Raw genomic sequence first — 51,809 nt, 5'->3', positions numbered from 1 at the left:
GAGCGCGGCCCTCCACTTGCACGGACGGTTCACGCCGCTGGAGGGGCACGCTCCGTCGTGCCCGCTCCTGCAATCACCGGCTGCCTGCCATCCCCGGCCGCGACCGAGCGCGGCCCTCCACCGGCACGCTCCGTCGGTGCCCGCCGGTGTGCGTCCGTGTGCGTCTGTATGCGCCCGCGTATGTCCATGCCCGCCGGCGACGCCCCAACATGGTGTATAATCCGGCCATCGGAACTGCGCGACGGCTCCGGAATGACATGTCCGCCCGGTGCCACGGCTCCCGCGCCGCGCGGACACGCAACGAAACACAGTGCACTGTCGAACGCCCCCCGGAGGCTGCCCACGCCATGGCGAACTGGGACAGGGACGCCGTCGTCGATCTGCTGCGGGACTGCGCGCGGATCGCCCTGCGCTTCTACGACGATCCGCAGCGCGAACTGAAGGCCGACCGGTCCCTGGTCACGGCGGCCGACCGTGCCATCGAGGACCGCATGGCCGAGGCGCTGGACGATCCGCCGGCCGGCGTCTACATGATCGGCGAGGAGACGGTCGGCCGGCACGGCGAGGACTACGTCGCCGGCGCCCTGGCCGGCCGCACCTGGGTGGTGGACCCCATCGACGGCACGGCATCGTACGCCCACCACGTGCCGGCCTGGGGCATCTCCGTCGGGCTGATGGAGGGCGGGGTGCTCCGGGAGGGAGCCGTCCTGCTGCCGCCGACCGGCGAGCTGTTCATCTCGGACGGCGACGCGGTGTTCTTCGCGGAGCGCTGCCCGGAAGGCGGCGCGGTCGACCTGCGCCCCCTGAAGCCGAGGCCCCGCGCCTGGGACGACGGCGCCCTGATCGCCCTGGCGCAGACGGTGGCCAAGCGCCGCCTGCTGCGCCTGCCGAACCCCGTGCACGCGCTGGCCTGCGCCGTGATGCCCCTCCCGTACCTGCTGCTGGGGCGCTACGCCGCCTACGTGGGCGCGCTGAAGCTGTGGGACTTCGCCGGGGCGCTGCCCCTGCTGCTCAAGTGCGGGTTCGTCGGCAAGCTCGCCGACGGACGCAGGATCGGCCCGGACATCGCCGCCGGGCTGGTGGAACTGGAGGCGGGCCATCCGCGGCGCTGGGCCATGGCCGAACCGGCCGTCTTCGCGGCCACGGAAGCGGCCTGCGACACCCTGGCCGGGGCGATCGTCCGGCCCTGAACGCACGGCCCGGCCCGGCGGGGTCCGCCATCGACAGAGGAGTTCAAGGAGGCCGAGATGAAGCCGTCCGGACGGTACTTCGAGGTGGTGGTGTTCGCAAGCGACGGCAAGCCGGCGCCCTACACGCCGCAGAACCTGATCATGGTGCTGGACATGGACTTCATGCCCGCGTTCGAGCACCGCCCGATGATCATCGTCAGCGGCTACGGACTGGTCCGGCTGCCCGCCCCGGACGGGCCGTTCGCCGTCTGCATGCCGCTTGCGGTGGACGGCTTCGGCCACGTGTATCTCTATGCCGACAACGAGGGCCGGGGCTATGCCGCCGACGAGGTGGCCGGCCGGAGGCTGAACCTGAGCGTGGAGTTCGCCACGAGCCGGCTGGCCGCGGTGCGCCGCGCCGAGACCGAGTACCGGAAGGAAGGCACCGTGCCGTCCGCCGACTACCGCGACCGCGTCCACCGCGCCGCCGTCCTGCTCGACCGCATGCGCAACGAGGAGGACGACCCGGTCGCCGAGGCGCGTCTCGCGATGGCGTCCCTGGCCGAGTCGATGCACGCCGGGGAGATGCTCGTGCTGGAGCATGCCCGCGCGCGCATCGCCGCGCGCCCCGCACGCAGCGACTTCCTGTTCGGCTGCAACGGCTTCCGCTACCCCCGGGGCGAGGCGCAGTACGCGCAGCGGTTCGCGGCGCTGTTCAACTACGTCACGGCGCCCTTCTACCGGCGCGGCACAGAACCAACGGAGGGCCTGCGCGACTTCTCCAACGCGGAGGCCATAGCCGCCTGGGGGGCGCGCGAAGGACTGCGCGTCAAGGGCCACCCGCTGCTCTGGCTGCACCATGCCGGCACGCCCGACTGGCTGATGGGCCGCTCGCACGACGAGGTGCTGGCCACGCACCTGGACTACGTGCGCGACGCCGTCGCACGCTTCCGGGGCCGCATCGACTACTGGGACATCATCAACGAGGCCCATAGCTGGAACAACATCCACTGCTGGCCCTACGAGCAACTGGTGGACATCACCCGCCGCGCGGCGGAGACCGTCGCCGAGGTGAACCCCGACGCCCTGCGCGTCGTGAACTGCTGCTTCACCTGGAGCGAGTACGTGGCGACGGGCTGGGGCTCGGACTACAAGTTCGACGAGCCGATGCGGAGCACGATGCAATACTGCCGCGACGTGCTGGACGCCGGGGTGCCGTTCGAGGCCATCGGCCTGCAGATGTACGAGCCGCCCCGGGACATGTTCGAGATCAACCGGCACATCGACATGTTCTGCCGGCTGGGCAAGCGCGTGCACATCACCGAACTCGGCATCAGTTCCTCGCCCGAGCCCATCGTGCGCAGGAAGCAGGTCTACGTGCCCAACGAGATGCTGTGGCACGGCCGCCCCTGGTCGGAGGCCGAACAGGCCGACTGGATCGAGGCGTTCTACACCCTCTGCTACTCCAAGCCGGAGGTCGACGCGGTCACGTGGTGGGACTTCGCCGACCCCTGCTTCCTGCCCCACGGCGGCATGCTGACCGAGGACCTGCAGCCGAAGGAGAGCTACGGCCGCCTGAAGGCCCTGATCGACGGCTGGCGCGGGCGGGACGACGGATGAGGACGCACGCGCGGCCGGGCGGGCCGGCCATGCGGGCATTGTGCCACATGACGGCGCCGGTTGCATGGGTGCGGGGCGCGTTCTACAATGGCGCGCCGGCCGCCCGATTCCCCGGGAGCACCCATGAAGGTCGCACTGGCACAGATCAACACGACGGTCGGCGACGTCGAAGGCAACGCGCGCAAGGCGATCGAAGCGATCCGGCGGGCCGCCGAACTCCGTGCGGAGCTGGTGGTGCTGCCCGAGCTGACGCTCAGCGGTTACCCGCCCATGGACCTGGTGGAACGCCGGGCGTTCATCGAGGCCAACGAGCGCGCGCTGCAGCAGGTGGCCGACGCCGCCCGGGGCATCCGGGCCGTCGTCGGACACGTCGGCCGCGTGGCCCCGCAAGCCGGGCGCCCGGGGGCCAATTCGGCCTCGCTCGTCGGCGACGGCCGGGTGCTGGACCGGCGCGACAAGGTGCTGCTGCCCACCTACGACGTCTTCGACGAGGCGCGCCTGTTCGAGCCCGCGGCGGGCAACACGCCGGTGCGGCTGGACTCCCATGCGCTCGGCGTGACCATCTGCGAGGACATGTGGAACGACCGCTTCTTCTGGCCCCGCCGCCGCTACGGCGTCGACCCCGTCGAGGGCCTCGCGGCCGCCGGCGTGGACCTGATGCTGAACCTGTCCGCCTCGCCCTTCTCGATCGGCAAGGCCGACGTGCGCCGCAAGATGCTCGCGGCCATGGCGCGCCGGCACGGCGTGCCGTTCGCCTGCGTGAACCTGGTCGGCGGCAACGACCAGCTCATCTTCGACGGCCGCAGCCTGGCCGTGGACGCGCGGGGCCGTCTGATCGCCGAGGCGGCGGCGTTCGCCGAGGACATGCTGATCGTCGACACACAGGCCGAGGGCGCGGCGGCGACGCCCGAAGCGGACGAGATGGCCGACGTCTTCCGGGCGCTCACGCTCGGCGTGGCAGACTACGCGCGCAAATGCGGCTTCCGCAGGGCCGTCGTCGCGCTCAGCGGCGGCCTGGATTCGGCCCTGACGGCCGCCATCGCGGCCGAGGCCCTGGGACCGGAGAACGTGACGACGCTCTTTCTGCCCACGGAGTTCAGCAGCGCGCTGAGCGAACGCGACGCCGCACAGACGGCCGCCAACCTGGGCGTCACGCACCACCGCATCGACATCGATCCGCTGCGCCGGGCCGTGCTGGGCGTGCTGGAGCCGATCTTCCGGGGCACCGAGCCGGGCATCGCCGAGGAGAACGTGCAGGCGCGCATCCGCGGGCTGCTCGTGATGGCCTACGCCAACAAGTTCGGCCACCTGCCGCTGGCCACCGGGAACAAGAGCGAACTGGCCGCCGGCTACTGCACGCTTTACGGCGACATGGTCGGCGGGCTGGCCGTTATCGGCGACCTGCCCAAGACGACCGTCTACCGGCTCTCGCGCCATCTGAACCGGCGCCGGCCCGTCATCCCGCAGTCCACCCTGGACCGCGCCCCCACGGCCGAGTTGAAGCCCGACCAGACCGACCAGGACGTGCTGCCGCCCTACGAGACGCTGGACGCCATCCTGAACCTGTACGTCGAGGAGGCGCAGGAGCGCGACCAGATCGTGGCCGCCGGCCACGACCCGCAGACCGTCGACCGCGTGCTGCGCATGGTGGACCGGGCGGAGTTCAAGCGCCGCCAGGCGCCGATGGCGCTGCGGGTGACCGGCCGCGCGTTCGGCCCCGGCCGCCAGCTCCCCATTGCACAGCGTTGGCGTCGATGAGGGCGCACGGCGGACCGCCTCAGGCGAACATGCCGGCGTAGCAGGCGGTCATGAAGGTGGCCAGCGTGCCGGCGACCAGCGCCTTTAGGCCCAGGGCAGCGACCTCCGCGCGCCGCTCGGGCGCCACGCCGCTCAGGCCGCCGATCAGGATGGCGATGCTGCCGAGGTTCGCGAACCCGCACAGGGCGTACGTGCTGATGAGCCGCGCGCGGACGCTCAGCTCCACGCCGCCCATCGCCTCGTAGGCCAGGAACTCGTTCAGCACGGTCTTGATGCCCAGCAGCTCGCCGACCGCCAGCCACTCGCCGCGCGGGACGCCCATGGCGGCGGCAAACCCCGCGAACATGAACCCGAACGCCTTCTGGAGCGTCAGACCCGTCACCGCCTCCAGCGCGAAGTTCACCATCGCGATCAGCGCCACGAACGCGATCAGCATGGCGGCGATGTTGATGCCCAGCTTCACACCGTCGGTCGCGCCGGTGGCCGCCGCGTCCATGATGTTCGCCGTGCCGACTTCGGGCTCGAACTCGACCCGGCCGGCGGTCGCCGGCACCCCGGTCTCGGGCACCATGATCTTGGCGATCACGATGGCGGCCGGCGCGCTCATCAGCGAGGCGGCCAGCAGATGGCCCGCCGAGGCGCCGAACATCACGTAGGTCGCCATCACCGAGCTGGCGATCGTCGCCATAAAGCCGGTCATGACCACGAACAGCTCGCTGCGCGTCATCGGCGCCACGTACTTGCCCACCGCCGTGACGCTCTCGATGCCCATGAAGACGAACAGCGCGGACGAGAGCGACTCGGCCCCGGACGTGCGCATGGTCACCTGCATCAGCCGCGCCATCTGCCGCACGGCCCACTGGATCACGCGCAGGTGGTAGAGGATGGACGCGAGCGAGGCGACGAACACGATCACGGGCAGCACGCGGAACGCCACGAGCGCGCCGTAGCTCGGTTCCATGCTCAGCTTGCCGAAAACGAACGCAGCCCCCTGGTCGCTGAACCCGAGCACATGGGCGAAGACCCTGTCCACGCCTCCGAACAGCCACGCGCCGGGCCGCGTCTTCAGCACGAACAACGCCAGGGCCAGTTGCAGGCCCAGTCCCCACAGGATCGTACGGGCACGCAGCGCGCGACGGTTCTCGCTCAGCGCCCACGCCAGAGCCAGCATGGCTATCAACCCGCCGAAGCTGACGAACCTGTAGCCAACGTCCAATCCCATCGTGCTCTCCCTCCCCGGAGACCCCTCCCGCCGCGGTGTCCACGCCGCCCGACCGGCCGCCGGTTGCGCGGAGACTCGACCACCGAGACGATACGGCGCCGCATGCGCCGCGTCAAGGGCACGGACGGTCACAGCCAACGGGCACGTGTACCGCAGCGGGCGGCTGTGCCACACCGGCAACGCCGAGGTCCTTCGCGCCGCCTGAGCGGCGCTCAGGACGACACCCTGGGGCGTACCGTGTGCCGCACGGGCGGGTCCGTGTGCCGCAGGCCCTCCGTAGCCCGAAGGGCGCAGGAGGATGCGTGCCCGCCCGTGTGCGTCCGTGTGCGTCCGTGCCCGCCCGTGTGCGTCCGTGCATGTGTCCGTGCCCGCCCGTGTGCGTCCGTGCATGCGTCCGTGCCCGCCCGTGTGCGTCCGTGCATGTGTCCGTGCCCGTCCGTGTGCGTCCGTGTCCGTCCGTGTCCGTCCGTGTCCGTCCGTGTCCGTCCGTTTGACAGCCGCCGGGCCGCCGACTACGATAGCGGGCGTCGGGTCGTCCCGACGCACACCGGCGGACATCGCGTCTCGACCCTCCGTACCGGATACACACGCTCCATGACCACCCCCATGCCGGATGCCCGCGGCTACTTCGGCGAGTTCGGCGGCCGGTTCGTGCCGGAGACCCTGATGCCGGCCCTCGAGCAGCTCGAGGCCGCCTATCGGGACGCCATGGCCGACCCGGCGTTCGGCCGGGAGCTGGACGCCTACCTGCGCGACTACGTCGGCCGGCCCAGCCCGCTGTACCTTGCCGAGCGTTTCGCCCGGAAGCTCGGCTGCGGGAAGGTCTACCTGAAACGCGAGGACCTGAACCACACCGGCGCCCACAAGATCAACAACACCATCGGCCAGGTGCTGCTCGCCGCGCGGATGGGCAAGACGCGCGTGATCGCCGAGACCGGCGCGGGCCAGCACGGCGTGGCCACGGCCACGGCGGCGGCGATGTTCGGCCTGGAGTGCGACGTCTACATGGGCGAGGAGGACATCCGCCGCCAGAAGCCGAACGTGCTGAAGATGCGGCTTCTCGGGGCGCGCGTCGTCCCCGTCGGCGCCGGCGCACGCACGCTCAAGGACGCGCTCAACGAGGCCCTGCGCGACTGGATCGGCAGCTACGAACAGACCCACTACGTGCTGGGCTCGGTGGCCGGCCCGCATCCGTTCCCGATGATCGTGCGCGATCTCCAGTCCGTCATCGGCCGGGAGGCGCGAGCGCAGATACTGGAGAGAGAAGGCCGGCTGCCCGATCTGCTGGTCGCCTGCGTGGGCGGCGGCAGCAACGCGATGGGGCTGTTCGACGCCTTCCTGGACGACGGATCGGTGCGGATCGTCGGTGTCGAGGCCGGCGGGCGCAGCATGGCCGCGGGCGACCACGCCGCCACGCTCGTGCAGGGCCGGCCGGGCGTGCTGCACGGCACCAAGAGCTACGTCCTGCAGGACGCCGACGGTCAGACCAGCCCCGTGCACTCCGTCTCGGCCGGCCTGGACTACCCCGGCGTGGGGCCGCAGCACAGCTTCCTGAAGGAGAGCGGCCGCGCCGAATACGTCGCCGCCTCCGACGCCGAGGTGCTCGACGCATTCCAGTTCCTCACGCACACTGAGGGCATCATCCCGGCGCTGGAGAGCGCCCACGCCGTCGCCTACCTCATGCGGCCCGAATGCCGCCTCCCCGCCGACCGCACGGCGATCGTCTGCCTGTCCGGCCGCGGCGACAAGGACCTGTGGGAAGTCAGCCGCCTGCTGGCTCTGGACCTATAGACCTGCCACGTGAGAAGGTCATGAACAGGATCGACGCCCGCTTCGAGAGCCTGCGCACGGCCGCCCGGAAGGCATTCATCCCCTTCCTCACGGCGGGCGACCCCGACCCCGACGCAACCGTGCGCCTGCTGGAAGGCGCCGAGGCCGCCGGCGCTGACCTGATCGAACTCGGCTTCCCCTACAGCGATCCCATCGCCGATGGCCCCACGATCCAGGACTCCTATCACCGCGTGCTGCAGGGGGGCCAGGACGTCGCCGCCGTCTTCGAGATGGTCCGCCGCGCCCGGCACGCGTGCCGGCTGCCCATCGTCGCCATGGCCTCCTACAGCCTGGTGTTCCGCATGGGCTTCGAGCGGTTCGTGGACCGCTGTCTGCAGGCCGGCATCGACGGCGCGACGGTGCCGGACCTGCCCGTGGACGAGGCCGACACGCTGTTCCCCGCCGCCCGGGAGCGCGGGTTCCGCCTGATCTGCTTCACCGCCCCGTCCACCGTGGGCCACCGCCGCGCGATGGTGGCCCGGCACGCCGCAGGCTTCATCTACTACATCGCCGTGCGCGGAACCACCGGCACCCGCGACACGCTGCCGCCCGACCTCTTCCGCAACCTGGCCGAACTGAAGGCGCTCACCCCCGTGCCGGTGGCGGTCGGCTTCGGCATCTCCACGCCCGAACAGGCCCGGGAGGTCTCCGCCGCCGCCGACGGCGTCATCGTCGGCAGCGCGATCGTGCGCCTCATCGCACAGGCACACGCCCGGGGAGACGACCCGGCCGCTGCCGCCCTGGACCTCATCGCCCGCATGGCCTCGGCCGTCAAGCCCGGACCGTAGCCGCCCATTGGCGCCGGGCGGACGCCTGCTGCTATAATCGCCCTCAGACTGAGGGCGCGGGAGACTCCCTTGCAGGTGCGATGCCCCGGCTGCGGCTCCGAACTGAATCTCGATGCGGAGGGGGACCGCATCGAGTGCCCGTTCTGTCACCGCAGCATCGACGTGGTGCACGAAGCGCCGACCCTGGCCGAGCCCGAGGCTGTTGCCGAGGCCGAGGCTGTGGCCGAGGCCGAGGCCGACGACGGGCCGAAACCGACGCCGGAGGCGGCCCCCGGCGCCGCGACCGTACCGCGCATCCACGTCCACTGCTCCCGGTGTTCGGGCGAGTTTGCCGTGCCGCTGGGCGAGACGGGCGCCCCGTGCCCGCGCTGCGGAGCCCCCTTCAGCATCCGGGCGCCGGCCGGCGCCGCAGCAGCGGGGGCCGACCCGACCGCCCGCACGCTCGCCACGGCGCACGCGTCGGTCGCCGCCCCCTCCGCGCAGGCCGATGCCTCCGTGGAGACGAGCCTCCGATGGCTCCAGGAGCACCTCGGAGACCGCTACGAGGTGCTCGACTTCGTCAGCCGGGGCGGCATGGGCGCCGTCTTCCGGGTGCGCCAGAAGCAGCCGTCGCGCCAGGTGGCCCTGAAGGTGATGCTCGCCGGCCCCCTGGCGACCGAGACGAACCGCAGGCGGTTCGAGCGCGAGGCCCACGCCGTCGCACAGATCAACCACCCGGCCATCGTCTCGGTCTACGAGTTCGGCGAGGTCGGCGGGCAGCCCTACTTCACCATGGAGTTCGTGGACGGCGTCGACCTGCGCGCCTACACGATCCGAAACGAACTCTCGCACGCGCAGATCTGCCGCCTCATGATCCCCATCTGCGAGGCCGTCCATTGCGCACACCGGCACGGCGTGATCCACCGTGACCTGAAGCCGGGCAACATCATGGTCGATGACCTCGGCCGGCCGCGGATCCTGGACTTCGGGCTCTCGCGCGCCACCGTCGAAGGCCAGACCAGGTACGACGCACTCACCATGCCCGGCGACTACATGGGCACACCGCGCTACATGAGCCTGGAACAGGCCATGGGCAACCCCCGCGCCGTCGACGAACGCACGGACGTCTACGCCCTCGGCGTCATCCTCTACGAACTGATCGTCGGCGTGCTTCCCTACCCGGTTGAGCACATCAGGGGCCTCAAGGCGCTGGAGATGCTCCAGGACCACGAACCCCTCCGCCCCAGCGTGCTCCAGCCGAACCTTCCCGTGGACCTGGAGCTGATCCTCCTCAAAGCCGTCCAGAAGGACAAGAACGAGCGCTACCAGACGGCCGAGGCCCTCGCCCGGGACCTGGGGAACTTCCTGGAAGACCGCCCCGTCGCCGCCCGCCGGGCCACCATCTGGTACCGCGTCCGCAAGTGGACCTGGCGACACCGTCGCGTCATCGGCCCCATGGCGGCGGCCGCAGCCGTCGTGGCCCTGATCTGGTTCGCCTACGGGCAGCGCGCCGCCGCCCTCCACAGAGAGAAGCAGGAGACCGACCGGGTCCTTGCGGAGGCGGCGCAGGAACTCCGGGCCCAGAGGGACGCCCACCACCTCCAGCGCGAACAGGTCAAGAACCACGTGGAGCGCGGCGAGTGGCGGGAGGCAGAGGCCGCCGCCGTGACCCTGGCCCGGGCCGAACCGCACGCCGAGCTGCTGCGCTCCCTTCCGCATTTCGTGCGGCGCCACGCCCGGCGGCAGGCCGAGGAGGCGCTGGAGGCGTTCGCCGCACTCGTGCGCACGCAGGACTACGCGGCCGCCCGCCTCCAGGCCGACGCGCTGCGGACGCAGGCGCTCATGATGCCGTACGAGGACGTGGCCGCCCGGCTCAAGGCGCCCTTCGACGACCTCGAAGCCGCCTGCTGGGCCGACCTGCAGGCCGCAGCGGCCGACGCCCTCGTGCCCGGAGAGGCGGCCGAACGCATCCGACGCTTCCTGGCCGAGTGGCCGGACGGCCGGCACGCCGAGGACGCCCGCGCCCTGCTCGCCCGCCAGGCCGACCTGGGAACCGACCACTTCCGCAGGCAGCACGAACGCGCCATCGCCCGGGCGCTCCGGGACGGCCGCTGGGACGAGGCGGCGGCGGCCCTGGAATCGGCGCGGGGGCTCCTGGCCGCCGCCCCGGACGGAGCGGCCGCCTGGGACGAGACCTTCGCCCCCCTGCACGAACGGATCGAGACGGCCGTCCGCACGGACAACGCGGCCTCCCTGGCCACGATCGCCCCGCCCCTGGAGCCCGGCGGGCTCCTGAAGGCCATTCAGTTCGCCCCGGACGCGGCCTGGTTCGTCACGGTGGCCTACCCCAACCGGGTCCGCCTCTGGAGCTGGCCCGGGCGTTCCCCCCTGCACGCGTGGGAGACCCCCGGCGAGATCAGCTCGCTGGCCATCGCGCCCGACGGCCGCCGGCTGGCCACCGGAGACCGGGACGGCACGGTCCGGGTCTGGGACCGGGACGGCACGCGCCGGCAGCAGGTGAACGTCGGGTCGGCCGACTGGGTCGCATCGCTCCAGTTCTCGGCCGACGGCACGCAGCTTCTGACGGCCACGAAGTCGGGCATCGCGTTCTGGGACGTCGCCTCCGGCCGGCGTCTGGAGTCCCCGGTGGCATCGGCGATCCGCCCGGCCGCCCTGGCGCCCGACGCCGAGCACCTGGCGGCCGCCCTGCCGGAGTCGGCCGTCGGCGTCTGGCTCCTGACCGAGACCTACCCCCTGTTCACGATCGGCCTGACGGGGACGGCGCCGGCGGCGCTCTGCTTCTCGCCGGACGGTCGCCGCCTGGCCACTGCGCACACGGGGCGGACGCAGCGGCGCGTGCGCCTCTGGGACATGACGTGGGGCGAGCCGGTGCTGGACCTGATGGTCAGCGCGGAGCCCGGGCCGCGCCTGACGCGGCTGGCCTGGGGGCTGGCCTTCTCGCCCGACGGCCGGCTGCTGGCCACCGGCGACGCCGGGGGAACGATCCGGATATGGGACGTGGACGACGGCTCCCTGCGAAAGGCATTCACCGCGCACGGGCAGGCGATCACCTGCATGGCCTTCAGCCCCGACAGCCGGGCGCTGGTCTCCGGCGCGAACGACGGCCGCCTGCGGTTCTGGGGCGTGGGCACGCTCCCGCCGGACGGCGAATCGCTTGATTCGGCGCTGGAGACGCGATAAAATATACGAGGAGTGCAAGATATCCTCGGGGGACTGAACCGAGCGCCCGGTGTCGACCCGCTCCCGATGGTCCGTTCCCGCCGCCGCTCTCCGGGCCCCCGTGTTGATCCGTATAGATATTGGCTGCTGCCCTGCAGGCCGAGCGTGCGACGGACCCGAGCCTGACCGCGCGGCCCCGCGCAACGCCTTGCAGTGGGCACAACGGAGTCGATGGTTGTCACAGGTCAGGCAGAATGTCAGGATCAGGTTCTGCAAGCAGGGCGAGGTCAGGTTCATCTCGCATCATGACCTGATGCGGGTGTTCGAACGGGCGCTCAGACGCACCCGGCTTCCCTTTGCGACCAGCGAGGGGCACAACCCTCGCCCCCGCCTCAGCTTCCCCATGGCTCTGAGCGTGGGCCACACGGGCCGCAACGAGGTGCTCGACGTCGGCCTGCGGGAATGGACGCGGCCGGACGAGGTGAAGGAACGGCTCCAGGCGGAGCTGCCGGAGGGGATCGGGATCCTCTCGGCCCAGGCCGCGCCGGTCAATGCGAACCGCGAACCGAGGGAGCTGGCCTATCGCGTGCCGCTCCTTCCCACGCACACCGTGACCGAGGCGGGGGTGCAGGCCCTTCTGGACAGCGACCGGGCGGTGGTCCGCCGGGTGCGCGAGCGGAGCGTGCGCGAGGTGGAAGTCCGGCAGTTCATCAAGGCCCTCCGGCTCGGCGGCGACTCGCTGGAGATGCTCATCCGCTACACGCCGGAAGGCACCGCCAGGCCGGAGGAAGTCCTCGAGCTGCTCGGATGCCGGCCCGACGTCGACTACAGGAAGAGCGCCATCGAACGCACGAACGTGAGCCTGCCTCCCCTGCGCTGAACGAACTGCGGAGACCGCACCGATGGAAAATGTCATGCTGGTCAACGTCGTGGAGGAGGAAGAGGTGCGCATCGCCGTCCTCATGGACGGCAAGCTCCAGGAACTCTACCTGGAACGCACCGGGCGCGAGCACATCGTCGGCAACATCCACAAGGGCGTCGTCGTCCACATCGTGCCGAACATAGAAGCCGCGTTCGTCGAGTTCGGCTACAAGAAGCACGGCTTCCTGCACGTCTCGGACATCCTCCCCTCGGCCGTGGGCCAGGGCGACCGCAACGGCGACATCCGCAAGCTCGTGCGCGAGGGCAAGGAGATCCTCGTCCAGGTCACCAAGGAAGGCATCGGAGACAAGGGCCCCAGCCTCACCACCTACCTGAGCCTGCCGGGCCGCTACCTGGTGCTCATGCCCGGCCTCTCCCGCCGGGGCGTCTCGCGCCGCATCACCGAAGACGCCGAACGCGACCGCCTGCGCGCCGTCCTCAAGACGCTCGACATCCCCAAGAACATGGGCATCATCGCCCGCACCGCCGGCGCCGGCCGCAGCGACGCGGACATCCGACGCGACGTCGAGTACCTCCAGAGGCTCTGGCAGACCATCAGCGAACGGGCCGAACGCGCCAGCGCCCCCGCCATGGTCTACCAGGAGAGCGACCCGGTCACCCGCGTCATCCGCGACTACTTCACCGAGGACATCCGCAAGGTCGTCGTGGACAGCCCGGAGGTCTACGAGAAGGTCCGGGAGTTCCTCCGCTCCGTCATGCCGCACCACATCCGCAAGGTCAAGCTCCACGAGCACTCCGACCCCCTGTTCCACCACTACGGCGTGGAGCAGGAGATCGAGAAGATGCACGGCCGCACCGTGAAACTGCCCAGCGGCGGCAGCATCATCCTGGAGCAGACCGAGGCGCTCGTCGCCATCGACGTCAACAGCGGCACCTACCGCGGCCGCGGCGACGCCGAGCAGACGGCCCACCGCATCAACCTGCAGGCCGCCCCGGAGATCGCCCGGCAGATCCGCCTGCGCGACCTCGGCGGCGTCGTCATCATCGACTTCATCGACATGGAGGAGCCCGAGCATCGACGCGACGTCGAGAAGGCCCTCTGGGAGGCCCTCAAGCCCGACCGCTCCCGCCTGCGCATGCTCAAGATGTCCCCGTTCTGCATCGTGGAGATGACCCGGCAGCGCCAGCGCCAGAGCCTGCGCCAGTCCACCTACGTCGAATGCCCGAGCTGCCGCGGCAGCGGCCAGGTCAAGAGCAACGAAACCCTCGCCCTCCAGATACTCCGCGAGATCAAGGCCGGCGCCGAAGCGAACGGCCTGGAGCGGGTCGAGGTGCGCGTCGGCCCCCAGGTGGCCAACTACCTGAGCAACGAGATGCGCACCCGCCTGAGCGAGCTGGAAGAGCACTACGGGAGGCCGATTCAGGTCCTGGTCGACTCCGCCCTGCCCCCCGGAACCCACTCGCTGCGCCTGGTTGCGGCCAACGGGCGCGAAGTCAGGCCCGCGAAGAACTGACCCCGGCCGGATGAACGTCCGTGCGCAACGCCCCGCTGCAGTTGAAAGGCCGGCCGTCGCGCGGTAGAATACGTGGCTGGCGTTTCAAGCATCCTCCGTCCGAGACCATACGCATGTACGCAGTCATAGACCACAAGGGCAAGCAGTTCAAGGTGCAGACCGGTGACGAGGTCCTGGTCGACCTGATGCGCGCCGAGGAAGGCGAGCTGGTGCAGTTCGACCGCGTTCTGGCCGTCGGCGGCGACGGCGAGCCGTGCATCGGCACCCCGCAGGTGCCCGGCGCGCGGGTCCTGGCGGAGGTCGTCCGCCACGAAAAGGGCCCCAAGCTCACCATGATGCGCCACCAGGCCACCAAGAACCGGCAGGCGAAGATGGGGCACCGGCAGCAGTACACGCGCGTGCTGATCCGCGAGATACATCCCGAATAACCCTCGGCGGGCCGATCGGGTCGCACAGATGAGGTAACATCATGGCACATAAGAAGGGACAGGGCTCCTCACGCAATGGGCGCGAGAGCAACGCCAGCTCCCTCGGCGTGAAGCGGTACGGCGGCCAGCGCGTCCGCGCCGGCACCATCCTGGTGCGGCAGCGGGGCACGAAGTTCCACCCCGGACGCAACGTCGGCGTCGGGCGGGACTACACGCTGTTCGCCAAGGCGGACGGCGTGGTGGAGTTCGCGTCCAATCGCACCGTGAGCATCCTGCCCGACTGACACTGCGCGTGCGGACGACCATGACGCCAGCGCCTGACCGGCCTCGTGCCGCGGCGGGCGCTGGCTTTGCTTTGGGGCCCCGGGGAGCGCCATGCGCTTCGTCGATCAGACGACCATCTACGTGAAGGGCGGCGACGGCGGCGACGGCGCCGTCAGCTTCCGCCGCGAGAAGTACGTGCCGCGCGGCGGCCCCGACGGCGGAGACGGCGGCCGCGGCGGCAGCGTCATCTTCCGGACCGAACCCCAGCTCACCACCCTCATGGACCTGGTCTCGCGGGCCGAGTTCCGCGCCGCCGATGGCGGCGCCGGCGCCGGACGCAACCGCCACGGGGCCAACGGCGAGGACCTGCTCATCCGCGTGCCCGTCGGGACACAGGTCTTCGACGAGGGCACCGGCATCATGCTGGCCGACCTGACCGAGCCCGGGCGCACCGTCGCGGTCGCGCGCGGCGGCCGCGGCGGCCGCGGCAACGCGCGCTTCAAGTCGTCCGTCAACCAGGCCCCGCGCAAGTTCGAGCCGGGACGCCCGGGCCGCGAACGCCGCCTGCGCCTGGAACTGAAGCTCATGGCCGACGTCGGCCTGGTCGGGCTGCCGAACGCCGGCAAATCCACGCTGCTGACCCGCATCAGCGCCGCGCACCCGAAGATCGCCGCCTATCCGTTCACGACTCTGGAACCGGTCGTCGGCATTGTCGAGGCCGGCGCCTACCGCCGCTTCGTCGTCGCCGACCTCCCGGGGCTCATCCGGGGCGCCCACGAAGGCAAGGGGCTCGGCGACGAGTTCCTTCGCCACGTCGAGCGCACGCGCGTGCTCGTCCACGTCGTCGATGCCGCCCCCGCGGACGGCACCGACCCGCTGGAAAACTACCGCGCGATCCGCCAGGAGCTGGTCAGCCACGGCGCCGGACTCGCCGCGAAACCGGAGGTCGTCGCCGCCAACAAGACCGACCGGCCGGGCGCTGACGAGAACGTGCGCCGTCTCGAGGACGCCCTGTCGGTGGACGTTCTGCCCATCTCCGCCCTCGCGGCCGTCGGCCTGGAGCCCCTCATCGCCCGCATGGCCGACGCCATCGGAGGACTCGCCGATCCGCCCGCCGACGGGCCGGCAGACCGAAAGACGCTCTGAGGTGGCCGGCGAGTGTGGCTCACTTGCCGATGCAGAACTGGCCGAAGATGGCGTCCAGGATGTCCTGCGATGTCACCTGGCCGGTGATCTCGCCCAAGGCGTCAGGCCGTGCCGCCCGCAAGATGTAGCGCCGGCCCCAGTTCAAGCGCAGTCGGACCGTCCAGGATGTAGCGCCGGCCTCTGGCCGGCTGTGCCGGAGGCATCTTGCCTCCGGGACGTCAGCGGGGGCCACCTCTTGGCGAGCGCAGATCATGCCGTCGCGCGGGCAGGATGCCCGCGCCACTGCCGGCGAGACGCCGGCGCTACCCGGTGACAATCACCGGCAGCCGTGCCGCCGCAAGATGTAGCGCCGGCCCCAGTTCAAGCGCAGTCGGACCGTCCAGGATGTAGCGCCGGCCTCTGGCCGGCTATGCCGGAGGCATCTTGCCTCCGGGACCTCAGCGGCGGACCACCTCTGGCGAGCGCAGACCATGCCGTCGAGCGGGCAGGATGCCCGCGCCACTGCCGGCGAGACGCCGGCGCTACCCGGTGAGAATCACCGGCAGCGGGGCCGCCCGCAAGATGTAGCGCCGGCCTCAGTTCAAGCGCAGCCGTGCCGCCCGCAGGATGTAGCGCCGGCCTCTGGCCGGCTATGCCGGAGGCATCTTGCCTCCGGGACCTCAGCGGCGGGCCACCTCTTGGCGAGCGCAGACCATGCCCTCGCGCGGGCAGGATGCCCGCGCCACTGCCGGCGAGACGCCGGCGCTACCCGGTGAGAATCACCGGCAGCCGTGCCGCCCGCAGGATGTAGCGCCGGCCCCAGCTCAAGGGCAGTCGGACCGTCCAAGATGTAGCGCCGGCCTCAGTTCAAGCGCAGTCGGACCGTCCAAGATGTAGCGCCGGCCTCTGGCCGGCTGTGCCGGAGGCATCTTGCCTCCGGGACGTCAGCAGCGGGCCACCTCTTGGCGAGCGCAGACCATACCGTCGCGCGGGCAGGATGCCCGCGCCACTGCCGGCGAGACGCCGGCGCTACCCGGTGAGAATCACTGCCAGCCGTGCCGCCGCAAGATGTAGCGCCGGCCTCTGGCCGGCTATGCCGGAGGCATCCTGCCTCCGGGACGTCAGCGGCGGACCACCTCCTGGCGAGCGCAGACCATGCCCTCGCGCGGGCAGGATGCCCGCGCCACTGCCGGCGAGACGCCGGCGCTACCCGGTGGGAACCACCGGCAGCGCGGCCGCCCGCAAGATGTAGCGCCGGCCTCAGTTCAAGGGCAGTCGGACCGTCCAAGATGTAGCGCCGGCCTCTGGCCGGCTATGCCGGAGGCATCTTGCCTCCGGGACCTCAACGGCGGGCCACCTCTTGGCGAGCGCAGACCATGCCGTCGCGCGGGCAGGATGCCCGCGCCACTGCCGGCGAGACGCCGGCGCTACCCGGTGGGAATCACCGGCAGCCGTGCCCCCCGCAAGATGTAGCGCCGGCCCCAGCTCAAGCGCAGTCGGACCGTCCAGGATGTAGCGCCGGCCTCTGGCCGGCTGTGCCGGAGGCATCCTGCCTCCGGGACCTCAGCGGCGGACCACCTCTTGGCGAGCGCAGACCATGCCGTCGCGCAGGCAGGATGCCCGCGCCACTGCCGGCGAGACGCCGGCGCTACCCGGTGAGAATCACCGGCAGCGCGGCCGCCCCCCCTCACTTGCCGATGCAGAACTGGCCGAAGATGGCGTCCAGGACGTCCTGCGATGTCACCTGGCCGGTGATGCGGCCCAGGGCGTCAGCGGCCTCGCGCAGGTTCACGGCGGCGAATTCATAGCCGAGGCCTTCCTCAACGGCCGCCTGGGCTTGTGCCAGTTCCGATTCGGCACGCCGAAGGGCATCGCGTTGCCGCGCGTTGTAGAGGCAGTCGGCCGGGGACGCGTCGAGCCGGCCTTCCGAGACGGCATGCCAGAGGGCGTCACGCAACGCAGCCAGCCCCTCCCCCGTCAGGGCCGACGTGTGCAGGGTCCGCCAGGCAAAATCCCCTGCGCCGAGCGCGGCCTCATCCAGCACGAGCGGCAGGTCGCACTTGTTCACAACGCAGAGCACGCGCTCCCGCGGCAGCAGGCGGGCCGGCGCTGTCGCCTCCGGCGGCGCAGGCTGTGTGCCGTCGAACACGAGCATCAGCAGCTGGGCGCGCGCCGCGGTCTCCCTCGCGCGCCGCACGGCGACGGCGTCCGGACCACGGGCTTCGGCCATCAGGCCGGCGGTGTCCGTCAAGCGAAAGTCGGCGGCGCCGATCCGAATCTCGGCGTCGATGGCGTCACGCGTGGTGCCGGGCCGCGGATGCACGAGTGCATGTTCAGACCCGGCAAGCCGGTTCACCAGGCTGGACTTCCCCACGTTCGGCGCCCCGCAGACGACGACGTGGATGCGGCCGTCGCTGGCGACCTCGGCCCGCCCCCTGCCGGCCTCGTCGGCCATCCGGGTCCGCAGCCGGGCACAGCGTGCCGCAAAGCCTTCTGTGGAAAGCACTTCGATACCGTGCTGCGCGAAGTCCAGATCCGCCTCCGCCTGCACGCGCAGGGCCGTCACGGCCTCCTGCAGCGCGGCGCACTGCCGGGCGACGCCGCCGGCCAGGCGTTCGGCGGCGGCCCGGAGTTCGGACTCCGACTGGGCGCGGATGACGGCCAGCACCGCCTCGGCGCGCGTCAGGTCGATGCGGCCGTTCAGGAACGCGCGGCGGGTGAACTCGCCCGGCTCGGCCAGACGGAGCCCCCCCGGGCCGTGGACCAGCAGATCCTCCAGCACGACGTCCAGGAGCGCCGGCGAGCCCGGCAGGTGCAGTTCGGCCACGTCCTCGCACGTGTAGGAGTGGGGCGCGCGCATGACGTAGAGCCGCGCGGGGCAGTGCACGCCGTGGCCCGTCAGCAGCAGCCGCCCGGCGGTGGCGCGGAAGGTGCGCAGCGGCTGCGCGTCGGGGCGGTCGGCCGAGAACCGCACGGCGACGCAGTCCAGCGCCCCCGGCCCGCTCAGGCGGACGACGGCGCGCTCGGAGTGCCCTGCGGGCGTGGAAACGGCGACGATCGTGTCGGACGACGCGCTCATTCCTCGGGGAATCTCAACTCCTCGCGTCCGAGAAGGACGCGCTCGGCCTCTGCGGACCAGACGCCGCCGGCGTCGGCCACGACTCGATCCAGTTCCTGCAGCACGTCGCGCAGGGGCGGCGCGGCCTGCTCGGCCCGGGCGCCGAGTTCGTCGAGCCCGACCAGCGGCATGGAGAGCTGCGTGTAGATGAGCTTCTTGCCGCCGTGGATCTGCGGCAGGTTCAGGATCGTCTGAGCCGCCGCATCGAGGCCGCCGACGTGCGTGATCATGCCGCCGGGCTGCAGGCGGCCGGCACTCATCAGGTCCAGCGAGATCAGCATGTCCTCGGTATTCCCGCCGCTGGTGCCGACGATGTGATGGCCCTCGTAATGCACGTCGTAGAAGTTCAGCGCGGCCCGGAAGTCGGTGCGCGGCGGGCCGGCGAAGAAGTTCAGGCAGCCGTTGCGGCCCAGGAGGGCGTCGGCCTGCTCGATCAGCCGCTCGGACGGGAAGAGCACGAACACGTCGTCCATCATTGCACCGCCCGTCCACTCGCGCACGAACTGTGCGAGCTCACCAGGCCCGCCCGGCAGGTCGGCCGGGTTCAGGAACACAAGCTCAACGCCCTGCCGCGTGCCCTCATCCGGCGGGAAGAGCCGCCGCGCGTGCTCCAGGCGTTCGGGATCCATGTCGGTAACCAGCAGGCGCCCGGGCCGGCGCGGACCGTGGAGCGCGAAGTCGATGGCGCCGAGGCCCATCGGGCCGGCGGAGGCCAGCAGCGCGCAGTCTCCGCCCTCGCGGATGCCCATCTCGTGCCGCTCGGCGCTGCCGGGCTCCCAGTGGTATTGCGCGCGGAAGGCGCCGACGATGCACGACATCGGCTCGGCCAGGGAGGCCTTGAAGAACGCGTCACCGGTGTAAGGCAGCAGGCAGCCCATCTCCATCACTTCGGACGGGATGATGATGAACGTGGCGTTTCCGCCGATGTGAGGGTAGGAGTAGCCGGGGGCGGTGAGCGCGCCCTTGTAGTTGATGGCCGGCTGGATGGCGAACAACTGCCCGGGCTCGAAGCGATCGGCCCATCGCCGGCCGACTCTGATCAGCCGCCCGGCGAATTCGTGCCCGATCAGGACCGGGTTCTGCGCCACGTCGGCGGGCACGCGCTTGTGATCGGCGCCCTGCTCGGCGGCCTTGTGGGACGACATGCAGATGCTGTTCGTCACGACCTGGGCGAGTATCTCGTCGTCGGTCGGCTCGGGCAGGTCGAAGGCCTCGAGGCGAAGGTCCCGCTTGCCGTACAGGCGGACGCCGCGCGTTCTGAGCAACATGGAGCACTCCCGGACTGGACGGTGCCGAAGGACAGGCGACGGAGACGATTATACCGGTCCGACGCGCGAACGGCCAGCTTCGGCGCGGGGATCAGCCGTGGGAACCGGCGGTCTGCCCGGGCATGACGAAGCGGAGACTGACGTGGCCGACGCGGATCATGTCGCCGTCGTAGAGCATGCTGCGGGTGACGCGGCGCTCGTTGACGAACGTGCCGTTGTGGCTGTCGCAGTCGACGAGCCAGTAGAAGCTGCCGTCGAACTCGACCCGGCAGTGCGTGCGGGAGACGGCCTTCTCGACGATCGAGAGGTCGCTGGCGGAGCGGCGCCCGATGGTGTAGGACCCGATGCGGTCCAGCGCAAGGCTCCAGCCGGCACGTTCCCCCTCGGTGATCTGCACGTATGCGCTCATGCGAGGGGCCTCCGATCGTCCCGCCGCCTCAGTGCCGGACCTCGGCGGCGGCCTGCGCCAGGGCCTCGCGCATGGCACCGGGCGTGGCGTAGCGATCGTAGTCCGACATGGCCTGCTTGAGCACCTCGCAGACGGCCTCGGGCACCTCGGGGTTGATCTCGCGGGGCGGCACGGCGACGCGGTCGAAGGCGCTCGTCAGCTTGTCGGCAGGCAGCGCGCCGCCGAACGGCGGCCGTGCGCAGAGCATGTAGTAGAGCACGGCGCCGGCGCCGAAGACGTCGGCCTTCTGGTCGGCCACGACGGGGTAGGCGATCAGTTCCGGGGCCGCGAACGCCGGATCGACCTTGAGGCTGCCGTCCATGACGCGGGTGACCTGGGCGTCCTGGCGGCCGGCCAGCGGCTTGACCAGGTCGAAGTCCGTCAGCTTCACCGTCATGCCCTCGGTGATGATGATGTTGTCGGGGCGGACGGCCCGGAACACGATGTCCTGCTCGTAGGCGTACTGGAGGGCATCCAGGACCTGGTCGGCGATCCGCAGGGCCGTCTTCACCTCGAGCGGCCCGCCCTTGTGTTCGACGATCTCCACCAGGTTGCGGCCCGGCGCGTATTCCATGGCGATGTAGAACCACTCGTGCACGCGCCCGCCCTTGTAGACGCGCACGAAGTTCTCGTGCCTCAGCGCGGCGCTGTGCCTGGCCCCTCGCAGGAACCGGTTCTGGTCCTCCACGGTGACCCGCTTCAGGCGCTTGAGCACCTTGACGGCGGCCGGCGTGCCCGTCTGGACCTGGCGGGCGCGGAAGACGACCGAGGCGGTGCCGTTGAAGATGACCTTCTCCACGACGTAGCCGCCGAAGTCCGACCCGACCTGATGCGCAAGCTCCTGGAAGGCGTTCTCCTCCTCCTCGCGCTGGCCGAGGGGCGCCAGAACGCCGGCGCGGTCGCTGGTCGGGGTGGGGTGGATGACGACCAGTTCATGGCTGCCGACGGTGATGCGGTCGCCGTCCTTGATGGCGAGGCGGTCGCGCACGGGCTCGCCGTTGACGAGCGTCCCGTTCTTGCTCCCCAGGTCCTCGACATAGAGCACGCCGTCGCAGAAGGAGAACTGGGAGTGGCGGCGGGAGAGCTGGTTGTCCGCCAGACGGATCTGGCAGAACCCCCCCCGGCCCAGCCAGACGGCCTCGGTCTCCTCCTTGGGCGGGATCTCGTACTCGAAGCCCACCTGTCGGCCAACGTCAACACGGAGGCGCGGGTTCATAGGGCCTTCCCTTCCTGCAACGCGCGTGTAAGTGATCAGCCGCTGCCGGATGACGCGGCTTCCACCGCGGCCCGCAGATGTCTCATGACCTCCAGCATGGACTTATAGCGCATCTCCCGGTCCTTTTCAATGCATTTCCCGATGATGGCCTCGAGCCGTTCGGACAGCCCGGGGTCGACCTGCCGGAGCTTGAGCGGCTCGGTGTTGAGCCGGTTCTGCATGCGCCGGCTGCGATCCGAACTGACCGGGAAGGGACGCCGGCACGTCAGGATCTCGAACGCGGAGAGGCCGAACGCGTAGACGTCGGCACGCTCGTCCAGCGGCTGGCTGCGGATCTGCTCCGGCGCCATGTAGCTGGCCGTCCCGGCCCGCGCCTCCGCCAACGGGCTCCTGACCCCCGCCGGGATGCTCAGGCCGAAGTCCACGATCTTGGCGACGCCGTCGCTGCCGTACAGCACGTTCTTGGGGCAGAAGTCCCGGTGGATCAGGCCCTGTTCGTGGATGTAGGCCAGCCCGGAGCCGACCTGCAGCAGCAGGTCGAAGCGGTTCTCGCGGACGCGGGGCGAGTGCAGGAGGATCAGCGTCTCCAGGTTCGGCCCATCGACGTACTCCATCACGATGTAGTACTCGTTGCGCCCCTGTCGACCGTACTCGTAGGTCTTGATGACGTTCGGGTGGTTCAGGCCCAGGGCCGTCTTGCCCTCTTCGGCGGCGAAGACCTTGCCGAAGGAGTCCTGCAGCTCGGCGGACTCGGGAGTGAGGATCTTCAGGGCGAAGGCGGTCCCCGTCTGCGGATGCCGTGCCCGCCAGATCGTGCTCATCCCCCCGTGGGCGATCTTCTCTTCCGGCACGAAGCCGCCGTACGGGGCCTTGCGGAAGGCAAAAAGCCGCTTCAGGAGCTTTGCCATTGTCTCTCTGCGCCGGACCAGTGCAATCAGCCGCCTTCCGCACCCGGTGCGCGGAGGCGGTCGCCACCGTGGCGGCTCGAGGCGCACCCCGAGTCGCCGGACGCAGGCCCGCGCTACTCCCTGTCAGCCAACCCCATGAGGAACCGCGTCGTCCCCACACGCAGTTCGTCGCTCGGGCCCACCTCGGCCTCTTCCACGCGCTCGCCGTTCACGAACGTGCCGTTGCTGCTGCCCAGATCCTGGACCCGCAGAACGCCGTTCTCCTTGCTCAGGTAGCAGTGACGCCGCGAGATCGCCGGGTCCATCAGGGTCCAGTCACTGACGTCCGGATCCCGCCCGATGGCCAGCCGTTCGCCGTCGTGGATGATCAGGAACCGGCCGCCGCGGCGGTCGGTCCAGACGAAAAACGGAGTGAAGTCCGCCGTGCGCGAATCGCCCTTGAACTCCAGGGGGGCCAGCCCCCCCTCCGCTGCGGGGGCCTCGGCGGCCGCCGGCTCCTCCGGCTCCGGCGACGCCTCGTCCTCCACCGGCCGGCTGCGCCCGACGCCCCGCCCCACCAGCATCGCGCTGGCCAGCTCCACGACGACCTCGCCCGGACTCTCGAAGCCGCCGGTCGTCAGCAGGCGCCGGGCCACCTCGCCCGCCCGCGCGCCGACGCCGGTCGCCGGATCGGTCAGCACGCTGGAATACTGGTCCAGGATGTACTCCCGGTAGGCCACCAGGGCCTCGTCCTCATCCCGCTCGGGCACCTCGTAGCCCAGCATGTTCAGCATCAGCACGGCCAGGCCGACGAGGTCCTGCTGGACCCTGTCGACCAGCAGCCGTCTGCTCTTGCTGCGCAGCAGGTCCTCGGCCGTCAGCCAGTCCTCGCCCCCCTCTCCCTCTCCCGCCTCCGCGTCCAGTGCCGACGCGTCCGGGGGCTCCTCCAGCAGGGCCTTGACGGCGAATGCGGACAGCTTTACCTTCTCGGGCGAGACGACGAAGACGTTGCGGGCGTTCAGGTCGCCGTGGCAGTAGCCGGCGCCATGGGCCTTGTCGAGGGCCTGCGCCATCTGGCGGACGAACAGGACAACCTGCTGCTCCTCCAGGCGCTCGGCCTCGGCGATGGTCTCCTGAAGGGTTGCACACCGCATCCGTTCCGAGGCGATGAACACCCGGCCGTCGGCCTCGCCGGCATCCAGCACGCGCACAATGGAGGGATGCTCGATCGCCTTGAGGCCCTCAAGCGCCTTGACCAGCCCTGCCCGCAGCCCCGGCTCGACCGGCACGGCGTCCTCGGCGATCACCTGGAGGACGCATGGCGTCCCGCTGTCCTCCGCCTCGTACGTCACGCTCAGAGGGCCTCTGTCGATCTCCGCACCCAGTTCGAACCGGCCGATGTGCTCCATGGTCCCCTCTCCCCTTGGCTACGTATCGCAGAAGCGGGTCTCGCCACGCGGCTACATGTTAGCGTTTTTAAGCGGCAAGTCAACCGTTGAGAGCCATTCCCATGTCCGATATCTCCGTCGCCCGGGCGGCGGGGGCTCGAACGCGCGGGGGACCTCACGCGCCGAAGACCAGTCCGACGGCCCCGAGCAGGTAGAATCCGGCGTCCACGAGGATCTCGGCCGGCTCCGCCTCCCGCCTGTGCCAGCGACGCAGCATCACGTAGGTGGCCGGCACATACGGCACGCAGAACAGCAGGGGCAGGCAGAACCCGGTGGTCCATCCGGCCAGGCATGCCAGCGCCAGCACCACCCCCAGGAGCACGGCCAGCGCCCAGAGGACCCGCCGGGCGGCCCGTCCGCCCAGGATGCCGGCCAGCGTCTCCCGGCCCACGAGCTGATCGCCCTCGACGTCGCGCAGGTCCAGCGCCAGGCTGCGCTGATAGGCCAGCAGAAACGCGATGGCGAAGGCCACGGCGGCGGCCGCCCACTGCCCGGGCCCGCCGCCTGCGGCCAGGGCGGGCACCAGCCCCGCCAGCGTGCCCCAGGCCAGCCCCACGAACAGCTCCTTGGACCCCGGCACGTGCTCCAGGCTGCGCAGCCGCAGGCGCTCCCCGAGCACCCTGGGGAGCGGCCATCGGTAGGCCAGCCCGCCCGCCGTGCCCGCCGCCACCAGCCCGAACGGCCACCACCCCAGGAACGATGCCAGGAAGATGGCCAGCAGCGACGACGCCACGGCCAGCGCGAACAGGGGCCCCTCGTTGGCCATGAAGAAGTCCGCGCGGTCCGGCTCGCTCAGGTACAGCGATTCGCGCCGGCCGTGCTGGTTCAGAAGGTGCTGGCTCAGCACGAAGAAGAACGAGACCGCCATGCAGACCCCCAGTTGCACAGGCCGCACCGGCAGCAGCAGGGCGCAGGCGTACGTGAGCGCGGCGGTGCCGCCGGCGGCGAACAGGTTGGAGTTCACGAGCCCCCGGGCAAACGTGCGCATCAGGCAGCGCAGCAGGGCCGTGCGCCGCAGGTGCTCGTCCTCCAGCCGCCGCACGACGCGGCGCAGCATCCAGTTGGGGGTCGAGGCGCCGGCCGTCAGCCCCACGGTGCCGTACTGCAGCACCGCCTCCAGGTCCAGTTCGCGTTCGGTCTCCACGTGGAAGGTCGGCGTGCCGGTGGCCCGGCTGATGTCGGCGAGCCGCCGGGTGTTCGCGCTGTGGTAGCCGCCGACCACGACCATGGCGTCCACGCGGCCGGCCAGTTCGCGCGCCTCGGTCTGGCGCCGTTCGGTGGAACGGCAGACCGTGTCGAAGGTGACGCACTCGGCAAAGCGCTCCTGCGCGCGCGCGGCGGTGCGGCGGAAGAGGTCCTCGTCCTGCGTCGTCTGCGCCACCACGATGACCTTGTCCAGCGGCGGCAGCGCGTCGACGTCGTCCGGGCCGGAGACGATGTAGCCGGCCGGGCCGGCGTAGCTGAGCACGCCGGTGACCTCGGCGTGGCCGGCGTCGCCGACGACGATGCAGGCGTACCCGCGCGCGGCCTGCTCCTGAACGATCCGCTGCAGACGGTGCACGTGCGGACAGGTGGCGTCCAGCACCGCGCACGGGCCGGCGTCCAGCGCCTCGCGCTCCTCGCGCGCCAGCCCGTGCGCCCGGACCAGGACCGTGCCGCCCTCCGGACGCTCGCCGTCCGCCAGCGTCCGTACGTCGCGCCGCTCCAGCACCTGCAGAACCTGGCGGTTGTGGATCAGGGGGCCGTGCGTGCGGATGGGCCGCGGGTGTCCCGGCTCGTCGGCCGCTCCCAGCGCCATGCCGACGGCGCGGCGCACGCCCATACAGAACCCCGCCGTGCGGGCGGTGATGATGCGAAACGACCGGGTGGACATGGACGGGCGTTTTTCTTTTCAGGGGGACTCCGGCTATGATGGCGATTATAGTTGGCGGCCGCCGGAGCCGTCAAAACAACGCGGTGCCGAATGGAAGCCCCCTGCCTCTTCCCGAGGAGTCGTGAGTGGACGGAGAGGGACATCGCAGATCGGAACGGCCGCGCCGGCCGCTGCACGCGGCGTGGCTGAGCGTGTGCATGGCCGCCCTGCTGGCGGCGAGCGCCGTGAGCGCCGCCGGGGACGGACCCGCCGAGGCGCCCGAGACCGCACCGACGGTCGCGTCCCTGATCGAGGCCCTGCACGGGGCGGCCGCCGCCGCCATGGAGGCATTTCCCCGGCGCCCGGAGGCGGTGATGCTGCTGGATGCGCCGGACGCCCCGCTCCTGGACGCCTATGCGACGCGCGTGCTGGCCGGCTGCCTGACCGCGCACGGCGTGGAGACGGCCCTGTTCGCCGCCCACGTGCGGACTGCGGGGTCCCGGCCCGGCCCGCTGCCGGCCCCCATCGTCCGCGCCCTTCACAACCGGTCGGCCACGGTCCTGATCCGGGTGGCCGTCGCCGGAGCGGCGGCCGCACGCCAGGTGGGCGTGGACGTCTATGACGCGGCGACGGGCCGTGTCGCGCACAGCCTGCGCGTGGCAGTGCAGCTCTCCGAGGAGCAGGCGGACCTCTCCAGCCGACGGCGGCAGGAACTGGACGCCGCCGACGCGGACTGGCTGAGGCTGCTGGAGGCCGCCTTCGGCCCCGGCGCCCCCGCACCCGAACCGCCGCGCGATCCCGTGGCGATCGCCGAAGCCCTGTTCTTCCTCGAGGCCGGCCTGTGGGACGTGGCCGCCGACCGGTTCCTTGACCTGGCGCCGGCCGGGCCGAACGCCTGCTTCATGCGCGGGGTCTTCGCCCTGCACATGGCCGGCCGGCCGGACGACGCCATCGCCCGCGCCGAGGCCGCCCGCAGGGACCACCCGGAGAGCGGCCCCGTGTGCGCCCTGCTGGCCTGGCTGAACCTGCGCAGGGGCCGTCAGGACAACGCGGTGCTCCTGCTGGAGCAGGCACGGCTCAGCGACATGACCCGCGAGGGCCTCTACCACTACGCCGAAGCCCTGATGGCACTCGAATCGGGCAACGAAGAGGCCGCCCAGTCCCGCCTGACGCGCGCGGCCGCCCTGCTGCCGGCCTGCCCCTTCGTGCACGTCCATCTGGCGCGCTTTCATCGCAACCGCGGCCGACTGGCCGAGGCCGTGGCCTGCTACCGCCTTGCCCTGGGCGCCGGCGACGGCCGGCCCGAAACCTGGGCGGAACTGGCCATGGCTCTGCGCGCCCTGGGGCGCGACGAGGAGGCCCTCAGAGCCCTGAGGGAGGCATTCGCAATCACCAGCGGCAGCATCGCGATCAACCGCCAACTGGCCGCCATCCTGCGCCTGCAGGGACGGCACGAGGACGCCCTGGACGTCCTGCGCAGGGCCGCCCAGACACACCCGCACGACCCCGGCGTGCTGGCCGCCTACGGCGATGCGGCGCTCCAGATGTGGCGCACCGAGGATGCGCGCCGGGCCTTCGAGGACGCCGCAGCCCTCAACAGCCGCTTCCCCTACGCATCGGTGCAACTGGCCAACACGCTGGCCGCCCGGCGGGAGCATGCGCAGGCCCGCACGATCCTGGAGGCCCTGCTGGCCGAACAGCCCGAGTACGCGCCCGCACGGATCGCGCTGGGCCGGCTCCTGGGGCGGATGGACAGGTTCGAGGAGGCCGTCCGGGTCCTGGAGGCGTCCACCGTCCAGCCGGACCACGAGGCCGATGCCCGGCTGGCCCTGGCGGAGGTCCACATGGCCGCCGGCAGGGCGTCGGACGCGGTGGCCAGCGCGCAGATCGCCGCATCGTCCCGTCCGGACGCCCGGTCGTTCGCCACCCTCAGCCGCGCGTTCCTGGCCGCCGGCGAGCCCGCGCGGGCGGAGACCGCCGCTCGCACGGGCCTTGAGCACGACGCGCGCAGCGACGCGGCCCTCCTGGCCCTGGCCTCCGCGCTGGACACCCGGAACCACCGCGAGGAGGCGGTCCGGGAGGCCGAACGCGCCCTGGCGGCAAACCCCTACTCCGTGGAGGCGCTGGAGACCGCCGGCCGCCTCGCCCTGGACGGGGACGACGCCGAACGATGCGTCGAGTTCTGGCAGAAGGCGCTGGAACTCAATCCCTGGAACGCCGAACTGCACCTGCAACTCGGCCTGGTGCTCGGCCGCCGCCTCGACCGCTGGGAGGCCGCGCGGGATCATCTGGTGCGCTACGCCGAACTGGGCCAGCAGCACGCCCAGGAGTCATAACGACCGCGCACGACCCCATCGTCCTTTTCAGGTCCTTCCGGACCGGGAGACCGAAGCAGTGGACATCATCCCCGATGGCAGCATCCTGAGCGCCGCCGGCTTCGCCGTCGGTGCCGCGCGCGGCGGCCTCAAGAAGGCCGCCGGAGAGCCCGACGTCGCCCTGGTCGTCTGCGACGCGCCGACCTCCGGGGCGGGCCTGTTCACCGTCAACCGCTTCGCCGCCGCCCCCGTCCAGTGGTGCCGGCGGCACCTGCCCTCGCCCCGCGTGCGGGCCGTCGCCGTCAACAGCGGCAACGCCAACGCCTGCACCGGAGAGCAGGGCGACCGCGACGTGCAGCGCACCGCCGAACTGATCGCCGACCTCGTCGGCTGCGCGCCCGAGGACGTCTGCGTGGCCTCCACCGGCATCATCGGCCATCCCCTGCCCATGGACAAGATCGAGGCCGGCCTCCGCGAGTCGCACCTGCGCATCGGCACGGGCGAGGCCCACGCCCGGGCGGCCGAACGCGCCATCATGACCACCGACACGCGCCCGAAGGCGGCCGCCGTCCGTTCCGCCGTCGACGGCCGCACCTTCCACGTCGGCGGCATGGCCAAGGGCTCGGGCATGATCGCCCCGAACATGGCCACCATGCTGGCGTTCGTCACCACCGACGCACTGGTGGCCCCCGGCGACCTGCGCGAGTTCCTGAGGGAGGCCGCCGGGCAGACGTTCAACCGGATCACGGTGGACGGCGACTCGAGCACAAACGACTCCGTCATCGCGCTGGCCGGTGGCCGCTCCGGCGTCAACGTGACGCCCGACGGACCCGGGGCGGCGGAGTTCCGCCAGGCCCTGCTGGCCGTCATGGACTCCCTGGCGCTCCAGATCGTGCGCGACGGCGAGGGCGCCACGAAGGTCATCGAGGTCATCGTGGAGGGCGCCGCCGACGCCGACTCGGCCCACCGCGTGGCGCGCGCCGTCGCCGAGTCCCAACTGGTCAAGTGCGCCGTCTACGGATGCGACCCCAACTGGGGCCGCATCGTCTGCGCCATCGGCTACTCGGGCGCGGCCGTGCAGCCGCACACGACCACCGTGCACATCGGGCCGGTCTGTGTGTTCCACAACGGCATGCCGACCGGCGCCGACGCCCGCGCCCCGATGCACGCCGACACCGTCGCGGTGCGGATCAACCTCGGCATAGGGTTCGGCCGGGGCCGCGTGCGCTCGTGCGACCTGACCAGGGAATACGTGCGGATCAACGCGGAGTATCCGACGTAGCCGCCGGGGCGTCAGTACCTCCCGTCCGCGTAGCCTGTCTCATACATGGCCACGACGTTCTCCGGCGGGCTGACGCTCTGGATGTTGTGGCACGGCGCCAGGACGTAGCCGCCTCCGGCCCCCAGCACGCGGATGTTGTGCCGGACCTCGGCCTCCACGTCCTGCACGCTCCCGAAGGCGAGCGTCTGCTGATTGTCGACCCCGCCGTGCAGGAGCAGGCGCCGGCCGAAACGGCTCTTGAGGACCGCCCTGTCCATCCCGCGGCATCGCCACTGGATGGGGTTGAGCACGTCGATGCCGATCTCGATCATGTCCGGGATGGCGTCCACGACCGCCCCGTCGCTGTGGAAGAACGCATAGGCGCCGGCCTCGTGCACCAGGTCGATCATCCTCTTCATGCGGGGGGCCAGGAACCGGCGGATGTGGTCGAGCGACATCATCAGGGCCGTCTGGCCCCCCAGATCCTCGGCCACGTAACTGATCAGGACCCGGCCGCCGGCCTGCTCCAGGATGCGGCGGGTGTTCTCGTAACAGAATCCGAACAGCCGGTCCAGGCAGTAGTCGACGATCTCCGGGTGGAGCACCAGGTCCATGAAGGCCTGCTCCTGCCCCCGCAGGCTCTTGTAGTCCATGAAGGGCTCCGACCCGCCCCCGCGGATCGGGCGGTCCGCGTTGGCCGCCGCCTCGGCGGGGATGCGCGAGTAGTCATAGCAGTCCACCGACGGCCACGTGTAGCCGGCCTCGATCTCGTCGACGGTCTCGTATTGCGCCAGGGGATGCTCGACGCACTCGCTGTAGGCGCCGCCGTCGTACTCCACCCGGCGATACCGGCAGCCGTGGATGTCGGTGCCGGCCGCAAGGGGCGCCCCGACGTAGCGCGGGCCGACCAGGGCCGGCCGATCGACGTGCAGCCGCCGCAGGGCCTCGCCCAGGTCGCGGCAGCCCAGATACCCCACCAGTCTGGCGGAAGCCTCCGGCGTCGCCCAGTAGTCCATCGGCACGCGGTCCGGCAGCTCGTGCCGGAGAACGGCCTCCCAGCGCTCCCGACCGGTCATCGTTTCTGGTTCCATGGCGAACGATGTCAGTGTAGCAGCCGCGTCGGGCCATTCCCAGGCGCAGACGCCGGTGCTTGCAGGGGGCGGGCAGACCGGATAGCGTGGAAGGAGACGGACGTTGCCAGACCAAGGTATGAGGAGGCGCGACGATGAAGATCCTGATCGTCTACTACTCGCGGTACGGACACGTGCTGACGCTGGCGCGCGCGGTGGCGGCGGGTGCGTCGTCGGTCGACGGCGCCGAGGTCGTCATGCGGCGTGCGGCCGAGTTCGCGGATGAACTCCCGGCCATCCAGGCCGATCAGTATGCCCGGGCCGTCTGGGAGCAGCACAAAGACGTGCCCGAATGCACGATGGACGACCTGGCGCGGGCCGATGCCGTGATCTGGGGCTCGCCGACGCGCTTCGGCAACATGGCGGCCCAGATGAAACGGCTCATCGACGGCATGGCGAAGCTCTGGGTCGACGGTGTGATGGAGGGCAAGCCGACCGGCGTGTTCGTCTCCACCGCCACGAGCCACGGCGGCCAGGAGACCACCCTGCTGACCATGGCCGTGCCGCTGCTCCACCTGGGCATGGTCTGGGTGGGCCTGCCCTACTCCACGCCTGGCATGCTGCACACCGAGGGGCGCGGCGGCACGCCGTACGGTCCCACAACCGTCGCCGGCTCCCGGAACGAACGCGAACCGACCCGGGAGGAACTGGAGCAGGCCGAAGCCCTGGGACGCCGGGTCGCGCAGATCGCGGCCAGGCTGAGCGGCTGAGCGGCCGCTTCCCGCCGCATCCGCTTGACAGCCATCGGACGCATCCGGCATAATTGTAGCTTCATTGGACCAGACTCCTCAGGCAGCGGCGGCCATGGCAAAGAGAGGCGAACTGCCCGATTTCCATACCAAGCGCAAGGCCCTGTTCGACCCCAGGGCGACCCCGCAGAGGCTGCGCGAGACGGGCGAGATGTTCCATGCCGCCGAGCGGTATGACGACGCCCTGGAGTTCTTCAGCCGCTGCGAGGCGCAGGATGCCGTTCGCGCCATCGCCGAGACGGCTATGAAGGCCGGCAACGTGCCCCTGTTCATGCGGGCCCGGCGGATTCTGCGCGAGGCGATCACCGAGAACGAGTGGACGCAGATCGCCCGGCGGGCCGAGGAGGCGGGCGCGTTCTCCATGGCCTGCGTCGCCCACTGCAAGGCCGGACACGAGGACGAGGCCGACCGGCTGCGCCGGCTGATGTCCGGCCCCGAGGAGGAGCCGGTAGGCGGGAAGACGCCGTTCGCCGGGGACCGGGCCGCCCGGTAGATGCGGCCGCCGGCCCGGCGCCGATGCCCCGTTTGAACCTCCGAACACCTTTGCGACACAAAGGCGGACGAGGCGCGTGACCGTTCGTCACAGGGGAACCGACCGGAGACCGGAGGGCGGCACAGTGCTGGTGGAAGCCCGGGACCTGACCCGCTACTACGGCGACTTCCTGGCGGTCGACGGCGTGAGCTTCCGGATCGACCGCGGCGAGATCGTCGGCCTGCTGGGGCCCAACGGGGCGGGCAAGTCGACCACGATCCGCATGATCACCGGCTTCCTGCCGCCCAGCGCAGGCACCGCCCGCGTGGCGGGGCTCGACGTGCGGGCGGACTCCCGCGCCGTCCGCCGCCACATCGGCTACATGCCCGAGAGCAACCCGCTCTACGTCGAGATGCGGGTCGGCGAATACCTCTCTTACCGGGCGGCGCTCAAGGGCGTGCCGCGCGCACGACGCAGGCGCCGCCTGGCCCGCTGCATGGAGCTGTGTGGCGTGCGCGACGTCGCCGGCCAGGTCATCGGCACCCTCAGCAAGGGATACCGCCAACGCGTAGGCCTCGCCGACGCCCTGCTGGCCGACCCGGACGTGCTGGTGCTCGACGAACCGACGATCGGGCTCGACCCCAACCAGGTGCGCGAGACCCGCCGCCTGATCCGCAGCCTGGGCGAAGAGCACACCGTCCTGATCTCCACGCACATCCTGGCCGAGGCCGAGGCCATCTGCCGCCGCGTGCTGATCGTGGACCGCGGCCGCATCGTGGCCGACGACACCCCCCGGACGCTCTCGGAGCGCGTCATGCGCACGGCCGTCGTGGCCGAGATCGGCGCCGACGCCGCAGAGGCCGCCTCCGCGCTCCGGGACCTGCCCGGTGTCGAGTCCGTGGAGACGGCCGAGGCCGACGGCTGGCAGCGGTTCACAATCGCCGCCGCACCCGAGACGGACGTGCGGGAGGACGTCTTCCGGTTGGCCGTCGCGCGCGGCTGGCCGCTGCGCGAACTGACGCGCAGCCGCGCAACGCTCGAGGACGTGTTCCACCGGGTCACACTCGCCCCGGTGGACGGGGGCCCGGATCGTCCCGCTGGTGAGTAGAGGAGCCGCCGGGTGACGCACACACCGATGACCCAGGCAAGAAACGACCTCCTGGACTGGGAGAACCTGAGCGAGGTCCCCGCCGGCCGGGCACTGCGCCGCAGCCTGGCGGAGCTGCTCGTGCGCCCGGGCCGCTTCTTCGGGAAGATGGCCATCAGCGGCGGCCTGTTCGAGCCGCTGGCGTTCTTCGCCGTGGTGCTGGGCGCCGCCATCCTTCTGGCCTTCCCCGCCGCGCTCGCGTACGTCCGCCTGGCCGCGCCCGATCCGGAACGGGTCGGGGCCGCCGCCTACTCCGCCGCCCTGCTGCCGGCACGGGCCGGCGGCCTGCTGCTCGTGCTGCTGCCGCTGGCGCTGGCGGCCGCCTGCGTCGCGATGGTGCTGACGGGCACCCTGTTCCACGTCGGGGCGCGCCTGTTCGCCGCGCCCCGTTGGGAGGGCTCGGTCAGCGTGTGGCTCTACGCGGGCGGGGCCGCCCTGGCGCCCCTGACGGCCGGGCTGGCCGTCCTGTTTGCCGTGTCCCTGACCGGCTGCCTGCTGGGCCTGGCCTGGCCGGAGGCGCAGCCGGCCGCACACCGCGTCGCCGCCTGGACGGCCCGCGTGCTGCTGACCGCCGGGCTGGTGGCCGGCGTGCTGCTGCTGGCCATGGACGCCGTGGTGGGCTGCATGCGCGCCTTGCGCGCGGAGCCGGTCACGGGGGCCGCTGCGGCCGTCGCCGGCCTGGTGACGGTCGCCCTGACGCTGGGCGTCACGGTCTGGGCGTTCGCCGGCGTCGGGGCGGCTGTCGGCGCGGGCGTCGGCGCCCTCGTGCTCTGCGCCACGACCGCCGTGGCCGTGCCGGCCGCCCACGCCGGAGACCGCGCCGAGGAGGACGACTGACCCATGGTGAACGTCTCCGTGATCACCAGGCGCGAGCTGGGCGCCTACTTCCTCTCCCCCATCGCCTACGTCGTGCTGACGGCCTTCGCGCTCGGGCAGGGGCTTCTGTTCGCGCCCGTGCTGACGCCGGCGGTCCACCTGGCCAGCGCGGCCCAGTGGGCCCTCTCGATGCCCGTGGTCCTGATGATCGTCGGCATCCCGCTTCTGACCATGCGGCTGCTGGCCGAAGAGACGCACAGCGGCACGGTCGAAACGCTGATGACGGCGCCCGTGACGGAGCTGGAGGTCGTGCTGGGCAAGTTCGTCGGCGCGGTGCTGTTCGCCACGATCATGATGGTGCCGATGGCGCTTGAGGTGGCCTACCTGCGGCTCCTGGGCCCCATGGATGCGGGGCCCCTGCTCTCGGGCTTCCTGGGCGCGTTTCTGATGACTTCGCAGTTCATCGCCATCGGCCTGCTCTGTTCGGCCCTGACCCGGGTTCAGATCGCCTCGGCCATCGTGAGCTTCGTCCTTCTCCTGGGCCTCTACTTCCTGGGCCTGCTCGGAGGCGACTCCTCGTCCACCGTCGTGCAGGTGTTGCGGTACATCGCCCCGCCCTCCCACTACTCCGGCTTCCTCAAGGGCATCGTGGACACCCGCAGCCTGGCCTACTTCGTCATCACGACCGTGACGTTCCTGTTCCTCACCGTCAAGGCGCTCGAACTGCGGAAGTGGAGGTGAGGACATGAGACGCGAACCGAGGTCCTCCCTGCAGGTCTGGGGCGGCTGGGCCGTGCCGGCCGGCCTGATGCTGGTGGTGGCCGGGTTCATCGTGGGCGACGTGCGGGCGGGCGCCCTGCCGGATGTGGACCGCATCGCGTTCGGCCTGATGATCGGCGGGCTGACGCTGGCGGCCGCCGGCGCCCTCGTCAACGTCCGCACCCTCCTGAACCTGGTGCGCGGCCGGCGGGCGCTGGAAGGCGTGCACTTCGCGGTCGTCGTCGCGCTGTTCCTGACGCTGGCCGGGCTGCTCTGCTACATCTCCACCCGCTGGTTCGCGCGCATGGACTGGACGGGCACGCGCACCTACAGCCTGCATTCGAAGACGCGCAACATACTGAGCGGACTCGACCGACCGATCGAGGCCGTCGTCGTGATCGAACCGACGCCCGACGCGCGCACCCAGGGCGCCGTGGACATGGTGCTGGACCTCCTGGACGAGTTCCGGTCGGCCTCGAAGCACGTCCAGGTGCGACGGCTGGACTGGACCAGCCCCGAGGGCCAGGTGCAGTTGCACGACCTGGTCCAGCGGATGGACGGAGAGGAGCCGCCGCGCTTCTGCGCCGTCTTCCTGACCGAGGACTCCCGCGAGGTCGTGCCCTTCTACGAGATATTCACGCACACCGGCACCGAGTTCACGGGCGAGGACGCGTTCGCGGCGGCCATCGCCAGACTGGTCGAGGACGAACGACCGGCCGTCTGCTTCCTGACCGGCCACGGCGAGCGGCCCTTCGAAGTCGAGAATCCCGACCCGATGTCGCCCCTGCCGGCTGCCCGGACGGATCGGTCCCTGTCGCGCCTCGCCAGGGCCCTGCGCGGGGACAACTACGAGGTCTCCGCGCTGAACCTGGCCGCCGAGGGCGCCGTGCCGGACGACTGCGCCGTCCTGGTCATCGCCGGCCCGGCCGCGCCGATCCCCGAGGCCGAGATGCAGGCCATCCGCGCCTATCTCGACGAACGCCACGGCCGCGCCGTCGTGCTGGTCGACCCCGTGGCCGTCAGCATCGGAGAGAGCAACATCAACGAGCTGATCGGCCCCTACGGCCTGCACGCCCGCACGGACGCCGTGGGCATCACGAAGTATGACACCCCGCTGGGCACCTTCCAGCAGAGGGAGGTGCTGGTGACCGCACAGGGCCTGGGCAAGCACCCGATCACCGCCGGACTGGAGCAGTACAACTTCTCGCCGGTCTACGCCTGCCCCATCGAGGTGGGCGAGCCCGACCGGCCGGGTTCGGGCACGCCGATCCGGCTGCTGACGGGCGCCGGGAGCTGGGGCGAGACGGACTACCGACCGGACTCGCGCGAGCCGGCCGAATACGATGCCGCGCGCGACGTCCCGCCCCCCCTGACGGTCGCCGCCCTGGTGGCGCCCCGGGAACCCCCGTCGCATCCGATGATGCCGCAACTGGAGCCCGCACCCGGCCCCCGGCTTCTGGTGATCGGCAGTTCGCTCTCGTTCACCGACGCCGCCCTCGAGCAGAACCCCGCGCACCGCTACTTCCTGATGAACGCCCTCAACTGGATGGGCGGCAAGCTGCACATGCTGGGCATCCCGCCCAAGACGTTCGACATGTCGCAGGCCACCCTGACGGCCGCCCAGATGAGGGCGGGACGCTACTTCTTCATCGCGATCCTGCCGGCGGCCATCATCGCGGTGGGAATCAGCGTCTGGATCGTGCGCCGGAAGCGACGTTGACCCTTCGGACCGGACGGAGCCATGAAGCACAAGTCCACACTCCTTCTGCTCATCGCCGTCGTCGTGGCCGGGCTCGTCGCCCACTCGCTGTCGAAGAGGCCGACGTCGGTCGAGGCCCTGCGCGAGCGCCGGAAGCTGCTGCCCGGCTTCCAGACCTCGGCCGTGCGTGAACTCGTGATCGAGAGCCCGGGCGGGCGCATCGTCTGCCGCCGCCGATCGTCCCGCGAGTGGCGCATCGTCGAGCCGCTGGACGTGCGCGCCGACGGCCGCCAGGTCGAGGCCCTTCTCGACAAACTGGGGGCCGCCGAGAAGGCCTCCGCCGCCTATCCTGAGCCCGGCCGGCCGCTCGACCGGACCGGCTACGGACTGGACACGCCCGCGCGGACCGTCGCGGTCAGGATCGCCGAGAACGGTCCCCCGGCCTGGACCCTGCACGTCGGCAAACCCGCGGGCGTGGGCGAGACGACCTTCGTGGCCGTCGCCGGCGAGGACGCCGTCTTCGCCGTGGCGAAGGAGGTCGCCGACGCAACGGACGTGACCGTCCCGGGCCTGCGCAGCAAGGTGCTGGCCCCGCGCCTCAGCGCGTTCGACCTGCGCAGCGTCTCGATCTCGGCGGCGCCGCGCGGCGATGGGCCGCCGGTGCGGATCGAGTGCCGGAAGGTCGAGGACCGATGGGAACTGGTGGCGCCCGTGCGCGACCTGGCCGACCGCGCGGCCGTCGAGGCCCTGGCCGACCGGATCTGCGACCACCGGCTGGCCGACGACGACTTCCTCAGCGACGACCCCACCCGGGCCACCGACTACGGCCTGGATGAGCCCGCGCTGACCGTGACCCTGACCGGCCGGGACGCCTCGTACACCGTGCTTTTCGCCCGCCCCTCCGGGGGCGACGCAGACGAATGCTACGCACTGGCGCAGGGCGAGCCGTCCGTCGTGCGCGTGCCGGCCTCGCTTCTGGACGCCCTGGACAAGGACCCCGCCGGCCTGCGGGAACGCTCCCTGGCCGAGTTCCCGTCGGACCGCGTCCGGCAGATCGTCGTCTCCGGCCCGGCCGGCGACCTGCGGCTGGCGAAGGACGCGGACGCATGGCGGATCGCCGGCGAGCGCCCCGCCGATGCCGACGATGAGGCGGTGGACGCCCTGCTGGACGAGCTCAAGACGCTGGAGGTGGACGAGTTCGCGGCCGACGACCCGGCCGACGTGTCGCCCTACGGCCTGGCCGAGGCGGACGCCGTGACCGTGACGCTTCAAGACGCCGGCGGGGCGGACCTGGCGGCGCTCTCGTTCGGCGCCGCCGAGGACGGACGGGCCTATGTCCGCCGGCACGGCTACCCGGCGGTGCTGGCCGTGCCCGGCGGCGACTACTACGCCGCGCTGACCCGCGGCCGGCCCGCCTTCCTGGACCGTCTGCTCCTGAACGAACCCCGCTCGGCCGCCCGCCGCATCGTCCTGCAGCGGGGCACCGGGCGGCTCGAGGCCGTCTGGCGGCCGGACGAGGCGGCGTGGTCGCTCGTCCGCCCGGTCCAGGGCCCGGCCGACCGCTATGCCGTGCAGGCCATCCTGGGCGACCTGGCGCCGCTGAAGGCCGCCGCTGTCGCCGCCGAAGAGATCGACGACCCGGCCGCCTGCGGCCTGGACACGCCGGACATCGTCCTGGAGGTCAGCTACGAAGACGCTCCTCCGGCATCCGAGGCGTCGCCCGCCCTGCGCGTGCACACCCTGCGCGTCGGTGCGGAGACCGGCGAACCGGCCGTCGGGCGCTTCGCCCGACTGGACGGCGACGAACGGCTCGTCGTGCTGCCCCCGGCCGTCGTGGACCATCTGGGCGCCGACCTGGCCTCGCTGGACGTCTGCCGCGCGCCGGACCTGACCGGGCTGACCTTCGAACGCGGCGGCCGCGCGCAGTCGTTCGCCTACGACGAGGCGACGGAGTCCTGGACCGACGCCGAGGGCGCCGCGCTGGATGCGGCGCTCGCCGACGCCGTCCGGCAGGCCGCCGCGCGGCTCCGCGACCTGCGGGCCGCGAGCCTGGCGGATTACGCCGACCGGGCGCCGGACCTGTACGGATTCGACGCCCCGTTCCTGACCATCACCCTGCGGGAATCCAGAACGGAAGGCAAGCGGATCCTGATCGGCCGCGAGACGCCCGGCGGAGGGCGCTACGTCAAGGGGCCCGCGACACGCTACGTCCACGTGCTCTCCGGCGACGACGCGGCCGCCCTGGCGGCGGCGGCCGCTCTGGCCGCCGTCCCGGACGGAACGGACCCCGGCGACCGCTGAAACGGGAGGCACACGGCGATGGAAGACCCCGGGCTGCCCCGAGGATACCGCCTCGTGCGCGGCACCATCGGCCCGGAGCAGGCCGCCGCGCTGGCCGAACTGCACGCGACGGGCCGGGTGCCGGGCGCCGTCCGCCTAGCCCGGGGCAACACCCGCCGGACCATCCTCCTGGACCTGCTGGGGCAGGTCTGGAAGCAGTATCTCCGCATCGGCACGCGCGAAGCGTGCCGGGCGCTGCGCGGCGACACGTGCGTGCGGCGCGAGTTCGACAACACCGTGCGGGCCCTGGACGCCGGCCTGCCCGCGCCCCGCCCCCTGTTCGCCGTCGAACGGCGCCGCCTCGGCATCCTCAGGGGCCAGGTGATCGCCTTCGTCTGCCTGAAAGACGCCCGCGCCCTCGGCGAAGTGCTCGACCTGAGGAACCGGGACGACGCCCGGGCGCCGACCGCAGAGGAGCGGGAGCAGATACTGCAGGAATACGCCGCGCTGATCGCCCGGCTCGGGCCCGCCGGCGTGCGGCACGGCGACCTGGGCGCGCGCAACCTCATGCTCGCGGGATCGGGGGGGACGCGGCGACTGTGCGTGCTGGACTGGCTGACGGCCGAATTCGACCTGCCGCCCGATCGCGACGTCGACTGCACGGACCTCCGGCACGCGACCAGCGACCTGGTCCGGTCGGGCCTGCCGCTTCGCGAAGTCCGTCGGTTCTACGACGCCTACGCAGACGCGATCGGCTGGCCGGCGGAGCGCCGCCGCGCGGTCGCACGGTGGCTGCTGCAGCAGGTGCGCGCCGACAGAGCCCGCTTCGCCCGGCGCACGGTGCGGCACGCACTGACGGCCGGGCGGCTGCTCGTGCGCCGGAGACTGCCCGACGGCCGCACGGCGTATGTGCTGCGGTCCGACGCGGAGACGGCGGCCCGGATCCTGGCCGCCGCCCCACCGGACGCACCCGCCGTAGACACCCCTCACGCCGTCACCGCGTGGGCGGCCGCCTGCATCGCCGAGCGGTTCCGGCTGCCCTGCCGCCGCGTCCTGGGCATCGTCCCGGAGACGCGCCGCCGGCCCGGCGCAATGGCCCTGGAGCCTGCGGCGGGCACCCCCCTGGAGGCCGAACTGCAGGACACCCTCACCGTCGCCCGGCGCCTGGACGACCTGCGCGCGCTCGTCGTGCTGCTGCACTCGTTCGGGCTGCGGTTCCGGCGCTGCACGCCCGGCACCATCGCCCGCACGCAGGACCCCGTCGCCGCCCTGCGCTCCTGCGGGCTGGCCGTTCAGGACCCGACGGCCCTGCAGGCCCGGCCCGGCCTGCCGCCGGGCGAATCCTGGGCGCAGATCGCCGCCTACGTCGCCTCCCAATGCGGGCAGACGGTGGCCGACGCGTTTGCCCTCCGCGCCCGACGGTTCGCGGCCCGCGCGGGCCGTGCGTCCGCGCAGGAACCGGCTTGACACGAGTCGCCGCCGCCGGTAATCTCGATTGTGGCCCGACGAAGGCCAGAGAGGGTGTGCGGCAGCCTGTAGACCCCGGAGGGTGCGATGAACCGTTTCGTGCACGTGATGATGGCGATGGCGTTGCTGTCCGTAGCGGCGGTTCGCGATGCCCGCTCAGCGGAGATTGCCGAAGCGGTGCCGGCCGACGTGATGGTCTACGCGGAGATGGGAGAGGAGCCCGCGCAGGCCCTGCTGTCCATGGCCTCGCTCCCGCCGGTGGCCGCCCTCGTGCAGCCGCAACTGACCGATCCCTTCGGCCACATGGATCACGTGCTGTCCCTGCCGCCGGGAACGGTCTCCCGGGCGGCGCCGCACGTGACGGGGCTGGGGCTGGCCGTCACCAAGGGCGGCGTGCTGGTCTTGGTGGGCTTCGCGGACGCCGCCTGGCCCGACCGCCTCCTCGGGGGGCTGACCCGAGACGCGAACGGCTTGGCCCATCTGCCCGACCTGGAGATCCCGTGCAGAGCCCGTGCGGATCTCCTTCTGTTCGGCTCGCAGGAGGCCCTGAGGCACGTCCCGCACTACCCGGAGGACTCGCTGGCCCGCGACGCCTCGTACATGGACGCCCGCCGGAAGGCCCCGGACGCCTCGCTGCTGGCCTACGCCGCCGTCCCGGCGCTGCTCGACGCCCTGCGCGAAGACATGCCGGACCGGGCTCGGGACGGCTTCGACGCCTTCACGTGGCTCTCGGGTCTGGACAGGGCGCGCTACCTGCTGGCCCGGCCGTCCGCGACGGAGGCCCTGCGGCTGACGCTGAGCTTCTCGGACGAAGGCGCGACGCTGCTGCAGCTTCTCCCGACCTCGCCCATGCAGGCGGCGGCCGAGGCGCCTGCGGACGCCGCGCTGAGCCTGGCCCTCCACTGGGGAGACGCGGAGGCGTTCGCAACAATCCTCCGCAATCTGGTCACCCAGGTCGACGCCCTGGCGGGGCATGGCACGGGGCAGGACCCGTTCGCAGAGGTCGAGGAAAACCTCGGACGGTCGCTGAACGACTTCGCGGCCACGCTGGGGTCCGGCTTGGTCGTGTCGCTGGGCGCCGGTGCCGACCACCCCATGATCGGGCGCGCGGACTGGACCGCCGTCCTGCCGCTCCGCGACGCCGCCGGCTTCCGGGCGGCGCTCGATCAGTTCGCCCTGAACGCCACGGGCACCGCGCTCTCCACCGTCCTGCGCGACGGGTACACGCTGATGAGCCTGCCGGGACTGCCCGCCTCCCTCTGCATCGAGGACGGCGTGCTGGTGGTGTCCGGCAGCGAGGAGAACGTCGTCCGCCACCTGACCTGGCGCGGTTCGGAAACGCGCAACTCGCTGGCCGGGGAGGTTGCCGGCCGCCCGCTGGCCCTGCTGCTGCGGGCGGACCTGGGCCGCCTGATGTTGAGCTACCCCGAGGCCGTCTCGGGCACGAGGATCGGCGTGATTCTCGCCCGCGACGGTGCGGACCTCCACCTGAGCGTGCAGGCCGACGTCGATGCACGGCAGCTCTACCGGGAGATGCCGCGCCTGTACTCCGGCGTGCTTCTCGGGAGGCTCGGTTCGGCGGTAAGTAGCAGCCGCGCGCAGGCCCGGAAGACCGTAGACAGAAACAACCTGCGCCAGATCGCCGTGGCCCTGGCGGTGCACCGGCAGGACCACGACGACCGGTATCCCGACTCGCTGGCGGCGCTCGTGGACGGCGGCTACCTCAACGAGCCCGCGCTCGTCAGTCCGGAGGACGCCGCCCCCCGGCCGATCGGCGACGGGCGCTACAGGACGAGCTACGAGTTCGTCGGCGCGCTGCCGCCCAACGTGCCGTTCGACGTGATCCTGGCCTACACCCGCGCGGGCGTGCTGGAGGACGGGAGGAACGTCCTCAGTGTCGACGGCGCCGTCCTCTGGGCGGCGGAATGGCAGCTCCACAGGCCGGGTGAGAGCCGCTGGTCCCTGCACGAGAGCTACAATGCGGTGGTGGCCGCCTACGGCGACGCGCTCACGCCGGAGATCGACGCCCGGCTGCGCAGGTTCTACGATATCGCCGACTGAGCGGTCGACCGCCGCAGGAGGTGGCCGGGACCGCCGGGTGGGGTCGATTCGTTGACAGGCTCCGGCCCGCGGTCTATAATGAAGGTCAGTCGATTCCCAGCCCCCTTCAGAGCTCTACAGGTGTGCGATGAACCAGGAGGCAGGAGAGCTCGCCCGGTCGTTGGCCAGGATCCAGGCCCGTCTGCGCCAGGAGTTGGCCGAAGAACTCCAGAACCACGGCCAGGAGCTGGAGTCCGCGTTCGATCCCTATTCGTACTCCCCGCTCGTCCACGAGTTGCGCGACAAGTATCTGACTCGCTTGTACCTCATACAGGGGCTTATTCAACAGCTCGCCCAGCTCAGTCAGGGCCGTCACCGGCACAAGACCCGCGTGCTGAGCGTCGGCGCCGGCGACCAGGAGAGCCTCGTCTCGTCGGTCAACCGCAAGCTGGCCAGCCTGAACGGGTCCAAGATACTCGACATCAAGTTCATCCCCGGCAGCCCCACAGAGGAATGGTCGGCCCTGATCACGTACGAGGCGAATCCCTTCGTCGAGGAGCCGGACGAGACGGCCGCCTGGATGTGACGCCCGCCCGCCCCTCTCCGGCCGATGCCCGTGTGCTTGCGTCCTCACGAGCCCCTGTGGAACCCTCGGAGGACACGTTGGAGACCTCCGTGTCAGAGGGAGACGCCATGGCCGAGGACGGCCGCCCGGCAAGGCAGGAGAGGCTGCGCGTCCTGGTCAGCGAGGCCGCTCTCGCCCGGCACGTCGACGTGCTGGCGTCGGCCATCACCAGGGACGTGCCCGCCACCGAGACCCTCGTCGTGGTCGGGGTCCTGAAGGGCTCGCTCGTCTTCCTCGCCGACGTGATCCGCCGCCTGCCGATGCCCATTGAGGTGGAACTGGTCGAGACCAAGAGGGCCGCGGGCGCCGACCGCCACGAACCGGTGCGCGTGCTCGACGACCTGGAGGCCCTGCCGGTCGCCGGTCGCAACGTGCTCCTGCTCGACTGCGTGCTCAACAGCGGCCGGACGCTGGAGGTGCTGCGCAGCGGCCTCTGGGCCCTCGGCCCGGCCTCCCTGAGGACCTGCGTGCTCCTGCGCAAGGCCCGCCGCGACGCCGTGGGGCCGCCGCCCGACTACGTGGGGCAGGAGATCCCCGACACCTTCGTCGTCGGCTACGGCCTGGACCACGCCAACCGATGGCGGCACCTGCCCTACGTCGCCGAACTCCTGGAGGACCCCGTCCGTGAGTGAGCCCCTCGCCGCCGGCGTCGACCTGGGCGGCACCAAGATCGGCGTCGGAATCGTCACCGCCGGCGGCCGCTTGCTGGCCCACCTGCGCGTGCCCACCGGGCCCGAGCGCGAGGCGGAGGCCATCCTGGCGGACATGGCCGACGCCGTCCGGCAGGCCCTCGCCCTGGCCGGCCTCCGGCCCGACGATCTGGAGGGCGTCGGCCTGGGCTCGCCCGCCCCGCTCGACATGGATGCGGGGGTCATCCTGGAGACCAACAACCTCCTGACTCTCCACGGGTTCCCCATCGTCGCCCGGCTCAGCGAGGCGATCGGCCGGCCCGTGGTGCTCAACAACGACGCGAACTGCTTCGGCCTGGCCGAGGCGCTCTACGGCGCGGGCGCCGGGGCGCGCGTCTGCTGCGGCTTTACGCTGGGCACCGGGCTGGGCGGGTTCCTCGTGCTCGACGGCCGGCTCTTCGATGGCCCCCGCGGCGCCGCCGCCGAGGTCTGGGCCTCCCCCTACCAGGGCGACCAGATCGAGGAGAAGGTGTCGGGCCGTGGACTGGCCCGCAACTACAGGAAGCTGACCGAGCGCGTCGCCACGGCGCAGCAGGTGGCCGCGCTGGCCCGCGAAGGCGACCCGGACGCACGTGAGGCATGGCGAGAGTTCGGCGCCGACCTCGCCGTGCCCATCGCGTGGATGTGCAACGCCCTGGATCCCGACCTGGTCGTGCTGGGCGGCTCAATGGCCGCAGCCTGGGACCTGTTCTGCGAGACCATGCTCCATCAGGCCGCCAAGTACACGAACGCCGTCAACCGCCGGGCCGTCCGCATCGTGCCCGGCACGCTGGGCGATCAGGCCGGTGTCATCGGTGCGGCGGCCCTTGTCTTCGGCAAGGCCGACGCGGGCCGGCCCCCCGGCACGCACGGGCCCCGCGGACCTCAGCCGCCCGTTGTGGAAGTATAAGAAAGCTCCTTCAACGGACTTCCAGATCACGGGACGGGCACATGGACCGCGACCCCCAACGGCTGCTGGTCACCTCGGACCTCCACTTCGGCCTCTACCCGGCCGGCGACAACTGCACGCACCAGCTCGCCGAGTACGTCTGCACCTCGGACGCCGACGCCTTCGCCATCGCCGGCGACGTGGCCGATGTCGGCCGTGACAACTTCGCCGCATGTCTTGAGCTGTTCGCCGATTTCCCCGGCACAAAGCTCCTGGTGCCCGGAAACCACGACCTGTGGGTGACGGGCGCGAACAGCGAGACGAAGTACCGCGAGGTGCTCCCCGCCCTTGCCGCCGAGCGCGGCTTCCACATGCTCGACACGGGCCCCGTCCGCATGGGAGGCGTGGGCATCATCGGAAGCATCGGATGGTACGACTACACGTTCCGCAGCCCCGACCTGAGCATCCCGCTCGAGCAGTACCGACGCAAACGCCTCCCCGGCGTCTGCACCTGGAACGACGGCCGCTTCATCACCTGGAAGCTGACCGACGAGGAGTTCACAGACCAGTGCGTCCGCTCGATGGACGCCGCCTACCGCTCCGTCGAGCCGGAGGTGGACACCGTCCTCGCCGTGCTGCACGCCCTGCCCTTCCGCAGCCTCATGCACGGCCCGTCCAGCACCGCCTATGAGTTCTGCCGCGCCTTCCTCGGCTCCGAACGCCTCGGCGAACTCCTCAAGGGCTTCCCCAAGCTCCGCTACGTCTTCTGTGGCCACCGGCACGCGCCCGAGCAGGTCCGCGTCAACGGCGTCCGCGCGCTCGTCGTCGGAAGCGAGTACCTCCGCAAACGACTGCTCAGCATCGACCTGACCACGGGCATCCACTCGACGGAACTCTTCGAACCTCTCACGCCGGCCCGCAGGAAGACGGACTTCCTGCCCGGCGAGGACGACTGAACGTGGCCCCCGCACCGCTCACTCCCGACGAGTTCGAACTCCACCTGGCCGACCTCCGCACCCGCCTGGCCGCGCACCTGGAACGCGGCGAGGGCAAGGCCGGCCGGCTCCTGGCCGAGGCGGAGGAGGTCCTCGCCCTGCGCGAAGACTACCCCGAGGCGTGGGAACGCAACGCAGACGTGGAAGGCCTGGTGGCCGACATGCTGGCGCGCCGGCGCCAACAGCAGGTGATCGGCAGCCCCGAGCCGCATGAGGCGCCCGGCTGCCTGCTGGGCTGGCTCGTGCGGCGCCGGGAGCCGTAGCCGCCTACTCCTCTGCCGGCCGCACCACGCGCACCATCAGGTTCAGTGCGCCTGCAGGTTCGGCCCGGGCACGTGCCTCTTTGACCGCCTCGGCGGCCACGGTCATCTGCTCCTCCTCCTTCACCGCGTCCAGCACCCCGCGGCCGGCGGCCCGGGCGTCCGCGTCAAGACCGCCGCCGCGCCCGCCTGGCGCCCGGCCCCGCGCAACGGGCTCGGGCCGGCGGCCCTCGTCGCCGAAGAAGGACGACCCGTGCTCCTCGCCGGTCATCAGCGTCTGATGCTGTGGGAGCGCCAGCCTCTGGAGCTGTCGCAGGAGCGCCCGGTAGCGCTCGGGCGGCACACTCATGTAGAGATCCATGGCCCCCCCCCCTTCGTCCTCCTCCAGGGCCAGCCAGGCCTGCAGTCCGTTGTCGTTGGCCACCGCGACCACCCGGCTGGCCAGCACCGCCTGGTCCTCCGCCATCAGGGTCAGAACCTGCTGCACGGGCGCGCCGGCGGGGACCGCCTCCGGCCCCGGCAACTGGTTGAAGAACTGGCGCATGGCCGGCGGCGCCGTCGGGGCACTCGCGGCCCGGGGTCTGACGCGAACGTCCGTGTCGGCGACGTCTCCGCCCAGCGACGGCCTCCCCCCGACGCCGTCGCGCTCCGGCCCAACGCCGTCGGCGTGCTCCTGCGCCGCCATCGTCACCGCTCCCGCATGGTCCGCCACCCGGACCGCGCTCGTCGCGCTGGGCACGGCACGGCGCAGCGTGCCTCCGGCCACAGCATCATCCATCTGCAGGGCTTCCGCCGCCAGCAGGTCCGTCAACTCGCTCTTGGCCTCGTACGGTCGCATCAGCGCCAGGTGCGGCGCCACGGGCACCTCGACCTCTCCGGCGCGGTTGACGGCGAACGTCAGCCCGACCACCGCCGCGATCATCGCCGCGACCGGCCCGACGCGCTGCCGGAACACGCGTACGAGCCGCCGGCGGGGGTCGCCCGCCGCGTCCTCGACCCGATCCAGCACGCGCCGCGTGAGACCGGCGGGGGTCGGCGGCACCGGCAGATCCGCCACATCCGACAGCAACCGCCGCCACACGTCCAGCTCCCGGCGACAGGCCGCGCAGCCGGCCAGGTGCTCTTCCAGCGCACGGCGCCCCTGCACGTCCAGCACGTCGTCGATGTACTCGGAGAACCTCTCCCGGTGTACTCGGCAATCAGCCATCGTCCGGCCCGTCCTTCTGTTCGGCGCCATACAGGGGCTCGAGCGCCTTTCGGAGCGCCGTCCGCGCCCGATGCAGGCGGCTCTTGACCGTCCCGACGGGGATCCGCAGCACCTCCGCCAGTTCCTCGTACGCCAGCCCTTTGATATCGCGCAGCACCACGATCTCGCGCGACTCCTCGTCGAGCGCCCCGATGGCCGCCCGCACGGCCTCCACACGCTCGCGCCGATCGGCCGCCGCGTCCGGCCCGTCCGTCGGCCCCGGCGGGTCCGGGAGCGGCGCGCCTTCGCCTCCGCCGTCCAGGCTCACCGTACCTCTGAGCGTCCGGCGCCGCCAGAAGCTGCGGACGGCGTTGAGCATGATGCCGTAGAGCCAGGTGCGGAACCGGGCGCGGCCCTCGAAGTCGTTCAGATGCCGAAAGGCCCTCAGAAACACCTCCTGGGAGATGTCCTCGGCGTCGACGGCATTCCCAAGCAAATGAAACACGGCATTGAAGATGTAGTCCTTGTTCAGCTCGACCAGTCGGCCGAACGCCTGAACGTCTCCACGGCGCGCTCTGCCGATCAGGCGCGCCTCGCTGGAGGGGACCTCTGTGCCCATGGTCTCCGCACTCGGTTAGACCTGCGGGAAGCCGATTTGTTCCCGCCGATACCGCCCGTCGCGCGCCAGTATATCGCAACCCCGCCCCCCGTGCGACAGCCCGGTGCGCGCCGCACGGGCCCGTGCCAGTTGCACGCGCCGGTGCCAGTTGCACGCGCCGGTGCCAGTTGCACCGGCCGGTGCCGGCGCATTATCATAAGTGCAGCACTCCGCTCTGGCCCGCCGAGTCGGCACGGCCGTTCGGCCGTGCGCCGCCCGCCGCGAACAAGGACACACGCACAATGGATCATCTGGACGAACTGGAGAACCGCAGCGTCTACATCATCCGCGAGTCCTACCACCAGTTCGGCAGGATGGCCGCGCTCTGGTCGGTCGGCAAGGACTCGACGGCCCTGGTGTGGCTCTGCCGCAAGGCCTTCCTGGGCAGGATCCCCTTCCCGGTCATCCACGTCGACACGGGGCGCAAGTTCAAGCTCATGTATGCGTTCCGCGATCAGTGCGTCCGGGACTGGGGACTGGAGCTGATCGTCGCCCGCAACGAGAAGGCCATTGCGGAAGGCGTCGGGCCCGACTACGCACCCGACCACGTCCCCGCCGCCGAGCGGAAGCTCTACTGCTGCACGGCCCTGAAGACGCAGGCCCTGAAGGACTGCATCCACGAGCACGGCTTCGAGGGCCTGCTGCTGGGCATCCGACGCGACGAGCACGGCATCCGCGCCAAGGAGCGCTATTTCTCCCCGCGCGACCGGCGCTTCCAGTGGGACTACGAGAACCAGCCGCCCGAACTCTGGGACCAGTACACGAGCCAGGCCGACGAGGAGACGCACATCCGCGTCCACCCCCTCCTGCACTGGCGCGAGATCGACATCTGGCGCTACGTCCAGCGCGAGGGGCTGCCGGTCAACCCCCTCTACTTCGCGCGCGACGGCAAGCGCTACCGCAGCCTGGGCTGCGAGACCTGCTGCAGCCCCGTGGAATCCGAGGCAACCAGCGTGGCCGAGATCATCCACGAACTGGAGACCACCACCGTCGCCGAACGCTCCGGCCGCGCGCAGGACAAAGAAGACGCCTATACGATGCAGAAACTCCGCTCCCTGGGCTACATGTGAGGACCCCGATGGCCGAAGAAAGTCTGTCGTTCGTGATGGTCGGGCACATTGACCACGGGAAGTCAACGCTCATCGGCCGCCTGCTCTACGACACCGGATCGCTCCCCGAGGGCAAGATCCAGGAGATCGAGGCCGCCGCACGCGCCGAGGGCAAGCGGCTCGAGTACGGCTTCATCATGGACCACCTGCACGAGGAGCGCGAGCGCGGCATCACGATCGACACCGCCCAGACGTTCTTCTCGACCGCCGCGCGCGACTACGTCATCATCGACGCGCCGGGCCACAAGGAGTTCATCAAGAACATGATCACGGGCGCCTCGCAGGCCGAGGCCGCCGTGCTCCTCTGCAGCGTCGCCGAAGGCGTGCAGGAACAGACAAAGCGCCATGCCTATGTCATCCGCCTGCTCGGCCTCGAACAGGTCACCGTCGCCTACAACAAGATGGACCTGGTCGACTACGACCGCGAGCGGTTCGAGAGCGTGCGCCGCGACATGAACGACTGGCTCGAACGCCTCGGCGTCCGGGCCACCATGGAGGTGCCGCTCAGCGCGCACGTGGGAGACAACGTTGCCACGCGCTCCGAGCGCATGCCGTGGTACGAAGGCCCCACGCTGGTGGAGGCGCTCGACCGGTTCCGCAAGATCCCGCCGGCCACGCGCAAGCCGCTGCGCTTCCCTGTCCAGGACGTCTACGAGCACGAGGGCGAGCGGGTGGCCGTCGGCCGCGTCGAGAGCGGCCGCCTGCACAAGGACCGGAAGATCCGGTTCCTGCCCGGCGGCGACGTGCGGACGGTCCGGGAGGTCCTCCAGTTCATGCGTCCGGACATGGCGGAGGCCGTGGCGGGAGAGTGCGTCGCGCTTCGCCTGGACGGCAAGGCCCCCGAACGCGGCCAGGTCGGCTGTCCGGAAGACGACCAGGCCGGGATGACGCGACGGCTGCGCGCCAGCGTGTTCTGGCTGGCCCCCGAGCCGCTCCAGATGGACGACGGCGCGCAGGACCTCGCCCTCCGGTGCGCCACGCAGGAGACGCCCTGCCGCCTGGTCGAACTGGCCGAACGCGTCGACAGCGGCAACCTGGCCCACCTGCCGACCGACGAGCGCCGCCTCTGCGAGACCGAGGTGGGCGAGATGGTCATCGAAACCGATTCCCCCGTCGTGGTCGAGTCCTTCTACAACGTGCCGGAACTCGGGCGGTTCGTCCTCGTCAAGGGCCGCAACGTCGTCGCCGGCGGCATCGTCACTCACACGGACGGCTGACGAACGCCGTCTCTCGAAAGGCATGACCATGATCTTCGGCTTCGGCAAGACCCGGAAGCTCGTCGGCATCGGCCTGGACGGCTTCCCCTACTCGCTGGCCGAGAAGCTCACCTACGACGGCATCATGCCCAACCTGCACAGACTGGCCGAGCGCGGCACGCTCAAACGCATCAAGAGCGTCTTCCCCACCGTCAGCAACGTGGCATGGTCCGCCTTTCAGACCGGCGAGAACCCCGGCGCGTTCGACATCTACGGGTTCGTCGAGCTGCGGCCGAACCTCGACATGTACATCCCGTCCTACGACGACCTGAAGTGCAAGACCCTCTGGCAACGCCTGGAGGACGCCGGCAAGCGGTTCGCCGCATTGAGCGTCCCGCAGACGTACCCCGCCCCAAAGCTCAAGGGCTTCCTGGTCAGCGGATTCCTGGCACCCACGCTCGACGAGCGCGCCTGCTCGAACCCCGGCGTCCTGAGCCAGTTGCAGGGAATGAAGTACGAGATCGACGTCGACCCCACCGTCGCCGCCCAGTCGCCCGAACGCTTCAAGGAAGACCTCAAGCGGGTCGCCGAAGCGCGCCGGAACACCGCCCTGAACCTCCTGCAGCAGGACGAAGGCTGGGACCTGTTCTTCCTGCACGTGATGGACACCGACCGCCTCCACCACTTCCTCTGGCATGCCCAGGACGAACCCGGCGGGCCGGACGCCGCCTTCTTCTACGACTTCTACAAGAAGCTCGACGACTTCCTCGGCAAGGTCGTCAAGCTCGTCGGCGACGAGAACCTGCTCATCTGCAGCGACCACGGCTTCTGCAACCTGCGCTGGGAAGTCCAGATCAACCGCTGGCTCAAGCGCGAGGGCTACCTGGACTACGAGAACGCCCCAGAGAAGGGCTACCAGGCCGTGCGCCCGGGCTCGCGCGCCCTCTCCCTCGTGCCCGGCCGCATCCACATCCTGCGCCAGGGACGCTGGGACATCGGCGTCGTCACCGACAACGAATACCGCCCCCTCCGCACGGAGATCATGGACAAGCTCCGCGCCATCAAGCACCCGGAAACGGGCGAGGTGGTCTGCAGGCAGGTCATGAAGAGCGAGGAGGTCTTCCAGGGCCGCCACGTCGACCGCGCGCCCGACATCGTCATCGACCCCTGCAACGGCTTCGACCTGAAAGCGAAACTCGGCACCGGCCACCTGTTCGAAAAGGGCCCCCGCAGCGGCATGCACACCTATGACGACGCCATGCTGCTGACCGGCCGCGGCCTCTCCGCCATCGCCCAGGCCGACAGCATCACCGAGGTCGGCCGCCGCATCGCCAAACACATCCTCTGAGCCGCCGGCGCTCCGGCCTCAGCCGCGCTTCCGCAGCAGCTCGCGCCGCCTCCGCGTCCATGCCGCAGTGCCCTCGCCCAGCCTGTCGATGATCGGCACGTCGCCGATGCGACGGGAATCGCCGGCACCGCTCCGACACGCCGCGCTCGCCAGATCCAGCTCCACCGCCTCCTCCGGGCAGTCCAGCAGGATGGCCTCGACGGTCGTGCACCCGGCATCCCACCTCACCCTGGCCCGCGTGTGGCCGTCGACCACGTAATAGGGGCCCGCCCGGCCCTTGTACACCACGATCGGCTCCTCGATCCGAAAGCCCTCGTCGCGGACGAGCCGGTACTTCAATAGCTCGATCTCGGGTTGCGTGGCGATCAGTCTGTCCAACGGCACAGGGCACTGGCGCCACGACACCCGCACCCCGTAGCGCGTCTCCACGTATGCGGACCAGTCCCTGGCAACCCCGCCGGCCTCATGCAGGTCCCGTGCGCCCTGACCATCGGAAGCCACCATCTCCTCCCCCCCACCACCCACGCAAGTGCCTGGGATCGAGCACACCCCCGACTGTACCACGCCCGACGCCCGACGGCCACCGGCCGCATGCAACGCAGCCGCGCGCCCGCAGGGTGTCACCGGTCACTTCAAAACCGGCCACGGGTGGTCACTTCAAAACCAGCCCGTTTATGTATGGTAGTTGACTGACATTGGAGCGTTTTCCCTCCCGGATTTCAAGCCTTCTGCTCGGTTGCCCGG

The 51,809-nt window shown here is 71.2% G+C and carries 42 protein-coding genes; 30 read left to right on the top strand and 12 right to left on the bottom strand.

Annotated features, from left to right (window positions below; all coding sequences use genetic code 11):
• Positions 1-347: 347 nt before the first annotated feature.
• From GXY85_12380 to GXY85_12370, 3 genes are all read left to right on the top strand, one after another.
• Complete coding sequence (locus GXY85_12380) at positions 348-1,190, top strand: inositol monophosphatase family protein (protein NLW51619.1); 843 nt, start codon at positions 348-350, stop codon at positions 1,188-1,190.
• 57 nt (positions 1,191-1,247) lie between these two features.
• Positions 1,248-2,789 carry a 1,4-beta-xylanase gene (locus GXY85_12375; GenBank protein ID NLW51618.1) on the top strand — a complete coding sequence of 514 codons (1,542 nt, stop codon included), beginning with the start codon at positions 1,248-1,250 and terminating at the stop codon, positions 2,787-2,789.
• A 123-nt stretch (positions 2,790-2,912) separates the two neighbouring features.
• Positions 2,913-4,547 carry an NAD+ synthase gene (locus GXY85_12370; protein NLW51617.1) on the top strand — a complete coding sequence of 545 codons (1,635 nt, stop codon included), beginning with the start codon at positions 2,913-2,915 and terminating at the stop codon, positions 4,545-4,547.
• A gap of 19 nt (positions 4,548-4,566) precedes the next feature.
• Here the strand turns inward: GXY85_12370 and GXY85_12365 are convergent, their stop codons facing one another.
• Positions 4,567-5,769 (bottom strand): NupC/NupG family nucleoside CNT transporter, encoded by a 1,203-nt coding sequence (locus GXY85_12365; GenBank protein ID NLW51616.1) that lies wholly within the window; start codon positions 5,767-5,769, stop codon positions 4,567-4,569.
• A 594-nt stretch (positions 5,770-6,363) separates the two neighbouring features.
• Here GXY85_12365 and trpB point away from each other — a divergent pair.
• From trpB to obgE, 8 genes are all read left to right on the top strand, one after another.
• Complete coding sequence (gene trpB / locus GXY85_12360; GenBank protein ID NLW51615.1) at positions 6,364-7,560, top strand: tryptophan synthase subunit beta; 1,197 nt, start codon at positions 6,364-6,366, stop codon at positions 7,558-7,560.
• A 20-nt stretch (positions 7,561-7,580) separates the two neighbouring features.
• Positions 7,581-8,387: a tryptophan synthase subunit alpha gene (locus GXY85_12355; protein ID NLW51614.1), complete on the top strand. Its 807-nt coding sequence runs from the start codon at positions 7,581-7,583 to the stop codon at positions 8,385-8,387.
• Between the two features lie 69 nt (positions 8,388-8,456).
• Complete coding sequence (locus GXY85_12350) at positions 8,457-11,567, top strand: protein kinase (GenBank protein ID NLW51613.1); 3,111 nt, start codon at positions 8,457-8,459, stop codon at positions 11,565-11,567.
• A gap of 214 nt (positions 11,568-11,781) precedes the next feature.
• Positions 11,782-12,426 (top strand): DUF2344 domain-containing protein, encoded by a 645-nt coding sequence (locus GXY85_12345; GenBank protein ID NLW51612.1) that lies wholly within the window; start codon positions 11,782-11,784, stop codon positions 12,424-12,426.
• A 22-nt stretch (positions 12,427-12,448) separates the two neighbouring features.
• A complete protein-coding gene (locus GXY85_12340; protein NLW51611.1) occupies positions 12,449-13,942 on the top strand; it encodes an Rne/Rng family ribonuclease in 1,494 nt (497 codons plus the stop codon).
• Positions 13,943-14,055: 113 nt separating this feature from the next.
• The gene (rplU, locus tag GXY85_12335; protein NLW51610.1) at positions 14,056-14,370 is read left to right on the top strand and encodes a 50S ribosomal protein L21; all 315 of its coding nucleotides are present in this window, start codon (positions 14,056-14,058) and stop codon (positions 14,368-14,370) included.
• A 41-nt stretch (positions 14,371-14,411) separates the two neighbouring features.
• On the top strand, positions 14,412-14,654 hold the full coding sequence (rpmA, locus tag GXY85_12330) for a 50S ribosomal protein L27 (GenBank protein ID NLW51609.1): 243 nt from the start codon (positions 14,412-14,414) through the stop codon (positions 14,652-14,654).
• Between the two features lie 91 nt (positions 14,655-14,745).
• The gene (obgE, locus tag GXY85_12325; GenBank protein NLW51608.1) at positions 14,746-15,780 is read left to right on the top strand and encodes a GTPase ObgE; all 1,035 of its coding nucleotides are present in this window, start codon (positions 14,746-14,748) and stop codon (positions 15,778-15,780) included.
• A 1,666-nt stretch (positions 15,781-17,446) separates the two neighbouring features.
• Here obgE and GXY85_12320 read toward each other — a convergent pair.
• The 7 genes from GXY85_12320 to ispH form a co-directional block, all read right to left on the bottom strand.
• Complete coding sequence (locus GXY85_12320) at positions 17,447-18,838, bottom strand: GTP-binding protein (protein ID NLW51607.1); 1,392 nt, start codon at positions 18,836-18,838, stop codon at positions 17,447-17,449.
• Complete coding sequence (locus GXY85_12315; GenBank protein ID NLW51606.1) at positions 18,835-20,145, bottom strand: zinc-binding dehydrogenase; 1,311 nt, start codon at positions 20,143-20,145, stop codon at positions 18,835-18,837. Before GXY85_12315 ends, GXY85_12320 begins: the two co-directional genes overlap by 4 nt.
• A gap of 91 nt (positions 20,146-20,236) precedes the next feature.
• Positions 20,237-20,554 carry an FHA domain-containing protein gene (locus tag GXY85_12310; GenBank protein ID NLW51605.1) on the bottom strand — a complete coding sequence of 106 codons (318 nt, stop codon included), beginning with the start codon at positions 20,552-20,554 and terminating at the stop codon, positions 20,237-20,239.
• A 28-nt stretch (positions 20,555-20,582) separates the two neighbouring features.
• The gene (locus tag GXY85_12305) at positions 20,583-21,809 is read right to left on the bottom strand and encodes a protein kinase (protein NLW51604.1); all 1,227 of its coding nucleotides are present in this window, start codon (positions 21,807-21,809) and stop codon (positions 20,583-20,585) included.
• A 35-nt stretch (positions 21,810-21,844) separates the two neighbouring features.
• Complete coding sequence (locus GXY85_12300; GenBank protein ID NLW51603.1) at positions 21,845-22,717, bottom strand: serine/threonine protein kinase; 873 nt, start codon at positions 22,715-22,717, stop codon at positions 21,845-21,847.
• Positions 22,718-22,830: 113 nt separating this feature from the next.
• Positions 22,831-24,105 (bottom strand): FHA domain-containing protein, encoded by a 1,275-nt coding sequence (locus GXY85_12295; GenBank protein NLW51602.1) that lies wholly within the window; start codon positions 24,103-24,105, stop codon positions 22,831-22,833.
• Positions 24,106-24,259: 154 nt separating this feature from the next.
• Positions 24,260-26,017 (bottom strand): 4-hydroxy-3-methylbut-2-enyl diphosphate reductase, encoded by a 1,758-nt coding sequence (ispH, locus tag GXY85_12290; GenBank protein ID NLW51601.1) that lies wholly within the window; start codon positions 26,015-26,017, stop codon positions 24,260-24,262.
• Between the two features lie 125 nt (positions 26,018-26,142).
• Here ispH and GXY85_12285 point away from each other — a divergent pair, with 125 nt between their 5' ends.
• Positions 26,143-28,332, top strand: coding sequence for a tetratricopeptide repeat protein (locus GXY85_12285; GenBank protein ID NLW51600.1), 2,190 nt, complete (start codon positions 26,143-26,145; stop codon positions 28,330-28,332).
• A gap of 67 nt (positions 28,333-28,399) precedes the next feature.
• Positions 28,400-29,593: a bifunctional glutamate N-acetyltransferase/amino-acid acetyltransferase ArgJ gene (argJ, locus tag GXY85_12280; protein NLW51599.1), complete on the top strand. Its 1,194-nt coding sequence runs from the start codon at positions 28,400-28,402 to the stop codon at positions 29,591-29,593.
• Between the two features lie 11 nt (positions 29,594-29,604).
• On the opposite strand, the gene GXY85_12275 is transcribed toward argJ, so the two are convergent.
• On the bottom strand, positions 29,605-30,663 hold the full coding sequence (locus GXY85_12275) for a uroporphyrinogen-III decarboxylase-like protein (protein NLW51598.1): 1,059 nt from the start codon (positions 30,661-30,663) through the stop codon (positions 29,605-29,607).
• Positions 30,664-30,797: 134 nt separating this feature from the next.
• Between GXY85_12275 and wrbA the strand changes: the two genes are divergently transcribed.
• The 14 genes from wrbA (at position 30,798) to GXY85_12205 (ending at position 45,571) form a co-directional block, all read left to right on the top strand.
• Positions 30,798-31,412: an NAD(P)H:quinone oxidoreductase gene (gene wrbA / locus GXY85_12270; GenBank protein ID NLW51597.1), complete on the top strand. Its 615-nt coding sequence runs from the start codon at positions 30,798-30,800 to the stop codon at positions 31,410-31,412.
• A 94-nt stretch (positions 31,413-31,506) separates the two neighbouring features.
• Complete coding sequence (locus GXY85_12265) at positions 31,507-31,944, top strand: hypothetical protein (protein ID NLW51596.1); 438 nt, start codon at positions 31,507-31,509, stop codon at positions 31,942-31,944.
• Positions 31,945-32,071: 127 nt separating this feature from the next.
• The gene (locus GXY85_12260; GenBank protein NLW51595.1) at positions 32,072-33,031 is read left to right on the top strand and encodes an ATP-binding cassette domain-containing protein; all 960 of its coding nucleotides are present in this window, start codon (positions 32,072-32,074) and stop codon (positions 33,029-33,031) included.
• Positions 33,032-33,058: 27 nt separating this feature from the next.
• Complete coding sequence (locus GXY85_12255; GenBank protein NLW51594.1) at positions 33,059-33,907, top strand: hypothetical protein; 849 nt, start codon at positions 33,059-33,061, stop codon at positions 33,905-33,907.
• A gap of 3 nt (positions 33,908-33,910) precedes the next feature.
• Positions 33,911-34,627 carry an ABC transporter permease gene (locus GXY85_12250; protein ID NLW51593.1) on the top strand — a complete coding sequence of 239 codons (717 nt, stop codon included), beginning with the start codon at positions 33,911-33,913 and terminating at the stop codon, positions 34,625-34,627.
• 4 nt (positions 34,628-34,631) lie between these two features.
• The gene (locus GXY85_12245; GenBank protein NLW51592.1) at positions 34,632-36,365 is read left to right on the top strand and encodes a hypothetical protein; all 1,734 of its coding nucleotides are present in this window, start codon (positions 34,632-34,634) and stop codon (positions 36,363-36,365) included.
• Positions 36,366-36,386: 21 nt separating this feature from the next.
• On the top strand, positions 36,387-38,645 hold the full coding sequence (locus GXY85_12240; protein ID NLW51591.1) for a DUF4340 domain-containing protein: 2,259 nt from the start codon (positions 36,387-36,389) through the stop codon (positions 38,643-38,645).
• Between the two features lie 18 nt (positions 38,646-38,663).
• Positions 38,664-40,091 carry a hypothetical protein gene (locus tag GXY85_12235; GenBank protein ID NLW51590.1) on the top strand — a complete coding sequence of 476 codons (1,428 nt, stop codon included), beginning with the start codon at positions 38,664-38,666 and terminating at the stop codon, positions 40,089-40,091.
• 87 nt (positions 40,092-40,178) lie between these two features.
• A complete protein-coding gene (locus GXY85_12230; protein ID NLW51589.1) occupies positions 40,179-42,152 on the top strand; it encodes a hypothetical protein in 1,974 nt (657 codons plus the stop codon).
• Positions 42,153-42,312: 160 nt separating this feature from the next.
• A complete protein-coding gene (locus GXY85_12225; GenBank protein NLW51588.1) occupies positions 42,313-42,717 on the top strand; it encodes a hypothetical protein in 405 nt (134 codons plus the stop codon).
• 89 nt (positions 42,718-42,806) lie between these two features.
• Positions 42,807-43,388, top strand: a complete 582-nt coding sequence (locus tag GXY85_12220) for a hypoxanthine phosphoribosyltransferase (protein ID NLW51587.1) — start codon at positions 42,807-42,809, stop codon at positions 43,386-43,388.
• Entirely contained in the window at positions 43,381-44,334 is a 954-nt protein-coding gene (locus GXY85_12215; protein ID NLW51586.1) for an ROK family protein, read from the top strand. The genes GXY85_12220 and GXY85_12215 overlap by 8 nt, the downstream gene beginning before the upstream one ends.
• Before the next feature lie 41 nt (positions 44,335-44,375).
• Positions 44,376-45,269: a hypothetical protein gene (locus GXY85_12210; protein ID NLW51585.1), complete on the top strand. Its 894-nt coding sequence runs from the start codon at positions 44,376-44,378 to the stop codon at positions 45,267-45,269.
• 2 nt (positions 45,270-45,271) lie between these two features.
• Positions 45,272-45,571 carry a hypothetical protein gene (locus tag GXY85_12205; GenBank protein NLW51584.1) on the top strand — a complete coding sequence of 100 codons (300 nt, stop codon included), beginning with the start codon at positions 45,272-45,274 and terminating at the stop codon, positions 45,569-45,571.
• Between the two features lie 4 nt (positions 45,572-45,575).
• Here GXY85_12205 and GXY85_12200 read toward each other — a convergent pair whose 3' ends face one another.
• Positions 45,576-46,775: a hypothetical protein gene (locus GXY85_12200; GenBank protein NLW51583.1), complete on the bottom strand. Its 1,200-nt coding sequence runs from the start codon at positions 46,773-46,775 to the stop codon at positions 45,576-45,578.
• Positions 46,768-47,373 carry a sigma-70 family RNA polymerase sigma factor gene (locus GXY85_12195; protein NLW51582.1) on the bottom strand — a complete coding sequence of 202 codons (606 nt, stop codon included), beginning with the start codon at positions 47,371-47,373 and terminating at the stop codon, positions 46,768-46,770. The genes GXY85_12200 and GXY85_12195 overlap by 8 nt, the downstream gene beginning before the upstream one ends.
• A gap of 281 nt (positions 47,374-47,654) precedes the next feature.
• Between GXY85_12195 and GXY85_12190 the strand changes: the two genes are divergently transcribed.
• From GXY85_12190 to GXY85_12180, 3 genes are read left to right on the top strand one after another with little or no spacing between them, the layout of a single operon-like run.
• The gene (locus GXY85_12190) at positions 47,655-48,482 is read left to right on the top strand and encodes a sulfate adenylyltransferase subunit 2 (protein NLW51581.1); all 828 of its coding nucleotides are present in this window, start codon (positions 47,655-47,657) and stop codon (positions 48,480-48,482) included.
• A gap of 8 nt (positions 48,483-48,490) precedes the next feature.
• A complete protein-coding gene (locus tag GXY85_12185) occupies positions 48,491-49,738 on the top strand; it encodes an elongation factor Tu (protein ID NLW51580.1) in 1,248 nt (415 codons plus the stop codon).
• A gap of 22 nt (positions 49,739-49,760) precedes the next feature.
• Positions 49,761-51,065 carry a hypothetical protein gene (locus tag GXY85_12180; GenBank protein ID NLW51579.1) on the top strand — a complete coding sequence of 435 codons (1,305 nt, stop codon included), beginning with the start codon at positions 49,761-49,763 and terminating at the stop codon, positions 51,063-51,065.
• An 18-nt stretch (positions 51,066-51,083) separates the two neighbouring features.
• Here GXY85_12180 and GXY85_12175 read toward each other — a convergent pair whose 3' ends face one another.
• A complete protein-coding gene (locus GXY85_12175) occupies positions 51,084-51,566 on the bottom strand; it encodes a ParB N-terminal domain-containing protein (protein NLW51578.1) in 483 nt (160 codons plus the stop codon).
• Positions 51,567-51,809 lie beyond the last annotated feature (243 nt).

The sequence above is a fragment of the Candidatus Brocadiaceae bacterium genome (genome assembly GCA_012728835.1).
Lineage (GTDB): Bacteria > Planctomycetota > Brocadiia > SM23-32 > SM23-32 > JAAYEJ01.
This window is presented reverse-complemented; position numbering and strand designations above follow the sequence as displayed.

Excerpts from the sequence above, each read along its gene's own strand:
- GXY85_12380 (NLW51619.1), top strand. The coding sequence starts at position 348 with ATGGCGAACTGGGACAGGGACGCCGTCGTCGATCTGCTGCGGGACTGC.
- GXY85_12375 (NLW51618.1), top strand. The coding sequence starts at position 1,248 with ATGAAGCCGTCCGGACGGTACTTCGAGGTGGTGGTGTTCGCAAGCGAC.
- GXY85_12370 (NLW51617.1), top strand. The coding sequence starts at position 2,913 with ATGAAGGTCGCACTGGCACAGATCAACACGACGGTCGGCGACGTCGAA.
- GXY85_12365 (NLW51616.1), bottom strand. The coding sequence starts at position 5,769 with ATGGGATTGGACGTTGGCTACAGGTTCGTCAGCTTCGGCGGGTTGATA.
- trpB (NLW51615.1), top strand. The coding sequence starts at position 6,364 with ATGACCACCCCCATGCCGGATGCCCGCGGCTACTTCGGCGAGTTCGGC.
- GXY85_12355 (NLW51614.1), top strand. The coding sequence starts at position 7,581 with ATGAACAGGATCGACGCCCGCTTCGAGAGCCTGCGCACGGCCGCCCGG.
- GXY85_12340 (NLW51611.1), top strand. The coding sequence starts at position 12,449 with ATGGAAAATGTCATGCTGGTCAACGTCGTGGAGGAGGAAGAGGTGCGC.
- rplU (NLW51610.1), top strand. The coding sequence starts at position 14,056 with ATGTACGCAGTCATAGACCACAAGGGCAAGCAGTTCAAGGTGCAGACC.
- rpmA (NLW51609.1), top strand. The coding sequence starts at position 14,412 with ATGGCACATAAGAAGGGACAGGGCTCCTCACGCAATGGGCGCGAGAGC.
- obgE (NLW51608.1), top strand. The coding sequence starts at position 14,746 with ATGCGCTTCGTCGATCAGACGACCATCTACGTGAAGGGCGGCGACGGC.
- GXY85_12320 (NLW51607.1), bottom strand. The coding sequence starts at position 18,838 with ATGAGCGCGTCGTCCGACACGATCGTCGCCGTTTCCACGCCCGCAGGG.
- GXY85_12315 (NLW51606.1), bottom strand. The coding sequence starts at position 20,145 with ATGTTGCTCAGAACGCGCGGCGTCCGCCTGTACGGCAAGCGGGACCTT.
- GXY85_12310 (NLW51605.1), bottom strand. The coding sequence starts at position 20,554 with ATGAGCGCATACGTGCAGATCACCGAGGGGGAACGTGCCGGCTGGAGC.
- GXY85_12305 (NLW51604.1), bottom strand. The coding sequence starts at position 21,809 with ATGAACCCGCGCCTCCGTGTTGACGTTGGCCGACAGGTGGGCTTCGAG.
- GXY85_12300 (NLW51603.1), bottom strand. The coding sequence starts at position 22,717 with ATGGCAAAGCTCCTGAAGCGGCTTTTTGCCTTCCGCAAGGCCCCGTAC.
- GXY85_12295 (NLW51602.1), bottom strand. The coding sequence starts at position 24,105 with ATGGAGCACATCGGCCGGTTCGAACTGGGTGCGGAGATCGACAGAGGC.
- ispH (NLW51601.1), bottom strand. The coding sequence starts at position 26,017 with ATGTCCACCCGGTCGTTTCGCATCATCACCGCCCGCACGGCGGGGTTC.
- GXY85_12275 (NLW51598.1), bottom strand. The coding sequence starts at position 30,663 with ATGGAACCAGAAACGATGACCGGTCGGGAGCGCTGGGAGGCCGTTCTC.
- wrbA (NLW51597.1), top strand. The coding sequence starts at position 30,798 with ATGAAGATCCTGATCGTCTACTACTCGCGGTACGGACACGTGCTGACG.
- GXY85_12265 (NLW51596.1), top strand. The coding sequence starts at position 31,507 with ATGGCAAAGAGAGGCGAACTGCCCGATTTCCATACCAAGCGCAAGGCC.
- GXY85_12255 (NLW51594.1), top strand. The coding sequence starts at position 33,059 with ATGACCCAGGCAAGAAACGACCTCCTGGACTGGGAGAACCTGAGCGAG.
- GXY85_12250 (NLW51593.1), top strand. The coding sequence starts at position 33,911 with ATGGTGAACGTCTCCGTGATCACCAGGCGCGAGCTGGGCGCCTACTTC.
- GXY85_12245 (NLW51592.1), top strand. The coding sequence starts at position 34,632 with ATGAGACGCGAACCGAGGTCCTCCCTGCAGGTCTGGGGCGGCTGGGCC.
- GXY85_12240 (NLW51591.1), top strand. The coding sequence starts at position 36,387 with ATGAAGCACAAGTCCACACTCCTTCTGCTCATCGCCGTCGTCGTGGCC.
- GXY85_12235 (NLW51590.1), top strand. The coding sequence starts at position 38,664 with ATGGAAGACCCCGGGCTGCCCCGAGGATACCGCCTCGTGCGCGGCACC.
- GXY85_12230 (NLW51589.1), top strand. The coding sequence starts at position 40,179 with ATGAACCGTTTCGTGCACGTGATGATGGCGATGGCGTTGCTGTCCGTA.
- GXY85_12210 (NLW51585.1), top strand. The coding sequence starts at position 44,376 with ATGGACCGCGACCCCCAACGGCTGCTGGTCACCTCGGACCTCCACTTC.
- GXY85_12200 (NLW51583.1), bottom strand. The coding sequence starts at position 46,775 with ATGGCTGATTGCCGAGTACACCGGGAGAGGTTCTCCGAGTACATCGAC.
- GXY85_12195 (NLW51582.1), bottom strand. The coding sequence starts at position 47,373 with ATGGGCACAGAGGTCCCCTCCAGCGAGGCGCGCCTGATCGGCAGAGCG.
- GXY85_12190 (NLW51581.1), top strand. The coding sequence starts at position 47,655 with ATGGATCATCTGGACGAACTGGAGAACCGCAGCGTCTACATCATCCGC.
- GXY85_12185 (NLW51580.1), top strand. The coding sequence starts at position 48,491 with ATGGCCGAAGAAAGTCTGTCGTTCGTGATGGTCGGGCACATTGACCAC.
- GXY85_12180 (NLW51579.1), top strand. The coding sequence starts at position 49,761 with ATGACCATGATCTTCGGCTTCGGCAAGACCCGGAAGCTCGTCGGCATC.